The following is a 57671-nucleotide window of genomic DNA, read 5'->3' as shown; positions in this document are numbered from 1 at the left end:
CCAGCATCAATTGCGCTGGCCCGTGGAGGCAGACTTTGAGCGCCGTATCCGCAATGCTCGGATACTGAAGCTGGAGCGCCGGGCCAAATACCTACTGGTGCATACTGACAAGGGCTGCGCTATCTGGCACCTGGGGATGTCTGGCAGCTTGCGTATGGTCGAGGCTGCACGGGCACCGGAAAAGCATGATCATATCGACTGGCGCCTGGATAGTGGTCTCACACTGCGTTACCGCGACCCGCGCCGTTTTGGTGCCCTATTGTGGACGGTAGCGGACCCTCTGACCCACGACTTACTCAGCCACCTGGGTCCAGAGCCTCTCTCGGAAGAATTTAGTGGTGACTATCTGTTCGAGACTTCGCGCAAGCGTAAGCAGTCTGTCAAAACCCTCGTCATGGATGGCCGTATCGTTGTGGGGGTGGGTAATATTTACGCCAGTGAATCTCTTTTCCTGGCGGGCATTCGCCCCGATCGACAGGCTGGTTCTATTTCTAAAGCCCGATACCAGCGCTTGGCTGAGTCCATAAAGCAGGTTCTCAGTCAGGCGATTGCCCAGGGTGGAACTACCTTGCGGGACTTTATTGGCGGCGATGGAAAACCGGGCTATTTTGCCCAGCAGCTTAATGTTTATGGTCGTACGGGTGAGCCATGCCCCGCTTGCGGCCGAGCAGTTAAAGATATGGTATTGGGTCAGAGAAATACCTTTTTCTGCTCTAGCTGCCAACGTTAAATCGCATCCTTCTGGCAGCTTTAGGCAATACTAATATCATCGTATTGTCGATAAGGAGCTGCTTAGTGGTCATGATATTGCCTTTTCTTACGGTCACCCTGTCGATTTGGGCCGTTTGGAACGGTCGTCGCCGCTCCGCAATGGGCTGGTGGTTGTTGACCCTGCTGATCTTCATTATGTGGTGTGGATATCATATGACGCGAGCATTGTCGCTGTCTTTCTAGGGACCGTACCCATGATGGTGTTTATGGTCAGGAGGCTGGATAGCTTGGCGCTGTTAGCGGTAAGCATAATCCTATGGATTGCCTTGATCATGGAGTTGGCATTTCATCAACACCCCTGCCCCCTCTGTCTTTTACAGCGTGTTGCCTTTGCCATGATTGGCATGGGATTAATGCTGAACCTGCGCTTTAGTATTCGTGCAGAGCATTACGGCGTTGTTATTCTTTCGTGTCTAGCCGGTCTCGCTGCTGCTGTCAGGCAGGTATTGCTGCATATCACCCCTGGCGATCCAGGGTTTGGTAGCCCAGTATTTGGCTTACATTTATACACTTGGTCTGCGCTGATTTTCTTTGTCTTACTGATCTACTGTGGCGTTGCATTAATGTTTGGTTTTAAGCGGCGAAGTTTTGCCACCAGAGAGTTCACTTTGATTGAAAAGTGCATTGCCATCTCGTTCTTTACTGTTGTGTTGGGCAATCTAGTCGCAGTTCTCCTCGAGTGCGGTTTGGGTCCCTGTACCAGTGGGTCATTTGGATATCACTGGTTGTGGTCTCGAGGTTAGGCACACAAATGTGTCCGAGCTTTCTACACTTTTCCTGATAAGACCCGAGCCCCGGGGAATTGCGGAAAACTGTGAGGTATCCCTATGCGCCTGGCCAGCCTGCTCATTTCCCTATTGTTAATTGCTTGTGAACGAGCTGAATCCCCCTCGCCGGCCGCCAGTGTTGAACCCGCCCAGCACGTTTTAAGGAATGCGTATATCTATACCGTCGACCCGGCCCGCAGTATCGTCTCGGCAATGGCTATTCGCGATGGGCGCATTGTTTATGTGGGTACAGATCGAGGGGCAGAAGCCTTTGTAGGAGAGGGAACAGAGGTCACTGATCTCAGTGGAAAAATGGTATTGCCCGGTTTTATTCAGCAAATACCTGATGTTGGGATCAGTGACAGTTTGGATTTATCCACATATAAAACTGTAGAGGGGTATGAGAATAGCGTTCGTACATTTATTCAGGCCAACCCCGAGAAGCAGCTTGTCGTCGGCAGCGGCTGGCGTCATGTTATTTTTGCACCACACAGACCACATAAAGCAATATTGGATCAAATAAATGATTTGATCCCCATTATTCTTTTCTCAGAAGATGGCGCCAGTGTATGGACTAACTCTGAAGGTATTGCCGCAGCTGGGATTGATATGGAGTCTAATTTTTCTGAGGGCGGCAGGATCGAAAAAGATGAAGATGGTCTTCCGATCGGTATTTTTCATGGTCGTGAAGCGGTGGAGGTTTTTTCCCGTTTGATACCCGTAAATAATGAGGGTGATAAACCAACTCGAAGTTTTTTAGAAATTAAGAATATTGCGGCCCAGCGAGGCGTAACTACTTTTTTTCAGGCTGTAATGCCGCTTAATGATTTAAATAAATATCTCAGCGCCTTCGATCGCCCACTATCGTCAGAGAAATTGAGTTTGCGTATCCGCGCATCCTTTGAAATAGCGATGGATGTCACTGGTAAAAAACTTAGAGAATTGCAGAAGGTTGCAGAAAAATATTCCGGCGATGATTTCAAGATCAATTCGGTTAGCTTGAAAGCTAACAAGGTAGGTTTAGGTGATCAACGTGATTCAGGCCTATCGAGTGAACTTATTTCCAGGATAATTGCTTGTGCTAATTCACATAATTTCCAGTTTTACCTGGATGCTAGGAGTAATAAAGAATTGGCAGCTCTACAAAAACTCATACAGATATCCCTGGATGGTGGCAGGGAGTTGGGATTGCGTAACACCCTGCTTAATATCAGTTCGGATAATGCTGGGAGTGTATTGTCAGCTAATAAGGAAAAACTGGTTTTATTGCTGTCAGTAGCAGCGCGCTCAAAAGTTTCTCTAGATGATAAAAGTCAATTAACTGAAAGTCGAAAATATAATACAGAGCTTCGTCATATAGCCGTGGTTATGGACTCGGGATATGTTGCCGGGCGAGAGGTGTCACCAATCCAAAACATCCATGCTGGAGTCAGTAACCAGATATCATTGGAGACAATGATTGAAATGTTCACTTTTACCGGTGCAGTTACGAATCATCTGGAGCGGGATACCGGTAGTTTGGAGGTGGGAAAGTGGGCGGACTTTATTGTCTTGGACAAAAACCTGTTTTTAATTCCGCAGCGAGATATTGGTAGAGTCCGGGTGATACAGACTTATTACAAAGGTCAGAAAGTTTATGACCGCAGGCGCTAAAGATAGGAAGAAACCGAGGGGGAAGTGCGCCCCTCGGCTGATTAAAGTTAACGCCCTTGGGCGCTGCCCTCGCGGCGGGGGTCGGCTCCCCCGTACAGCTTGTTATTTTGCAAAGCGATGGCATGGATACCACTGTTGAGGCCCCTTTCGACAACCTCGTGTCCACGGGCTTCGAGTTTCTCGATAGTATCGGGGCTGAAAAAGCCGGGCTCCAATTCGACCCTCTTACCGATAGCGCCGATATTTCCCGCAGAAATCGCTTCGGCAATCGGCATATTCAAGCCCAGATGGTAGAGAATGGTGCGCGCGGTGTAGTCAATAATTCGTGAACCGCCGGGGGAACCCACCAGAAGACGCATGCTGCCATCTTTGTTGAAAACGATGGTGGGGGACATGGAAGAGCGTGGTCTCTTGCGCGCTTGAATGCGGTTGGCCACCCGCTCCCCACTACTGTTTTTTGGAGTGAAGGAAAAATCGGTGAGCTGGTTGTTGAGCAGGAAGCCCTTCACCATCAGGCGCGACCCGAAGCCGGTTTCAATACTGGTCGTCATACTGACACCATTACCGTAGCGGTCGACAATCACTAAATGACTGGTGTTGGGCAACTCTGGCGACTGGGCCATCACCCGCTTCACCCCGAGTTCGGCTGGGGTACCCGGAGTCGCAGCTGTGGCGGAGTCCGGGTCGATTAACTGCGCGCGGCGAGCCAAATAATCCCTGGACACCAGTGATTTACTGGGTACTTGGACAAAGTCGGAATCACCGGAGTAGGTGTTGCGATCGGCAAATGCCAGTTCCGAAGCTTCGATAAATAAGTGGGTGAGCAGATCACTGCCAGGCTCGAAGCGCTCCAGTGGGAATTGTTGCAGCATGCCCAGAATGCCGCCTACTGTGGTACCTCCGGACGACGGGGCATCCGCACCGCACACACGATATTCGAGAAACTCCGAACACAGGGGCTGGCGCTCCTTGGCCCGGTAGCTAACCATATCTTCGAGGCTCAGGAGCCCTGGGTTGGCACTGTCATAGCGCACAGCTTTGACGATAGCCTTGGCAATGTCGCCGTGATAGAAGGCATCCGCACCGCCCTGGGCAATGGCCTCCAGAGTTTCCGCGTAAGCTGGATTCTTCAAATTGTGACCCACCGGCAGGGGCTTGCCATCACTGTTGAAGAAGTAGCTGGCAATTTCCGGTCGAGCAGCCACCTTCGGCATGCGCAGTAACAGCTGGTGAAGGCGCGGTGATATCTGAAAGCCGGATTTGGCCAGGTGTATGGCCGGCTGAAATAACTGCTCCCAGGGTAACTTGCCATCGCGCTCGTGAGCCATTTCCAGCATTCGCACAACACCGGGAACGCCGACCGAGTAGCCGCCGATTACAGACTCAAAAAATGAACGCGGCTTGTTGTCGCGGATAAAGTAGTTTTCGTCTACCTGAGAGGGGGCTGTCTCGCGCCCGTCGTAGTACTTGAGCTTCTTTGCCGCAGCGTCATAGCTGAGCATAAATGCCCCGCCACCAATCCCGGAGGATTGTGGTTCTACCAATCCCAATACCATCTGAGCGGCAATGGCGGCGTCCACAGCGCTACCGCCCCGGGCGAGAATCTGCTCGGCAGCCCGGCTGGCATGGGGGTTGGCAGTGACTGCCATATAGAAGTTGGCCGTTGAGGACTTAACGGCAGTGCGACCGGTATCAAACTCCGGTTGTGGTTCATCGGCAAAAGCGAAAGCGGGACTCAGAACCAGTGCAAAGGCGGCGAGAAAGTTGCGCACGTAACACTCCGCGGATTGTGGATAAATCCGCTCGAGTGTATCAGAAATAGCCAGATTCAGGCTTAACGAAATTTCTCTTCCAGCGCGCTTTGTACAGCAGCCGGAACAAACTTGGTGACATCGCCGCCCAGGGAGGCAATTTCACGTACTAAAGAGGATGAAATGTAGGACAAATGTTCTGCCGGTGTCAGGAACAGGCTTTCCATATTGGGCGCTAACTGGCGGTTCATATTGGCCAGCTGGAACTCGTATTCAAAGTCGGACACCGCGCGCAGACCGCGCAGTACGCCATAAGCATCTACCTGGCGCACCAGGTCGGCGAGCAGGATATCGAACCCAATGACTTCGACATTGGGCAGGTGACCGAGAACTTTTTGTGAAAGTTCTACCCGCTCCTCTAAGGTGAACAGGGGGTTTTTGCGATTGCTGGCAGCCACAGCCACGATAACGTGGTCAAACAAGCGGCATGCGCGCTCCACCAAGTCCAAGTGACCATTGGTGATGGGATCGAAGGTTCCGGGATAGACGACTTTTTTCATACGCCAAGGCTTAAATGCGGGCCGAATGGGATGCGAATGGTAAACAATTTACGGCTAAGGTCAAAACCGAATCTTTTTATTCTTCCCTAACCTGCCGGGCCAGCGCGACGAAACAAGCGCATACACACCTGTCCCGCACGTTTTTCTTTTTCCTGTTCCCAGCCAGGTATTGATGCAACCACTGTGTCTCGCGGTGTTTCCACATAGATTAATGCATCCTGCGAAAGATGGCCGGACAGGGCGCCTAGAGTTGCCTGCCAAAGATTGTCGGCAAAAGGGGGATCGATAAATACGAGGTCGTATTTACTTCCATTACTTCCGAGGAACTCTTCTGCACTACAGTTATGGACTTTGGCTTCCCGGGCGTTTAACTGTTTTAACTGTTCCGCTAGGGTTCGCGCAGCGCGAGTATTCAGCTCGACAAAATCTACCGAGCCGGCGCCTCGGGATAGCGCCTCCAGACCCAGGGCTCCTGAACCGGCAAAGAGGTCCAGGCAGCGGGCGTCGGGCAGGTAGAACTGTAGCCAGTTAAACAGAACCTCCCGCAGTCGGTCGCCGGTAGGTCTCAAGCCCTCAACTGGGGCAAACTGTAATTTTCGCCCGCGCCACTGTCCGCCAATGATGCGTAACTGTGAAAGGTTTTGCGGGCTTTGCTTTCGGGATGAACTTCTGGCCAAGGTAACTCTCTACTGGGGGCTTAGCGATGCTAAGATTAGCGTCTTTCTGCAAGCGGTACATCCGGACATACGAATGATTTTTGACTTCCTGCGCAAAAAGAAGAAGCGCAAGCCCGAACAAAGTGAGCCCCAGCAATCCCAGGCGGAGGTCACTGCTGCGTCTGAAGAGGAATCATCGGCGCAGAGCCCAGAGCCCTCAGGCATAGAGGAAAAGTCGCCAGCCCAGGGAGAAGCTCCCGCTCTGGAGGAGACAAAGGCCCCTATCGGTGAACCCACAGCTCCAGCTTCTGAATCCCAAGAGGAGAGTGCCGGCTGGGCGCAGCATACCGATGCGGCGGGCGAGCCCGAGGCCGTTGTCGAGGCCCCCCAGGTGGCTGTTGCAGCAGAGCCTGTAATAGAAGAGGCCGAGAAGCCAGCCCCGATTCAGCCCGAGCCAGCTGCAAAACCCAGAGCCAAAGAGCAGCCGCAACCGGAAGCCAAAAAGAAAGAGGGCTTCTTTGCGCGTGTTCGTCGCGGCCTCAGCCGTACCAGCAACCAGTTTGTCGAGGGGATGGGAAACCTGTTCCTCGGGGCCAAGGAGATTGATGAAGATCTGCTTGAAGAACTTGAAACACAGCTGTTAATGGCAGATGTGGGGGTTGAAGCTACCAGCGAGATCGTCGAACGCCTGACCGAACGTGTATCCCGTCGGGAACTGGCCGATGGCGATGCACTTTACAAGGCATTGCAGCAGGAGCTGGCGGACTTACTCGATAGTGTTGATGCTCCCCTGGAAATCGATATCAGCAAAAAGCCTTACGTCATCCTGGTAGTGGGCGTAAACGGTGTGGGTAAAACCACAACAATCGGCAAGCTGGCCCACCGCTTCCTCGGTGAAGGCAAGTCGGTGATGTTGGCTGCCGGTGATACATTCCGCGCCGCAGCAGTTGAGCAGCTACAGGTTTGGGGGCAGCGCCACGATGTACCGGTTGTTGCGCAGCATACCGGTGCCGATAGTGCGTCAGTGATTTTCGATGCGGTTCAGTCTGCCCAGGCGCGCGGCGTCGATGTGGTAATTGCCGATACCGCCGGGCGTCTCCACACTAAGTCCAATTTGATGGAGGAGCTGGCCAAGGTGCGCCGGGTGATGGGCAAACTGGATCCCAGCGCGCCCCACGAAGTGCTGTTGGTACTGGATGCAGGCACTGGCCAAAATGCGATTAACCAGGCCTCTCAGTTCCGCGAGGCGGCCGGTGTTACCGGCTTGGTGCTGACTAAATTGGATGGTACTGCCAAAGGTGGCGTTATCTTTGCCCTGGCTCGTCGTTTCGGCATCCCGGTGCGTTTTATCGGCGTCGGTGAGCAGGCGGAAGATCTACAGCCATTCCGCGCCCGCGAGTTCGTATCCGCCCTGTTTGGCCGAGATAAGGCCTGATAGTTCGCCTAGGAAATAACAAGAACAACAGAAGCCGTGATCACTTTCGATAATGTGAACAAGCGTTACGCATCGGGGCAGGATGCCCTGGTGCGAGTCAGCCTGGAAATCCCCCGTGGCGATATGGTGTTTCTAACCGGTCACTCTGGTGCGGGTAAAAGTACTTTACTGAGACTCCTGACCGCGATTGAACGCCCTACTAAGGGCAGTATTCTTGTCGCCGGACAGAATCTCAACCGCCTGCGCAATGGCCAGATCCCCTACTACCGCCGCAACCTCGGTATTGTCTTCCAGAATCACCAGCTGCTATTCGACCGCAGCGTTTTTGACAATATTGCCCTGCCCCTGTCTGTTGCTGGTTGCAGTAAGCGCGAGGTGGGGCGTCGGGTTCGCGCAGCTCTGGATAAGGTCGGCTTGCTGCAAAAGGAAAAGCAAAATCCCATTATGTTATCTGGTGGTGAGCAGCAACGGGTTGGGATTGCCCGCGCAGTAGTTAACAAGCCCGCGATACTGGTTGCCGATGAGCCCACCGGCAACCTGGACCCAACACTCTCTCAGGAAATCATGCAGTTGTTCGCCGACTTTAATGCTGTGGGAGTTACGGTGCTGGTGGCGAGCCACGACTTGGAACTGATTGCAAGGATGCGCCGACGGGTATTGACCCTACAGGCTGGCCAATTGATATACGACGGAGTTCCGAGCCGTGAAGTACACCCAAGCTAAAGCGCAACGGCAGGCCAACCCTGCCGCAGACAAGCGTGTGCGCAGCACCGGCGCTGTTGTTGCGCAAACAGGGCTGGGCGATCGATGGAATAGCTGGTTGGGGCATCACCGTGAGATGGCTGCCGACTCTGTCAGTCGATTTTTTAGCGCACCCATGGCCAGTGCAATGACGGCGCTGGTGATTGCTATTGCCCTGGCCCTGCCGGCGGCATTGCAATTGGGATTGTTGAATTTCCAGCGCGCGGTGGCCGGTTGGGATGGGCAGCCACAAATTTCTGTTTTTCTACACAAAGATGCGAGACAGGCTGCGGTTAATTCCCTGGCCGACAAATTGCGCAGTGACCCCGCTATCGCGGAGGTAACTTATGTCTCCCCGGAAGATGCCCTGGCAGAGTTTGAACAGGCCTCGGGGCTTGGGGATGTATTGGTTGGCCTGGATGCCAACCCCCTGCCAGCAGTGCTGTTGCTGCGGCCAAGGGATGCGAAGGACGGCGATAAACTTCAGGCTTTGGTGGAGAATCTGAGAGCCCAGGCACTGACGGATTCAGTGGTCTTGGATCTTGCCTGGGTCCAGCGCCTCGCCCAGATCACCGAACTGGGACAGCGTCTCTCCGCAGGCCTAGCCCTGTTATTGGCGCTGGGAGTGGTATTGGTGGTGATCAATACCATACGACTGCATATCGAAAGTCGCCGGGAGGAGATCCTGGTAGTAAAGCTCGTTGGCGGCACTAATGCGTTTGTGCGACGGCCGTTCCTTTACAGTGGCATTTGCTATGGACTATTTGGCGGGCTGTTGGCGTGGCTGTTGCTTGCAGGTGGTGTGGTTATGTTGTCTGGGCCAGTTGAGAGCCTGTCATCAAGTTATGGCAGCAGCTTCGAATTGAGAGGGCCGGGAGCCAGTTACTTCTTTCAATTAACGCTGGGGGCCTCCTCGCTGGGCCTATTAGGAGCCTGGCTTGCGGTAGCGCGACACACTCGCAAGATAGAACCTCGCTGACCGATCAGTCTGATCAAGAAGGGTAAAGTGTTCTGGCAAAGGGAACCTGAGGCGTAAAAAGCCCCTCTAATCCCGCGAAATACAACAGAATACGGTAGTTGTTGGCGGGCTTTCTTATCTGCCCGTGCAAGTGCTACACTGAGTCCAGCTTGTCGCCGGATACAGTATCCGTCGGCAGCGGCCGGTAGGATCGGCCGACTAATAATGACAGGAGAGACCTGAATGGGAACCAGCCTACAGCCAGTGCATACGCTGTCTCCGGGCGCCAACCTGGGAGCTTATATCCAGACCGTCAGTGGTTTTGACGTACTGACCGCTGAGCAGGAAAAGCACCTGGCAGAAGACCTCTATTACCGCGAAAATCTCGATGCTGCACGCCAGCTGGTCATGTCACACCTGCGCTTTGTAGTGCATATCGCCAAATCTTATTCCGGCTACGGGCTCAATGAAGCCGACCTGATTCAGGAAGGTAATGTCGGTTTGATGAAGGCCGTCAAACGCTTCAATCCCGAAAAGGGAGTGCGCCTGGTATCCTTTGCGGTACATTGGATTAAAGCTGAAATCCACGAATTTATTCTGCGCAACTGGCGTATTGTCAAAATTGCCACCACCAAGGCGCAGCGCAAATTATTCTTCAACCTGCGCGGTCAGAAGAAAAAACTCGCCTGGTTGACTAATGCAGAAGCTAAGGCCGTCGCCAAAGACCTGAATGTGGATGTCACCCAGGTCCATGAAATGGAAGGCCGCCTGGCTGCACACGATGCGGCTTTTGATGCGGGTGTCGATGACGATGACGATACCGCCTGGCAGGCACCGGCTCACTACCTGGAAGACCGCAGTTTTGATCCGGCCGCCCAGCTTGAGCGGGATAACTGGCAGGAAACCAACTTGACCAGCCTCGCCAGTGCCATGGCACAACTGGATGATCGCAGCCGCGATATTATTCAGGCCCGCTGGCTCAGTGAGGAGAAATCCACATTGCATGAGTTGGCTGATAAGTATGGTGTTTCCGCTGAGCGAATTCGCCAGCTGGAAAAAAATGCCATGAAGAAAGTGCGTGCTGCTATGGAAGCCTAAATCGGCATTCTGGTACACGGGTAGAAAACCGCGCAGTAGCGCGGTTTTTTTTGTCCCGCCTGTTACAGGCATACCTGTTACCACTGGGTAAAACAAAAAGGGAAGGTAATGGCCAAACTCTATCTGCTGCTGTGTGCATTCTTTGGCGCCAGTGGCGTGGCTCTGGGGGCGTTTGGGGCTCACGGCCTGCGCGGTAAAGTGGCAGAGAACCTGTTAGAGGCCTATAAAACCGGAGTCCAGTACCAGATGATTCATGCCCTGGCGCTGTTTGGTGTGGTGCTGCTAATGCAAAACTGGGGAAACCGTTTATCGCTGACCCTGAGCGGTGCTCTTTTTATTTTCGGTATTATCTTCTTCTCCGGCAGTCTCTATGCCCTGGCACTGGGAGGCCCCCGATGGCTAGGTCCAATCACCCCTCTCGGCGGGCTGATGATGATTGCCGGTTGGGTAGTCCTGTTTTTTGCCGCATTTAATTTCTCTAAGTAGCCACCTTTACTGGGCTTACACTCAGATACCGAGCCCGAACAAAACATCAAGATATAAACCGTTTCGCATAAGAGGTCGCGAACAATGCAAGACGAATCTGCGGAAGATTTTCCCTACCGCACAGAATTTAAGAAGAAATCTATCCGCAGCTATGTGATTCGCGCGGGGCGAATGACAGAGGGGCAGCGCAATGCCTTTGACAATTATTGGGGACAGTATGGGCTCTCCCTATTTGACGGACCTTTGGATCGCCAACAGGTTTTTGGCCGCGAGGCGCCACTGGCGTTAGAGATCGGTTTCGGTATGGGGGATTCCCTGCTGGCCATGGCTGAAGCCGAGCCAGATAAGGATTTTATTGGTATTGAAGTACACCCGCCGGGGGTTGGCCGGTTGATCAATAATGCCGGCAAGGCAGGTATCAAAAACCTGCGTGTTTACATGGCCGATGCGGTCGATGTCCTAAACGATTGTATTGCCGATGGGAGCCTGGATCGTTTCCAGCTGTACTTCCCTGACCCCTGGCACAAGAAGAAGCACCACAAGCGCCGGATAGTGCAGCCGGAATTTGTTCGCCTGATTTGCAGCAAGTTAAAAACTGGCGGTCTTATGCATATGGCGACAGATTGGGAGAATTATGCCGAGCATATGCTGGAAGTATTGCAGGGTGAAAACCTGCTAGAAAATATCGCCAGTGAGGGTGATTATGTTGCCCGGCCAGAATGGCGCCCAGAGACCAAGTTTGAGCGTCGAGGGCAGAGACTGGGGCACGGTGTTTGGGATCTGGTATACCGCAGGTTACCTGGTGAAGCGCTGCCGCTAACTACCACTGACGTAGATGCGTCAACTGTTGAAGAGTCCAAAGGCGAATAATTCGCACTGACGATCGATGTTTGCCACCGGTGCTAACATGGCACCAGTGGCATGCAACAGCCCACCTCTATTGTTAGAAAAACTCATTCCAGTTTTTCTTGGCCGCTTCCCATCGGCGCTTGTCTTCGACAACATTCAGGTTGCGGATGGTGTTACTGTCATAGGACATCCAGTCCGACAGTTCAATATTATTTTGGGTGCCCGCAAAATAACGCATGCGAAAGCGGCGAATAAATTGGTTGGGAATAGCCATAAAGGCAACTTCACGTCCCCGGGTGACTGTGGAAACCTCTACGCACTGGTGGTTTCTTTTATCGAGCTCATAGATAAAACCAGTAGTGGCTAAATCACCATCATTTGTTCCATGCACAAAATAATACCTAGTCGGGCAATAAGTTTTATTGTGCCAGGCAAAGCGCGCAACAATATTTGCATTGGTAGTGGTTGAGATGACTTGGTTAGATGCTCCGGTACCGAGGTGCGGATCAAAGCGGCCATTTTGATTCATCCAGGGAAAGAACCCCCCGGCTTGCCACAACTTTTGTGGTGGGCGGGTATCGCCCCGATATAGGAGCGTGGTCACCGTGTGTAAGTCAAAACCATTGCGGCTGAATCGGTAATTAAACAGTGAGAAAGGAACGTCCATCTGGGATTCGATATTAGAGATTGCTCTTCTCTCGGAACCGAAGGCCTCACTGGCCTGGCGGTACCAACAGTAAGCTCCTCCTAATAAGGCTAAAACTGCATCTTTTCGCCGTGTAATTCCATCGGTATCAAGTAGCTTGGAGGGTGTGGAAGGGTTGAATCCTGTAAGCCAGAGATATAAATTTTCTACCAGTACCTTGGTAACGCGGGTAATCCTTCCATAGTCATTTGTGTGGATTTGTGCCGCTTGGCTTACCAATTGATCGATTACGGTTAATCCATCACTACTACGCTTGTGATACCACTTGCTCTCATTGTTGGAATTATTTTGAAAGTCCAGCGCATATTCGCGGATACTTTTGGGGACATAGCAAGTAGTTTGTATGTCTTGAGGTCGAACCAAGTTCCTCACATAGCTGTCAATATTGGGTGCCAGCACGGGTTATCTCTCCTGTCTTTATTGCTGTTTTTTACCACTAGCCGTCTATGCTTCTAGTGTGCTGTGACTTTCGAATTTTATTTCCGATAAGAACTGGATTCAGGAAGCACCACGAAAACAAAATCGAATTATTTTTATTAATAGATGTTGATGTTAATAATAATTTAGGGGGTTGATCAAGGAAGGAATCTCGGTGTTTCTGATGAGAAGGCGTGATGCTCTGCTCTCAATTCTCTATAGCCTGTTGTTTATCCCACTACTTACAGTTCCTGAAGTCCGTGCTGATTTTGTTGGAACATTGAACCTCTATGTTAATGGGGGTAAGCATTGGTTTGATGGTGATCGTCTAAAAGGCACGCCATTTCGTGGATTTGAAATGCGAGATACCTCAGGTGTCGGTGCCGGTTTTGGCTTTAACATGACAAATCATTGGGCGATGGAAGGGGTTGTCGACTATTTCGTCGTGAGTGTTGCGGATACGCCTGAGAAAGTAGATGTGTATAACTACCGCATAGATCTCCTATATCAATTTGGAGGGCAGTTCTGCGGTAACTTTTGTTGGCAGCCCTATGTCGCGTTTGGCCTGGGTGAATTGCGTATTAATTACGACCGGCGTTACCGTAAAAAACACTGGCATCCAGACGACCCGGAATATACCTACGACCCTGATCACCCCTACGACCCATACTACCCCTACCCTTGGGATTGTCGTAAGAAATTCTATGTCCCTGAGGATCGGCCAGACGACCACCATTATCCCTACCCGCCCTACCATTGTGACTGGCATGACCGGCAAAACATGGTGAATGTGGGAATGGGAATTAAATATCACCTGGGGCCCCGCTGGCAGGCTCGCGCAGATATACGGCTTTTCCAGGGGGTCGAAGAAGGTGGTGTCGATGGTTTTGCCAGCTTGGCGGTTGGCTATCAATGGCTTGAATATCCGGATTTTTGGTATGACGAAGATGCCGATGGTGTTATTGATGCCACTGATCAATGTCCGCAGACCCCAGTGGGAATCGATGTGCAATTAGATGGCTGCCCGCTGGATACAGATTTTGATGGTGTACCCAGCTATATCGATCAATGCCCAAATACACCGATTGGTATTGCAGTGGATGAATACGGTTGCATTCGTTAAGGACAACTAAAATCGATTTCTTCAGCGGGCGGCAGAAAGGTTCTGAAGCCCGCTGAAGATATTGTTTAAAATGATTTTCTATAAAATTACTCGCCGCGAATTTCTTCGAGCTTCTCAGAAATTTCCAGCCATTCCATTTCCAGTTCTTCCATTAATTCCTGCTGCTCCGACTGCTCTTTATTAAGTCGAGCTATTTCCTCCTGCTGGCCGCCGCTATATAGCGCTTCATCGGCAAGTTTTTCCTGTACTGCGGCCAATGCCTTTTCTGCCGTAGCCATCTGTCGCTCAATATTCTTGAGTTTGTTGGTCAGGGGCTTCAGTTGTTCGCGTAGCGCGGCGGCGGCGCGCCTTTGGGCCTTCTTATCCTCAGGGGCTTTTTCCTCTGTGCCTGTAACAGTGGAGGTGCTCTCCTCTTTGCGTTTCTTTTCCCGGTTAAAGCCGAGCAGCCACTGTTTGTAGTCATCAAGGTCGCCGCTATAGGGTTCGGCGCGGCCATTGGCCACCAGAATAAATTCGTCGGCAGTATTGGCCAGTAGATGACGATCGTGGGAAACCAATATGACTGCACCGGGAAACTCCGCCAGCGCTAGGGTCAGGGCGTGGCGCATTTCCAAATCAAGGTGGTTTGTCGGTTCATCGAGAAGCAACAGGTTAGGTTTTTGCCAGGCCAGTAGTGCCAGGGCTAAACGGGCTTTTTCACCGCCGGAAAAGCCCCCTACCGTTTCGAAAACCCGATCGCCGATAAAACCGTAGCCGCCGAGAAAATCCCGCAGCGATTGCTCCGAGGCATCGGGGCTCAGCCTTTGCAGGTGCAGCAAAGGGGAACCGTTGCTATCCAGTGCTTCCAGCTGATGCTGGGCGAAGTAGCCGATGGCCAAGTGCTCGCCACATTGGCGCTCGCCACTGAGGGGGGCGAGTGTGCCAGCCAGGGTTTTGATTAGAGAGGACTTGCCCGCACCATTGGGGCCGAGCAGGCCGATACGGCGTCCCGGTTGAATGCCCAGCTGAACGTTCTTCACCACTATTTTTTCGGCATAGCCGATATCCGTCTCGCGCAGGTCGATTAACGGATTAGAGGTTTTCTCTGAGGATGGCAAAGTAAAATGAAAAGGGGAATCCACATGGGCTGGGGCAATCAGAGCCATCCGGTCCAGGGCTTTCAGGCGGCTTTGTGCCTGCTTGGCCTTGCTCGCCTTGGCGCGAAAGCGCCGCACAAAGTCTTCCATATGTGCGCGTTCGGCCTGCTGTTTTTCAAACTGTATTTGCTGCTGGGCCAGGCGCTCAGCGCGAGCGCGCTCGAAGGCACTGTAGTTGCCGCTGTACAAGACTAGTTTTTGCTGTTCAAAACTGACAATGCCGTCGACCACTGCATCGAGAAAGTCGCGGTCGTGGGAAATAATCAGCAGGGTACCGGGGAAGCGTTGCAGCCACTGTTCCAGCCAAAGGGTGGCATCCAGATCCAAGTGGTTGGTGGGCTCGTCCAACAGCATAAGATCTGCGGGGCACATCAGGGCGCGGCCCAAATTGAGGCGAATACGCCAGCCACCTGAGAAGCTGCGAACGGGGCGCTGCTGCTCTTCGTGGGAAAAGCCGAGCCCGTCGAGGAGTTGCGCGGCGCGCGCCGGGCCACTGTAGCCATTAATACTGGCCATGCGCTCGTGCAGTTCTGCCAGTTTGTGACCGTCGGTATCGCCGCTTGCTTCGGCCTCTGCCAGTTGCTTTTGCAATAGCCGCAATTCGCCATCGCCGTCTAAAACGTAATCCAGTGCTGATTGCTCACTAGCTTCTACCTCTTGGGCCATATGGGAGATACGCCAGTTGCTGGGGAGGTCTACCTGCCCCGCATCGGTTTCCAGTTGTCCAAGCAGCAGTTTGAACAGAGTTGACTTGCCACAGCCGTTGGCACCGATAATTCCCACTTTGTGGTCGGGGAAGATTCTGCAATCTGCGCTGTCAAGCAAGTCGCGTTCACCTCGGTGCAGAGAAACCCCTTGTAAATTGATCACTGGAAAAACCTCATATGAATAGGCCGATGAATGCTAGGCTATTGAACAGACCCGGACTCCACAGAGACTGGGGCACTATGCCGATCAGCAAAGGGTCGGGATTCTAACGTGACAAATACTTCACCTCCATCTTCCCCCAAGGAAAACCCCCTCTGGCAGTTCAGCTTGGACTTTTATGCCTATCAGGATGTCGAAAAGTTCCTACTCGATTGCCAAGACAGAAATGGCGCTGACGTGTGTCTTCTGCTGTGGGCGAGCTATACAGCTGTTTGTGGCAAGGAAATCAGTGAAGAGGGATGGAGAGTCGCAGATCGAGGCGTCGCGCCGCGCAGGCGAATGATTCGCAGTGTGCGACACCTGCGTCGTTGGCTGGGGAGTTTGCGCCCCCATACCCAGCGGGTCTACGCGCTGTGTAAACGCTATGAATTGAAACTGGAGCAGTTGCAGTTGGCTGCGCTGTGGAAAATTTATGCTGAGGACTGGCCGGGGGATCGCTCTGCACTGGAGCTAGCATCCCAGCAATATGGTTTGCAGCAAAAAGATCAGGCCCACTGGGCGGGCCTGATCGAAAGCTACTTGGCTCACAGGGGGGCAGCGGGTTAAGCCACTGTTACACCCCTCTGGGCGCTGTACTTTTCTGGGGTCGCCGGTAATACAGTCGTGAAAAGTACAGAGCTCAATTAAGCAGCACCGTATTTGGCTGCGAGGAGTCCCGAGACTATTCGCCGCTGGGTTGCTCCGAAGAAAAGAGGCTGTTTGCCGGAGTGCTGGGAGTAATCGTTGCTGCTGGGCGCGGAGTTTCCACCGGTTTCTGCTGCTCAGCTGGAGCCATTGCTTTTGAATCGTCTTTGGGTTTCTCAACGGTTTCAGGTTTGCTGACAGCCTTCACCTTCGGAGTTTCTGCGCTTGGCTTGACTGTTGCAGGCTTGGCTTCCGTTGAGGGTTTGCTCGCCGCTGGTTTTTTGGCAGCAGTAGTTTTAGCTGGAGCTTTCTTCGCTGGATTTTTTTTCTCGGCAGTAGAAGCTTTCTTGGCTGGTGCTTTTTTCGCAGCAGTGGAGGCTTTCTTTGCGGGAGTTTTCTTTACAGCTTTAGTGGCAGCGGCGGTTTTTGCTGGCGCTTTCTTGGCACTAGTTTTCTTTTCTGTGGCTTTTTTTGCCACTGTCTTTTTCACTGTTTTGGCGGTGCTGGTAGTGCTTGCTTTAGTGCGGCTCTTTGCTGCGGTTGCTTTAGGAGCGGCTACTTTTTTTGAGGTGGTAGCTTTGCGGGCTTTTGGCTTGGATTTGTTCAGTAGTTTTTCTGCTTTTACACCGGCCTTACGCACAGCTTCGGCAGCTTTCAGCTCGGCCTTTGCCTGGGACTCGGTACTCTTTGCTTCGGCGTGTGATGCCTTTGCTTGCTGGAGTACTTCGTTATGCTTTTCTACATTGGCCTTGGCGGTTTCTACACGCTTTTGAGTGGCAGCTGTCTTTCGTGTCTTGGCTGCAGTTCTAGCGTCTACTAGTTTGGTTTTCGCTTTAGCTAATTTTTCTTTTGCAGAAGTCAGTGCTTTTCCGGCTTTTAAAACACTTTTGCCGGCATCGGCAACTTTCTTGTTGCGGGCTTTGTCCAGCTTGACGGTTAGCTTGGAAATTTGTGCTTCCAGTTCTGCGACTGAATTGACAGCTCTTTGTTTGGCAGCCATGAGTAAATGTCCTGACGTTTATTATCAATTGGAACATCCGGACAGTGTACGGATCAGATCTATATGTAATAAACATATTTAAATCAGGGATCTGAACACTGTAAATTGTTCTGAAACTGAAAAGCACCTCAAACAGTCCGGAACAACAACCGGCGACTGGTCGATAATAGCGCTGTTTTTAAAAAAAATGTATGCCGTAAGCAGCGAAAATAGTGCTGTAAATGTATTTTTTTCTCGCTGGTCCCTGGAACCTTAAGGTGGAATGTGGTGTCCTGCACAGTGTGCGCGTCATCGGTATGCACTTGCAGTCGCCTTAGGTTAGACTTGAGCGGACTGGCGGAAAAGGTGCGCCTGGAGGCTAAGGGCCGAATCAGGATTACTTGATAAGCCGCCGCAGGCATTGACCCAGGGTCAAGCGCAAATCATTCAACGCAATACGGACAAAGAGACAACACCCATGAATAAATACCCTTTGGCTGCAGCAATTGCCCTTGGCCTGGCGCTGACCGGCTGTAACGAACAGGGATCTAAGCAGGAAAAAGAAGTTGCCCTGGACACCCAGGAGAAGAAGGTCAGCTACATCATTGCCGAAGATATGGCGAAGCGCCTTGAAGCTCAGGATGTGAAATTAGATCCCCAAGTGGTGATGATGGCTCTTAAGGATGTCTCCAGCGGCCATGAATCCCGTTTGACTGAAGAAGAAAAGCAGCAAACTATCGCTGCCTTCCAAGAGCAAATGCAGAAGAAGCAGCAGGAAATGCTGGCTCAGCAAGAGAAAGAATTCAAAGAGACTGCTGATAAAAACTTGCAGGAAGGAAAAGCCTTCCTCGAAGAGAATGCCAAGAAAGATGGTGTTGTTACCACTGATTCCGGTCTGCAGTACAAAGTGATTACTGAGGGTTCCGGCGGCCAGCCCAGTGAGAACAGCACTGTTGAAGTGGACTACAAGGGTACCCTGATTAATGGTGAAGAGTTTGATAGCTCTTACGCCCGTGGTGAGCCGGTCCAGTTCCCGGTTAATGGTGTTATCAAAGGTTGGACCGAAGCGTTGCAACTGATGAAAGAGGGTTCCAAGTGGGAGCTTTACATTCCCTCCGAGCTGGCATATGGCCCGGGTGGTGCAGGCGGTAAGATCGGCCCTAACGCAACGCTGATTTTTGAAGTGGAGCTGCACAAAGCCAATGTTGGCAAGGAAGATGGCGCCGAGAAGAAAGAAGAGAAAAAAGAAGAGCTCAAAAGCGAGTAATTAAATTTACTACTTTGGATTCAATAAAGGCGCCCAATGGGCGCCTTTATTTTTTACCTTGAAAAATCAACAGCAAAAATATTCGATTAAAGGCGCCGGCTTCCCATCGCCTTTACAGTGATGAATTCAGTTTTTTAGACCAGCTGGTTTTTATGGGCTGTGTGCAAAAGTGCGATCATTCGATCCTCGGAACTAAAGCGGGTTTCCAGTGCTTCCCCCAGCTGTGACAAATCTGGGTTCAGGCTGGATAGATCGTCGGTTTCCTGGTACTTATCATTGAAATCGACAGCGACATCAGTGGTCACATCAATATCCCGGTAGAGTTCCCGCGCTTGTTGCAGCCCCTGTTTATCATCAAAAGCCTGGCCTTCAAGTATGAGCTGTTCGTATACCTCAAAGTGTCCTGCAGAGACGTAGTCCACCAGCAACTGGCAAAGATGACGAACACCGTTTTCGGTCTCCGAATCCCCATCGTTAAATTCTTTCTTCTCAGATAGATGGTAGTAACTTACCAGCAGGATTTGTCGGGACTGTAGCCAGCGGTCAATGATTTCACTGACGCCACCCCAGCGCTCGCGCGCAGATTTACAATTTTCCAGCATCTCCAAGAATCCTTTGGTTACTTTTGCCGTGATAGCCAGCTTTATTGCTGATCCCGAAGGCCCTAAGAAGATAGGAGATTCCCCCGCCGACGGCAAGGTGCAGAGTGTGATCTACGCCAGAATACAACGATGCCTGCGGCGATCTTCGGTGGAGCAAATCTAGGGTGTTTTAACCACTGATAATGAGCGGCAAAATCAGCGCTGTGAGCGCACCGCAGGAACCCATCGCCAATGCTGCACAGGCGCCGCACAGGGCGCTGATTTCTAATGCCCGTGCGGTCCCAACCGCGTGGGCATTGATGCCGAGTACGATACCAATAATACGCTCATCGTGAATATTGAGCCTACTCATTAGAGCTGGGCCAGCGATAGCACCGACCACCCCGGTCAAGACCACAATAGCTGCAGTGAGGCTGAGAGAAGCGTGGATTGTTTCCGCCAGGGCCAATGCGATGGGTGTGGTAATAGATTTGCCGCTCAACGCCAGTAGCACTGACTTGCCCGCGCCAAATACCAAGGCGATTAATACTGCTATAACCGGGGCCAAAATCGCACCCACAAAAATAGTGACAAGTAGCGGCCAGCCGGCTTTGCGGATAATCACTAGATTTTGTTTGAGAGGGACAGCCAGGGCAACAACTGCTGGCCCTAGCAAGCTGTACAGTAATGCACTGGAGCCCTGGTAACTCTCATAGGGGATATGGAGAACACTCAATGTTATTGCGGTCAAAATGCTAGCGCTGATGATAGGGTGCAGCAGAACAGTCTTGTAGCGCCGGTAAAGGGTAACGCCGACAAGAAAAGCTATGACATTCAAGGGCAATACAAAGATTGGGCTCGCCAGAAATTCATTCACTCTCTATTACCCCCAGAGCGAATCAGCAATTTCTTTAGTAGCTGTGCGCAAATAGCGATACTGATCAGTGTGCCAATCACAATAGCGGTGATTAAGGCTAGCCAGTCGGATAGAGTCAGGCCCTGGAAAAAAAATACCCCGACAGCCGCCGGTAGCAACAACAGCGGCAATAGGTAAAGCAGTTGTGAGCTGACTTTGGCAAGGCCTGCGGGAGCCCCACCATTGAACACGAGAATCACCAGTAGCATCAGCATCCCTATGACAGATCCCGGAATGGGTAGTGACAGGCTTGAGCTGGTGAAATTGCCCAGCCAGGTACAGGCAACCAGAATGGCAGCTCCCCCCAGCCAACGGAGTATGTTGTGCAGCGTGGATTTTGACATGTAGGAGATGGCGGCCGTTAAAGCCGCCGGAGATTGTTAAGCTCTGCGGAATGCTTGCCAGCCACCGAACAGGATCAGACCGGCAAAACCGATAGCGGCCCAACCGGGGATACTCAGGCCCATCATGGTCCACTGTACTTCAGCACAATTGCCATCGCCGCTCAGCAGTGCCTTGAGCACATCGGCCATCGGGAAAACTTCAATCATATAGCTGACGCTTGGACCACAGGCCGGTACTTGGTCTTCCGGCAGGCTTTGCAGCCACAGTTGGCGACCGGCAAAGTAGAGACCGCCCATTGCCCACAGGGATACCAGCAGGCCGTAGACACGACGGCCAATGGTGGCAGGGTTGTGCAGGAATGCGATCAACGAAACTACACCAACACCCAATAGCATTACCCGCTGGGTAATACACAATTTGCAAGGCTCCAGCCCCTGCACGTACTCGAGATAAAAGGCGGAGCCGAGTAAAAAGGCCACCATTAGGAAGACCAGCAGAAAAGTGATGCGCGGGTTGGGTAAGGTCATGGTAATTCGGGTCCTGAATAGTGCTGTCGAAAGCGGTTCGCTTCGAGATTCAAGTCGGTTAATAGTTTATTGAAATTGCTTTCCAGTTTGTTCCGCCCGGCGATAAGTTCAGGCAGTAGCTCCTGCAGTGCTACCGGGCGGCGCAACCGCTGTCCAACCCGCTCCAGGGTCAGCTCGATTACCCGCTCCTCGCGGTAACTTTGCAGCAGTTTAATTTGCTCGGCGCGCTCAATAAATGCCATTGCGCGTGGCGGAATATACCGGCTGTCGAAATGAAAGTCTCTCCAACAGCGCCGGCAAAACTCATCCAGCGCTTCAGGGTGCCACTGCTGCCAGTTTTCTGCCAACAGGTGATCAAACCATATATCCAGTGCGATACCGGCATAGCGACGCCAGCGCGGGTCCAGTTGTGACAGGGCATCCCGGTAGGCCGGGTGAGCATCGGTGATGGCATCGATGCGACGGTGCAGGCGAATACCATGCTCAATATCCGTTGGCCAACTGTCATCCAGGGGGCCTTTAACAAAGTCCCCCAGGAGCCCGCCCAGTCGCCAGCGCGGATTGGGCCCGGACAGTAACAGGTGTGCCAGATAGTTCATAAGCCTCGCTCAGGCTGCGGCACTGTATCAGCCGCTAGTCCTGGCAGCAGTTGTATTGGGCATAGTAACGGCTCAGGAATGTTTCAAAAGTACCGCTATCCTGCGCTTCAATTTCTTTTTGCTTGAGCAGTGAGGTTTCTGCCTGCTGTAAGAAGTCTTGCAGATAGTCGCTGTCCAGAGGGCGTTCCAGGAAGTAGCGGCGGTGCTGTTCGGCTTTATCCATAGCCCACTGGGAAAAGGTAATGTTTTGTTCGCGCATCTCTGCCAGTATCTGCTGTGCCGGTGTGAGGATATCCCCTTTCACCTTGGCCTTCTGCACGCCCACTGAGCCGCGGTATTGCGAGCCGCCCCAGGCGTTATCCAGCAGTTCTGCCACTGAGTCGACCTCTTCCAATAATTGGGTGGCCCAGTCGCTCAGTTTACGCTCGCCACCGTTATCCAGCAGTGTTAGTTCCGGTTCGTGACCCCGGTAGACGATACGCTGTTGGTTCTCCTGGGTACTGCGGTAATCGGCATCACTGGTTTTGGGGCTGTCAGTGAGCAGGCAGTGCAGCAGGAAGCTATCGAGGAAACGCATCTGCTGGGCGTCAATTCCCAGGGGGGCGAAGGGGTTCAGGTCGAGACAGCGCACCTCAACATATTCAACACCGCGATTATCCAGGGCAGACAGCGCTGTTTCGCCGCGTTTGGCGGGGTTTTTGGGACGGATCGGTGAGTAAAACTCATTCTCGATTTGCAGTATGCCTGTGGACAATTGCTGGTAGTCGCCGCCTTCATTTTTAACCCCCATTTCCTGGTAGGGGCCGTAGGAACTGCTGATCGCTGAACAGAGCGTCGATAAATAGCTGCGCAGGTCGTTGTAGCAAACCACTAGTGACTGCTGCACGTTGCTGTTGTAGCCCAGGTCGCCCATACGCAGGGACGTAGCGTGGGGCACGTGCAGAGTGTGGTCATCCCCATTGAAGGGCTCAAGACTGTGCTCGCGGCCATCGACAAAAGAAGCGCATACCGCAGGTGCGGCGCCAAACAGGTAAATCAGCAACCAGTAATTGCGGCGGAAATTACGAATTAGATCGAAGTAGCGACGGGTTTTAAAACTTTTTAAATCCTCACTGCTGCCTTCGATTTCATGCAGCCACAGCCAGAACTCTTCAGGAAGCGAAAAGTTGTAGTGGATACCGGCGATAGTCTGCATGGCGCGGCCGTAGCGCAACCCCAGGCCCAGCCGGTAAATAGTTTTCATTGTGCCGCTGTGAGAGCTGCCGTAGCGGGCAACGGGAATATCTTTATCTTCGCCAATCGCACAGGGCATGCTGTTAACCCACAGGCGCTCGTCACCGATCTGGTTGTAGGTGTAGCGGTGGATACGGTCCAAGACCTGTAACGCTTCCTCTGGGGTCGCTACTGGCGGCGTAATAAATTCCAGTAGGGCCTCAGAGAAGTCGGTAGTAATACTTTCATGGGTAAGTGCGGAGCCCAGTGCTGTGGTATGCGGCGTTTGCGCAAGGGCGCCATCGGGAGCGACACGCAGGCTCTCTTTCTCGACACCGCGGAGGATGCCTTTGAGCAGTTGGGCTGGTTTGGCTTGCGATAGCGCGGCCAGGTGGGAAATGGGCACTCGAATCTCCTTGGTACTACCGGAACGCTTCTTTATCGCTGCCATCTCGGGCGACTCTCTGTGCCGGTGCTGAATGTTCTGGCGCTCAGGCGGCGGATTCAGATTTGTTTTCGTCAGGCTGTGCGGGCGTTTCAGCGGGCGCTGGTTCCGGGGCAACCTCAGGCGCTTCTTCCGGTGCGACTTCAGGCGCAGGCTGGGGTTCTATCTCCGGGTTGGCCTGCTCTGGCAGTTCCTCAGGTATTGAGGGGGTGATTTCAGGGGCACCCTGACTTTCATCACTGGATACCGGTGCCAGAGCTTCCTCGGGGATCTGGGGGTGCCCCTTAATGCTGAGTTCGCACAGTAGCAATTCAATGCGTAGGCTCACATTGCGAGTATTGGCCTCGAACATCTGGTTGATAGCGACATCTTTATGCTCGCTGCGAAACAGTTTGTTCGGCTCGCGGCCATCGGTCCATTCGCCGCTTTTACTCAGGAACTGCTGGTGCTGATTGGTCAGCACGTACACATGACTCATTGTGTTGGGCAACTTTGATGCTGTGACAGAAAGGCAGTTTAGCGACGGGGGCTTTATGGCTCAAGAACTCCGTTAGAGCGAAAGCGGTAAATGCCTGCTCTAACGGGTTAAGTGAGGAAATCTGTGATCTTTACAGGGTTTCCAGGGGATAGTTGTCCGGGTAGGGCAGGCGCGCACAGCCACTGTCTACGGCGGCTCGAGCTACAGCCGAAGCCACCTCAGGCAGTAAACGCGGGTCGGTTGGCTTGGGCAGGATATAGTTGGGCCCGAAGCTGAGCTCGATACCGCCATAACCTTCGCGTACTGAGTCCGGTACCGGCAGGTGGGCAATTTTGCGGATCGCCTCGATCGCTGCCAGTTTCATCTCTTCATTAATGCGCGCAGCGCGAACATCCAGGGCACCCCGGAAAATAAACGGGAAGCAGAGGACGTTGTTAACCTGGTTCGGGTAGTCGGAACGGCCTGTGGCCATAATCAGGTCGTCGCGCACACTGTGAGCCAACTCGGGCTTAATCTCCGGGTTGGGGTTAGAGCAGGCGAAGACCACCGGTTTTGGGGCCATGCGCTGTAGCTGCTCGGCGGAGAGCAGGTCCGGGCCGGACACACCAAGGAATACATCCGCACCGGCGATGGCATCGTCGAGGGTGCGCATATCGGTATCCCGCGCCCACTCACCTTTATAGGCGTTGATATCCGTTCGACCCGAGTGGATAACCCCGCGGCTGTCGAGCATGGTGATCTGCTCTTTGCGCGCTCCGGCAGCCAGCAGCAGTTTGCAGCAGGCCGTCGCAGCGGCACCTGCGCCCAGGCAGACCATATGCACTTCACTGATTTTCTTACCCTGGATCTCCAGGGCATTGAGCATACCGGCAACGGTCACAATGGCGGTGCCGTGCTGATCGTCGTGAAAAACCGGTACCGGGCAGCGCTCGATTAGGGTCTCTTCAATATGGAAGCACTCTGGCGCCTTAATATCTTCGAGGTTGATACCGCCGAAGGTGTTGGCGATTGAGGCCACGGTCTGAATAAACTGCTCCGGGCTGCTGGCATCAACTTCGATATCTACTGAGTTGATATCGGCAAAGCGTTTAAACAGCAGTGACTTGCCTTCCATCACGGGTTTTGAGGCCAGCGGGCCCAGATTGCCGAGACCGAGAATGGCACTGCCATTGGAAATGACTGCTACCAGATTACCTTTGCCGGTGTATCGATAGGCTGCTTCTGGGTCCTTGGCGATTTCTCGCACCGGTTCGGCGACGCCGGGACTGTAAGCCAGGGACAGGTCTTCCTGGGTTTCGGCAGGGGTCGTCAGTTCTACTGAAAGTTTGCCGGGACTGGGGAGCGCGTGGTAATCGAGCGCTGCCTGGCGCAATGAATCCGTCATTTGGGGGCTTTTCTCTCGAATACTGTGGACAACACTTAAGTGTTATCCCGGTTACTGCGGGGGGCCAGAGAATAACCGAGGGAAGCTTGGCGCTACAAGCGTGAAAATCTGCAATATATGGTACGGACTTCTATTTTTATCGTGCTTGTCGATGATTTTCGGGATAAATAGCCGCAATATTTTGATTTATAAGGATAAAATGGTCGCCAATAGCGGTAAGGTTAAGCGATTCAAGTCGATTTTGATTTTGTACACAGACGCTTACGGCTGCTGGATATGATGGGGAATGAATAGATACAAAAAAGGCACCATCACAGTGTGAGGTGCCTTTTTGGAATGGATCCTGCCGCAAGTGGCGGGTCCATTCGAGCGAAGAGCCCGGATTATTTGCCGATACGGCTGCCGAAACGCTTCTTGAAACGGTCAACACGACCACCAGTGGTAGCCTGCTTCTGCTTGCCAGTGTAGAAAGGGTGGCACTGGGAGCAAACGTCGATTTGCAGGTCTTTGCCCAGAGTGGAACGGGTTTTTACAACATTGCCGCAGGAACAGGTAGCGGAGATGTCGGTGTAGTTAGGATGGATATCTGCTTTCATGATTGCCTCTTTTCGAAACCGCCACTCGATCTTTTGCCGAGCACGGCATCGTCATTGGTGCAGGAACCAGTATGGTTCCAGGCTGTTTAAAAAGTCGGCGCATACTATCAGATTAATGTCGCGGTTCAAGCACAATTGGGTGGCGAAATAACTGAGGATGGCCACTTGTTAGCATTGCACAACAGCTTTGATAACAACTGACCTCACTAATTCCTCTGTGACGCCTAAGTCGCCAATTCGGTCATAACAACCATTATCCCCGACGAAGCCCTGCAACTTGCCACATCTGCCATTACACTAGCGCCTTTTGTTTGAGTGAGTGGGGGCCAGGTGCAGGAGTCAGTCCAACAAAGAGTCATTTTAAGGCTGGCAGTGCCCGTGCCCCTGAGGCGCTTGTTTGACTATTTGCCGCCAGAGGGGCTGTCGCCGGAGTCACTGCGGCCCGGCCAGCGCCTCTGGGTGCCCTTTGCCGGGCGCAAGTTAGTGGCAGTACTGTTGGATATCGTGCAGGAGTCGCCACACAGCAGTTTGAAGCCAGCGCTGGAACTGGTGGATTCGGAGGTTCTGTTTGGTGATGGCAGCCGCAAGCTGCTGGCCTGGATTGCCGACTATTACCAGGCGCCCCTCGGCGAGGTCTACGCCGCTGCCCTGCCCGTGGCACTGCGCAAAGGTAAGCCGTCTGATCATTGGGCGGAGCAGTGGCTTCAGCTCACGACAGAGGGAAAGGGCTTGCCGAAAACTGCACTGGCGCGCGCCCCCAAGCAGCAGGCTCTGTTCCAGTTGCTGTTGAGTGATGGCAAGCAGAGCCGAACCCACCTTAAGACCCTCGGCCACAATACCCCCGTGATCCGCGCCCTGCAGGATCGCGGCTTGGTGGAGTGGATTCCAGGCCCTACTGTACCGGCGCCGCTACCCGCAGCAGAGAGTACACCGGCTCCGGAGCTGAATAGCGAACAGCAACAGGTGCTCGACAATATCGATTGCAGCGGCTTCTCTGCTTCATTACTGGAAGGCACCACCGGCAGTGGCAAGACCGAAGTTTATCTGCGCCTGATGCAGCGGGTTCTGGATAGCGGTCGCCAGGCATTGTTATTGGTGCCGGAGATTGGACTTACGCCGCAAACGCTGAGGCGTATTGCCGCACGATTTCCCAAGCACAGTATCGCAGCGCTGCACTCTGGCTTGGCCGACGGCGAGCGCGCTCAATCCTGGTTGGCGGCCGCAGGTGGGCAGGCAGATATTGTGATCGGCACCCGCTCAGCCATTATGACTCCCCTGCCCAGGCTCGGCGTTGTGATTGTCGATGAAGAGCACGATGCCTCTTTTAAACAGCAGGACGGTGTGCGCTATTCGGCCCGGGACTTGGCCGTGGTTTTGGGGCGCAATAATAATGTACCGGTGGTTTTGGGTTCGGCCACGCCCTCTCTGGAAACCCTGCACAACGCTCTGAATGGGCGCTATCAACACTTGCGCATGCGCTATCGCGCCGGTGATGCCAAGCCCCCACAAATTCATGTAGTGCCGACACTGCGGGAGCCTCTGGAAGAGGGATTTTCTCCCCAGGTGCTGCGCCATATCGGTGATACCCTCGCGCGAGGTGAGCAGGCCCTGGTGTTTATCAACCGGCGCGGCTTTGCCCCCGCGTTGACTTGTGATGATTGCGGCTGGCTGGCGGATTGCCCGCACTGCTCGAGCAAGCTGACTATGCACCGGCGGCAACGCCAGTTGCGCTGCCATCACTGCGATTACCGCCGCCCGCTGGTTGATAGCTGTCCACAATGTCACAGCCGTTCGATCTCGGCCCTGGGTGCCGGCACGGAACGCAGCGAGGAACTGTTGGCCCGTCGCTTTGCCGACTACCCGGTGATACGTGTGGACCGGGATACCACGGCGAGCAAACAGGCTCTGGATAAATTATTAGCACCGGCGCGAGAGGGCGAGCCCTGCCTGTTGTTGGGAACCCAGATGCTGGCCAAGGGGCACCATTTGCCCAAGGTCACTTTGGTAGTGATCCAGGATGCCGATGGCGGCCTGTTCAGCGCAGATTTCCGCGCGCCAGAGCGTACCGGTCAGTTACTGGAACAGGTGGCGGGCCGTGCGGGGCGCGGCAGTCTCAGTGGGCGGGTATTGGTTCAGAGCCGCTTCCCCGAGCACCCGCTTTTACAATTGCTGCTGGAAAAAGGCTATGGCGCTTTTGCGCGCCAGTTGCTGAGGGATCGCACGGTTGCACAGTTGCCTCCCGCGAGTGCTATGGCACTGGTGAGAGCGGAGTGTGAAGAGCCTGGTTGGGCCGAAGAGTTTCTACAAAATGCGCGACTCTTTATGCAGTCCCTGGCACCCCCATCGCCCCAGATCCAATATCTGGGGCCGGTGCCGGCACTACTGGAACGCAAATCCGGGCGCTTCCGATTTTATATTCAGGTCACTGCACAAAACCGGGCCCACTTACAGCCGCTGCTGGCGCGAGTGTGTGCCTGGGCGGAGGGCAATAAAAATCGCCGCCTGCGCTGGGCTGTGGATATGGATGCGCAGGAATTATCGTGAATATGCGCTGGGTTACGCGCCTGGCACTAAATTGGCGGTACAATTCACAAACCGTTAAAACCTTGCAGGGAAGAAATTTTCGATGAGCCGTCGCACCAGTAATCGCCGCAGTAAAAAAGCCGCAGGCAAACCCGCATGGGTTTGGTTTGTCCTGGGGAATTTTGTCGGTGGCTTTGCGGTGGCCGTACTGTTTCTTCAGGGCATGGACAAGGACAGCCGGGGAATAAGCAGCATTAAGCCAAAGGCGGTGCAGCAGCGAGAGGAAACATCGCCTCAACCGCGTTTTGATTTTTATACAAAATTAAAAGAAAACGAAGTCACGGTACCCCCGCCCAAAGTGGCACAACCGGCACGCCGCAGTGACTCCACCAACAGTTCCCAGAACAGTAGCTCATCGGAACCCGATCGCAGCACCCCGGCACAGGTATATATCCTGCAGGCGGCATCGTTTCGCGATGCCTCTGAAGCGGAGCGCCTGCGCGTTGAGCTGACCCTGGCCAACCTGGATGTCAAAGTGGAATCAGCCACCGATAACCGGGGTACCTGGCACCGGGTATTGGTGGGCCCTTACAGCAATCGCTCTCGGATGGCCAAAGCGCGCCAGACACTGGCTGAGCATCGCCTGATGCCGCTGGTGCTAAAACGCCCGGCGACCCAGTGACCATCAATTCCGTTTATTAAGGTGTGTTGCCCCACTCAGTAATTGTGACCTCTCTTATTGAAATCGGCGCGAACCGTCCTCACTTACCTAGTCTGAAGATAATTCCCCGGCGTGGGCACTTCGATGCCCGCTGCCAGAGTACACGCGCAATCCGAGAGGTCTCCATTGGAACAGTATCGCGGAACTACTATTTTATCCTGTCGCCGCAACGGCAAAGTTGTGATTGGCGGCGACGGCCAGGTGTCCATGGGCAACACCGTTATGAAAGGCAATGCGCGCAAGGTGCGTCGCCTGTACAAAGATAAGGTTATTGCCGGTTTTGCCGGTGGTACTGCAGACGCTTTCACCCTGTTCGAACGTTTTGAAGCCAAGCTTGAGGCCCACGGCGGCCAGCTGACCCGAGCCGCTGTGGAGTTGGCCAAAGATTGGCGTACCGACCGCGCCCTGCGCCGCTTGGAGGCTCTGCTGGCGGTAGCTGATTCCACTGCCAGTTTGATTGTGACAGGTAATGGCGACGTGATTCAGCCGGAAGACGACCTGATTGCTATCGGTTCCGGTGGCCCCTTCGCCCAGTCGGCGGCCCGCGCGCTGCTGGACAATACCGATATGGATGCCCGCTCTATTGTGGAGCAGGGACTGAAGATCGCCGGCGATATCTGTGTTTACACCAACCAGAACCACACCATCGAAGAACTGGCTTATTGATTACCGGGTACACCCTAGAGTGACCGGTTGGCGGGCTGTTTAAGCCCCCGCAAGAATTTTTGCAGGAATTTGTATGTCCCAGATGACACCCAGAGAAATTGTCCACGAACTCGACCGCCATATTGTCGGCCAGCAAGAGGCCAAGCGTGCGGTAGCCATTGCGCTGCGCAACCGCTGGCGCCGTATGCAGGTTAGTGAAGACCTGCGCGCCGAGATCACGCCGAAAAATATTTTGATGATCGGCCCTACCGGCGTGGGCAAGACGGAAATTGCCCGCCGCCTGGCCAAACTGGCGAACGCGCCCTTTATCAAGGTAGAGGCGACTAAATTTACCGAAGTGGGCTATGTCGGTCGGGATGTAGAGTCGATTGTCCGCGATCTTGTCGAGATGGCAGTGAAGCAGGAACGCGAGCAGGCCATGTCTGGTGTTGAGCAGCGCGCTATGGACGCCGCAGAAGAGCGCATCCTCGATGCCCTGCTGCCGCCGGCGCGCTCCACCGAGCCCACCGATAAGGATTCCAGCACTCGCCAGCTGTTCCGCAAGAAGTTGCGCGAAGGTGATCTCGATGACAAAGAGGTTGAGGTGGATCTGGCCGCTGCGCCCATGGGCGTTGAGATTATGGCCCCTCCCGGAATGGAGGAGATGACTAACCAGCTCCAGGGCATGTTCTCCAATATGTCCCAGGGCAAGACCCGCAAGAGCAAGTTGCCGGTCAAGCAGGCCCTCAAGCAGCTCACCGACGAGGAAGCGGCCAAGCTGGTCAATGACGAAGATGTTAAGACCCGTGCGATCCGCGCTGCTGAGCAGAATGGCATCGTATTTATCGATGAAATCGATAAAGTCGCCAAGCGCCAGGAGAGCGGCGGTGCCGATGTTTCCCGCGAAGGGGTACAGCGCGACCTGCTGCCACTGATTGAAGGCAGCACGGTTAATACCAAGTACGGCATGATCAAAACCGATCACATCCTGTTTATTGCCTCCGGGGCCTTCCACCTGTCCAAGCCCTCGGACCTGATTCCCGAGTTGCAGGGGCGCCTGCCCATTCGCGTGGAATTGAATTCGCTCAGTTCCGCAGATTTTGAGCGTATCCTTACCGAGCCATCTGCCTCCCTTACCGAGCAGCAAAAGGCATTGCTGGCTACCGAAGGGCTGGAACTACAATTCACCGAAGATGGTATTCGCCGCATTGCGGAAGTGGCCTTCGAGGTGAATGAGCGCACCGAGAATATCGGTGCACGCCGTTTGCACACGGTACTGGAGCGCTTGCTGGAAGAGATTTCCTTTGATGCGGGCGATGGCAATACTTCGCTGAATGTCGATGCCGCCTATGTGGACAGCCATCTGGGCGAGTTGAGCCAGAACGAAGACCTGTCGCGTTTTATTTTGTAAATATAATGAAACTGCAAAAAATCCGATTAAATCGCGCAGAGAAAAGCCTGCATCTGGTATTTGGCGATGCTGAATTTACCTTGCCGGCAGAGTACCTGCGCGTCTACTCCCCCAGCGCCGAAGTGCGTGGCCACGGTGCCAGCGAACCGGTGCTGGTCAGTGGCAAAATGCATGTGGGTATCGATACGGTGGAGGCGGCTGGCCGCTATGCGCTAAAAATCGATTTCGACGATGGCCACGACACCGGTATTTTTACCTGGGAGTATTTGCACGAACTAGCTGAAAACTATTCGTCCAACTGGGAGGCTTACCTTCAGCGCCTGCGCGATGCCGGCCAGGGCCGCGACCCGGATGAGAGTGTGGTGAAGTTTATCGGCTAGTGGCAAATTGATCGGTAATGACAACCGCTCCCCAGGGGGCGGTTCCACCTTTCTTTCTCTTAATATCCCCCCACTCTTCTCAATAATTTATTACCGAAATAATTAATTTTTGGTACGTCTTTGCCAAATATTGCCAAGTTTATGTAATTCTTTGATATTCATTGATTTTCAGAGCAAAGATATTAACAACGTAACCGGCGCGTAATTCTTTTGTCACATTTTGGAACTCTAATGCTCGCCAAATTAACGAGTTTCGGAGGCCCCCATGGCAAAAACAATTGTCCGCGCACTGAGCGCCTTTTGTCTGATTCCTCTCGCTTCCGCTGTTTCAGCGGCAACCCTGCCCGACTACCAAATCAATAGTGCCTGGTACACGGAAAGTGCTGACCGATTGGAAGAGCGCGCTTCGCTTTCCCGCGAGGCAAAAACTGCGAAGAATGTAATTCTGTTCGTCGGCGATGGAATGGGCATTTCCACACTAACCGCCGCCCGTATCCTTGAAGGCCAGCTTGTCGGTGAGAGCGGCGAAGAAAATGCGCTCTCCTTCGAAGAGTTTCCGCATACCGCACTGATCAAAACCTATAACACCAATCAGCAGACCCCGGACTCTGCCGGTACCATGACCGCTATGATGACCGGAGTAAAAACCCGCGCCGGTGTAATTAATATCGACGGCGATGCACTGCGTGCTGACTGCGCCAGCACTGAGGGTAAGGAATTAAATACCTTCCTGGAAATGGTGGAGAGCCGTGGCAAGGCCACCGGTATTGTTTCCACCGCGCGTCTGACCCACGCCACGCCTGCAGCCACTTACTCGCGCAGCCCGGAGCGCAACTGGGAGTATTCCGCCGAGGGTGATTGTTCCGATATCGCCTCGCAGATGGTTGAGGTGTCTGCCGGCGACGGTATCGATGTCATGCTCGGCGGTGGCCGCCGCAACTTTGTTACCTCCGACAATGAAGGTAGACGTGAAGACGGCCGCGACCTGACTAGTGAATGGCTGGAGCGCTATGACGGCGAGCAGACTGCTGTGTACGTGGAGAGTGGCTCCGAGCTGGAGGGCGTCGATATTGCCTCCACCGATAAGTTATTGGGGCTCTTCACCAGCAGCCACATGAGTTACGATGCGGACCGCATCGCCAAGGACAGCGATGAGCCGAGCATTGCCGAGATGACCGATACCGCCATTGAGCTGTTGGAAAAAGACAGCGATGGCTACTTCCTGATGGTAGAGTCCGGGCGTATCGATCACGGCCACCACGCCGGTAATGCCTACAACGCCTTGCACGATGCCATCGCCTTTGCGGATGCGGTACAGGTTGCTCTGGATAAAGTGGATCTTGAAGACACTTTAATCCTGGTGACCGCCGACCACAGCCATGTGATGACTATCGCCGGCTACCCGACACGTGGCAACCCGATACTCGGCAAAGTGATTGAGAATGACAGCAGCGGTGCCGCAGAAGCGGAAGAAGGTCTTGCTGCGGACGGTCAACCTTACACCACCCTGAGCTATGCCAATGGCCTGGGTTATGCCGATTTAGGTGAAAATACCGACGCGGATGAGCGCTACGATATTGCCGCCGATACCGGACGCAAGGATCTCTCCGGCGTGGATACCGAAGCGCCGGGCTTCCACCAGGAAGCAATGGTGCACCTGGAGTCTGAGAGCCATGCGGGCGAGGATATCAGCTTGCACGCTATCGGCGCCGGCGCCGAGCGGGTACAAGGTAGCCTGGAGCAGAGTGCAGTCTTCCACGTGATGACTGCTGCGACCGACCTGTCGCTGACAGAAGAATAACTGGGGGTAATTCACCATGAGATATTTTAAGAAAACAGTACTGGCTTTCTCTGTCGCCCTACTGGCCACCGCCTGTAGCGACGACAACTCAAACTCTGACGACGTAGTGGAATTACCCGAAGAGGAGCATGTCGGTGTTTCCTCTGCTCAGAGCAACAGTAGCTGGTTCCAGGAAGCCCAGCAGGCGATCGAAGAAGCGAGCGCTGTAGAAATCAACAACACCCCCGGTGCCGCCAAGAACATTATCCTGTTCGTTGGCGATGGTATGGGTATCTCTACAGTGACCGCCGCGCGTATTCTCGCGGGCCAGCAGCAGGGCCTCGATGGTGAGGAACACCAGCTGAGCTTTGAGAAGATGCCGTTTGCCGGTCTGGTCAAAACCTACAACACCAACCAGCAAACCCCGGATTCTGCCGGCACTATGACTGCGCTGGTAACCGGGGTTAAAACCAAGGCCGGTGTATTGAGTGTTGCTGAAAATGTTGCGCGCGGCGATTGTGCCGCCAGCCTCGAGTACCCGCTGACGACGGCAATTGAGCTGGCTGAAGACCTGGGCAAGAGCACCGGCATTATTAGCACCGCGCGTATCACCCACGCTACCCCGGCGGCTACTTATGCCAAGGTGCCTGAGCGCGGCTGGGAGGAAGCAGCCCCGGATGGCTGCACCGATATCGCCGCTCAACTGATAGAGTTTGAAGCCGGTGATGGTATCGATGTGGTGATGGGCGGTGGCCGTCGCAACTTCCTGCCCAGTGATATTACCGATATTGAAGGTGAAGCAGGGCGCCGTGAAGATGGGCGCAACCTGGTGGATGAGTGGAAGGCCCGTTACGACAACGGTGTAAATAATATTGCCTACGTTGAAGACACTACCGCTTTTGAAGCCGTAGATGCCTCCGCAACCGACAAGCTATTCGGCCTGTTTAATTCCTCACATATGGAATTCGAGGCTGTTCGCGAGGACGACAAAGCCGGTGAGCCCTCCCTGTCAGAGATGACCGCTAAAGGTCTCGAGATGCTGCAGAAAAATGAGGACGGCTACTTCCTGATGGTGGAATCCGGTCGTATCGACCACGGTCACCACGCCGGCAACGCCTATCGCGCCCTGACCGATGCGGTGGAATTTGCCGAAGCGATTCAGTACGCCATGGATAATACCAGTGCAGAAGACACCCTGATTGTTGTTACTGCGGACCACAGCCACGTGATGACTATCGCCGGCTACCCCACTCGCGGTAACCCGATTCTCGGAAAAGTGATTGGCAATGACGGCAATGGCGAAGCGGAAACCTCCCATGCCCTGGCAGAAGATGGCCTGCCCTACACGACTCTGAGCTATGCCAATGGCCCGGGCTACAGTGCCGGTGATGGCGGAGCGCGTCCGAGCCTGGTGAGCACAGACACTGCCGCCCTGGATTACCAGCAGGATGCCCTGATTCCCATGAGCAGTGAATCCCACGCGGGTGAGGATGTGGGTGTTTGGGCGCGCGGACCGGGTGCGCACCTGGTGAGCGGCACCAACGAACAAAACTTCCTGTTTCACGTAATGGCACGCGCTGGCGGATTATTGGAACAGTAATTCCATCAGCTATTGGTGTGGATGGCATGTTCATCCACACTATCACTTTCCCCGGTCAGATCTTGAATTGAGGCTTGGGGAAGAGCGCCTCACAGAGTGCTTCGGTCTTTTTCATTAGTAGGCTTTGTCGGTGCCGGATAATTTTTAGCACCGTGCCAAACTCACTTTGCAGCTTGTCTCCCTGAGTGATTACCAGCCGTGCCAGCAAATGGAGATCACGCCAGTCACCCAAAACTTCTCCCAACTCCTTTAGTGACTTACAGCGCTCGCCCACAGTGAGCGGATAACGCTTCCTCAATAAGCGGCTCTGGTACCAGTGATCCTTGGCTCTTTTACGCAATAGATGCAGGCGGTTTGCATTTTTTTGCCTGCGCACTTTACGCCATGCGCTTGCGGCTTTTCGGTAGCCGCGCAGGTAACCGGCTTCCGCATCATGCCAGCCGAGCTGTTCAAGCGGCCACGATGGAATTCTTATTTGACCTTTATCGAGGAGTTTCAATGCCGCTTGAACCGCTGAGTGGTTTTGCTCTGCCTGGATCAGTTCGTCGAGGAGATGGTGTAACCGGTGAAAGTGATGTGGCGGTGCCAATCCCAGTAAAGCGATGCGCAGTGCTGTGAGGTCGCGGGTGTGGGCGAGAGTGTTTGCCAATTTTCTGTAGTGGGTATTTTCACGCTGAAAAGTGCTACTGATTTGTGGGCGGACCAGGCGCAGTAGCGCGCGAATTTTCTTGCAGCGTTTGCGCAGTTCGTGGACAGCAGTTTCCCCTCCGTTGCGGAGCAAGTATCCGTTTGCCGCCGTTACTTCTGCCTGGGCGATAGATTTGATTTGCTCGGGAAAAGGAGAGTCACATTGGAATTGATAGCTCATAGAACAGTCCCGGGCGATCTCACTAAATTTTAGTGGTTTCCACTCTGCTTGATTTCAAGCGGTGCCCCACTGGCTCCGGCAATGTACAATGGCCTTTTAAAGTTTTCGCTCAGCAGGCATAGCATGAAGGATCGCAAGACCACCCACTTCGGCTACCAGGAAGTGCCGGTGGAAGAAAAGGCCGGTCGTGTGGCAGAAGTGTTCCACTCTGTAGCAGCCCGTTACGATGTAATGAACGACTTGATGTCTGGAGGTGTTCACCGCCTCTGGAAGCGTTTCACCATCGAATTGTCCGGGGCCCGACGGGGCCAAAGTATTCTCGATATCGCCGGGGGTACCGGTGACCTCACCGCGCGCTTCTCCCGCATTGTGGGTGCCAGTGGCCAGGTAGTATTGGCGGACATCAACGAATCGATGTTGCGAGTGGGTCGCGATCGCCTGCTCGATCGGGGAATCGCCGGCAATGTGGTGCCGGTGCAGGCGGATGCCCAGTATTTGCCCTTCCCGGACAATACCTTTGATTGCATCACGATCGCTTTCGGCCTGCGCAATGTCACCGATAAGGACCTGGCGCTGCGCTCCATGTTGCGCGTGTTGAAACCCGGTGGCCGACTGTTAGTGCTGGAGTTTTCCAAGCCCCAGTCGAAGCTGTTGGAGAAAGTCTACGATCAGTACTCTTTCCGCCTGTTGCCATTTATGGGCAAGCTGGTTGCCAATGATGCGGACAGCTATCGCTACCTGGCGGAGAGTATCCGCATGCATCCAGATCAGGAAACCCTCAAGGGGATGATGGCGGATGCCGGTTTTGTCGATTGTGAATTCCACAATATGACCGGCGGAATTGTCGCTTTGCACCGGGGCATCAAGCCCTGAAAAACTGCATAAGCCTATTTTTTCTCTGAGCGCAGGCACGAGGCCGTAAACCGCCATGAGCGACCCCACTTTTCGCGCGGGCTTTGATGCCGTGCTGGAAACCACAATTAATGCTGCCCTCCAGTATGACCCGGCGACACGAGAACGCCTTTCCGCACTGGATGGGAAAACCATGGCGCTAGATTTAACCGCCCCGCAACTACAGTTTTGCCTGTGTATCGAGGGTGACCAGGTGCGGGTGCGCCAGCACTGGGAGGGGGAAGTTACCACCCAGTTGAGCGGCTCAGCGCTGTCTTTTGTACGCCTGATCAAAGACCCGGATGCAACTCCAGCCGGACTGGGGGTGTCAGTGAGCGGCTCCAGTGCCCTGCTGGCAGAACTGCAGTGGATCATGAGTGACCTGGATATCGATTGGGAAGCGCCGTTGGCGCAAATGGTTGGCGATATTCCCGCCCACTCAATTGGCAATGTCCTGCGCGATGCTGCCCGCTGGTTAGGAGGCAACCTGAATCGGGCGCCTGAAGTGGCGGCAGAGGCTATCAGTGAGGAGTGGCAGCTGACCCCGCCCCAGGCCCAGTTCGAAGCATTTGTCGAAGACCTGGCCGAGGCCTCTCTAGCTGCTGAACGGCTCGAGGCGCGCGTGCGCTTGCTGGAAGAACAGTTTTCCCGCAGGGAGGCCGAGTAGTTTTGCCAGTTCGTCGAAGTCTTACAATCGCGCGGGTTTTTCTGCGCTATCGTCTCGATCAATTATTGCCAGCAGAGGAGCGCCCACTGTGGTTGCGGGGATTACTGCTGCCGGTGAAGTTGCTGCCGCAGTCCAAGATGCCACGGGGCGAAAGGCTGCGCCGAGCCTTGGAAGAGCTGGGCCCCATTTTCGTTAAATTCGGCCAACTTCTCTCCACTCGTCCCGACCTGCTACCGCCAGATATTGTCGAGCAATTAGATTATTTACAGGACAAGGTGCCGCCCTTCCCCAGTGACCAGTGCACGGCTCTGATCGAAGAAGCCCTTGGTGCCAAGGTGGATGAGGTCTTCGCCAAATTTGATCAGCAGCCACTGGCAGCGGCTTCAGTTGCACAGGTGCATGCGGCTGAATTAAAGAGCGGCGAATCGGTAGTCGTCAAAGTACTGCGCCCGGGCATTGATGAGGTAATCCAGGAAGACTTGAAGCTCCTGGGGGTGATCGCTCGTGGAATTGAACGCTTTGTGCCCGAAGGGCGCCGCATGCGCCCGGTGGAGGTGGTTGAGGACTATCGGCACACGATTGAAGGTGAATTGGACCTAACTCGTGAAGCGGCCAACGGCACCCAGCTCCGCCGCAACTTTACCAACTCCCCGCTGTTGTATATCCCCGAAGTGCACTGGGATTACACCCGCGAAAATGTCCTGGTGTTGGAGCGCATCGACGGTATCCCCGTCACCGACCTGGCCCAGCTTCGCGCCCAGGACACCAATATGCAGCTGCTGGCTGAGCGCGGTGTTGAGATCTTCTTTAAGCAGGTATTCGAGTACAACTTCTTTCATGCGGATATGCACCCGGGCAACATTTTCGTTTCCAGGGAGCACCCGCAACGCCCGCAATATATTGCGATTGATACCGCAATCGTCGGTAGCCTGACACGGGAAGATCAGTACTATTTGGCGCGCAATCTCCTGGCGATGTTCCGCCGCGATTACCGTATGGTGGCGGAGCTGCACGTGCAAAGTGGTTGGGTTCGCTCCGACACGCCGATCAATGCCTTTGAGTCCGCTATTCGCTCGGTCTGTGAGCCCATTTTTGAGAAACCCCTGGGAGAAATTTCTTTCGCTCGGGTGTTGATTAGTCTGTTCCAGACTGCGCGCCGATTCGATATGGCGGTGCAGCCACAGCTGGTACTGTTACAAAAGACCCTGTTGAATATCGAAGGTTTGGGTCGACAGCTTTATCCGCAGCTGGATCTGTGGAAGACTGCTCATCCATTTTTAGAGCGCTGGATGCGCGATCGAATCCACCCCAAAACAATTTTGGGTGAGATAAAGCGCTACGGCCCGGAGTGGCTTGAGAAATTCCCGCAGATGCCACAGCTGGTGTACTCAGCTCTGGAGCAGTCGCGGGAACTGGCGCCCCAGTTAGAGGTAATTGGCGAGCAGTTGGCGGGCTCGCAACGCCGAGGCTTGCGCCAATATATTCGGCGGGTCGCCGGAGTTGTGTTGGGCGTTGGCGCCATCGCTGTCAGTAAGCCGGAATGGCTGGCTCAGTTGCCGCCGGCCGGTTGGGTACTGGGCGTTGCTGCACTAGTGCTACTGCTGTGGCCCTAGGGCGCTTCGGCCTACACTGGAACTTCTAAGGATTGTTAGACATTGACTCAAATTCAAGCAAAGGCCGGTTTTCTCGATAAAGTCAGCTGGAACAGTGATGGCCTGGTTCCTGCGATTGCCCAGGATTTCAAAACCGGGCGGGTGTTGATGATGGCCTGGATGAACCGGGAATCGCTGGCGCTCACTGCCAGTGAGGGTTACGCAGTCTATTGGTCCCGATCCCGCAAGGGCCTGTGGCGCAAAGGAGAAACCTCCGGCTTCCTGCAAAAGGTGCGTGAATTGCGTCTGGATTGTGATGGTGACACCGTATTAATGTTGGTCGAGCAGGAAGGTGGAATCGCCTGTCATACCGGACGCAGTAGTTGTTTCTATCACCTCCTTCAAGATGAAGAGTGGCAGGTGAATCAGCCGGTGATTCAGGACCCGAAGTCCATTTATAAGTGAAACAATTATGAAAGATGTGCTGCAACAGCTCGATGCGGTGTTGGAAAGCCGTAAAAATAGCAGTGATGCTTCTGAGTCCTATGTGGCCAGTTTACATAGCAAAGGCCTGAACAAGATTTTGGAAAAAGTCGGTGAAGAAGCCACTGAAGCTATTCTTGCAGCAAAAGATGCACAGAGTAGTGGCGATAATCGAGACCTGGTTGCCGAGACAGCGGACCTATGGTTTCACTCGCTGGTCATGCTATCTCACTTGGGCGCTGATTCTCAGGACGTGGTTCGAGAGCTTGGGCGCCGATTTGGTCTTTCTGGCCTGGAAGAGAAAGCTGCGCGAACTAAGTAAAATTTGAATCACTTGTGGCACCACCCCTGATGGCGGGAGTGCCCGGTAAGAAACTCAAGCCATCCTATTGAATGTAATGGAGACAATTATGGGATTCGGTGGAATTAGTATCTGGCAGTTGTTGATTGTCCTGGTCATAGTCTTACTACTGTTCGGAACCAAGCGTTTGAAAAACCTCGGAGGCGATCTGGGTGGCGCAATTAAGGGTTTCCGCAAAGCGGTTAAGGATGAAGACAAATCCAAGGATGCTGATGAAGACAAAGATGTCGAGCGTCTCAAGCACGATGAGGAAGAGAAGCCAGGCCAAGACAGTACTGTCAAAAATAAAGATAAACAGTCTCAGGACAAATAATCGGCAACGACTAAGGCGAGTGTCACTCTGTGTTTGATATCGGCTTTTTAGAACTATTGGTAGTTGCTGCCGTGGCCCTGTTGGTGGTTGGCCCTGAGCGACTGCCCGATGCGGTGCGTACCACTTCCCGCTGGTGGTCCGGTTTGAAGCGGACCTTACATAGTGCTCGCGAAGAATTGGAGCGAGAGGTTGGAGCCGATGATATACGGCGTGAACTTCACAACGAGCGCATTATGCGTGAGATTGAGGAGAGTCGTCGTGAGATGGAGCAAACCTTTAGCGAAGCCAATAAGGAAGTTCACGACGCGCTTAATCAGCCTGAAAAACCAAAAGTTGCAGGGACACCAGTAGAAAAACAGGCAGCTGGAGTCAACCATCCTGAGGCACCAAAACCTGAAAAGGCGATAGAGGAACCTGCTCATCCTCGTGCAGAGCAGGAGGATTATTTGCCAGAACAGGATGAAACTGCCGAGGAGTTACAGGATCCGGAGTACCCGGAGCATTGGCATGATTTTGGGGACCCGGATTTAAACCCGGACCATCCTGAAAACATCGATGAAGATGAAGAAGAAAAACAAGGCGAGAAGAAAACATCGCAACAGGAAAAAGATAGCCAGTCATGAGCGATCAGTCCCAAGATAAACATCAGCCTTTTATCGACCACCTGATCGAACTGCGTGATCGCCTATTGCGAATCCTCTTAGTCGTATTGGTCTTATTTGTCTGCTTGATGCCGTTTGCGTCTGAAATTTATAATTTTATTGCCCACCCACTACAGGAGCGTTTGGCGGGTGATGTTGGAATGATCGCTACAGAGGTGACTTCCACGTTCCTTACCCCGTTCAAAACGACCTTTATAGTTTCTTTTTTTATTGCAATCCCATTTGTGCTTTACCAAGTTTGGTCATTTATTGCCCCGGGGCTGTATAAAAATGAAAAACGTATTGCTATACCATTATTAATTAGTAGCGTCGCACTTTTTTATATCGGCATTGCATTTGCGTATTTTGTGGTCTTTCCCCTTCTGTTTGATTTCTTTGTTGGAACTGCTCCAGAAGATATTAAGGTAATGCCAGATATGCGCAGTTACCTGGATCTGGTGCTGAAACTTTTCTTTGCTTTTGGTTTTGCTTTTGAAATCCCTATTGCGACAGTCCTGCTGATTTGGAGTGGGGTAGTGGATGCCAAGACCCTGGCAAGTAAGCGCCCTTATGTGATTGTGGGATGCTTTTTAATTGGGATGCTACTGACACCGCCGGATATAATTTCCCAATCCTTATTAGCCTTCCCCATGTGGCTATTGTTTGAGATTGGCATTTTATTTGGGCGTTGGATGAAGTCTTCACCCAAAGATAAGCCTGCTACCTGAGATATAAAAAGTCACCACTGGGTTTTCAGCGGTTAGCTTCACAAGCAGTGCTTGAGGTATTGCAGTTGCGCTCTCGATAGGGTTACTCACCTGAGAGCGCTAGCGATACGGGTACAACGCCGCACTCTCTTCTCAGTAGCATCAACTCCACCTCTTCCATGACAAGAAGCTTGATGACACGGTTATTTCCCAGCTGCAGGGAGGTTGACCACCCTACCGGCTGTAGAAAGCCCGCTATTAGATACCAGATCGAGAGATAAACGCTAAACTAGCTTGTGCTTGGTTGCTTACAACAACGATGGAAGCCTAGCTATTTATTGGAACCGGTTGCTTGTGCTGCGATGCGTTCCTGTTCGGCAACAGCTTTTTCAACATTGTTGCGAACCAAGCGAACGAAAAACGCTGCCATCAGGAATATAAAGGCAATAACGGCCAAGCTGAGAAGGCCAGAAAAGCTGGTAAACAGGTCAATTAAAGCATCCATTTTTCTCTCCAAATAGGCTAATGCTTCACCTATGCAGTCTAGGGAGCTGTAATGGAAATCTCTTGACCTAAATCAAGCTGGATCGACTTATTGTAAGAACGACGGGTTGGTCAACGCAGGGTCAGGGCTGCTAGCAGGCAGAGTAAGGACGCGCCACATAAAGAATAAAGATCACTATTTTCTCGCCTGTCAGGCAGAAGCAGCAAAAGCGCCAAAGGTGGCATAAATAGTGCTATCAGCCCCGACAAGGGGTCGCGACTAAAACCAATAAATAGCAGTCGCAACCAGGCAACAGCACCTAAAACCAGCGCAAATACTGTTAAGACGGCTGCCACTGGTGACATGGAATAACCTTTTGCACATGGAATCGTTTGACTGGTGAGTTTCTCTAAGAAAAATACTAATAGGAAAAAGAGTGTATATCAGTATTTCTGATCTTAGGTTTTTAGCGCGCCCCAGAGTTTGGCTGCTCGTATTAGTATTGTTAGGGCTCTACGGGTGCGAGACTGCGGGCTATTACTTCCAGGCTGCAAGCGGTCAATTGCGGATACTCTCTGCCCGGCAGCCGATTGAAGAGCTGGTTCAAGACGGCAATGCCAGTGATCAACTCCAGAAGCAATTACAGCTCGTTCAGGAGATCCGTGCCTATGCAGCACAGGAGTTAAAACTACCAGTGGGGCAAGCCTATAGTTCCTATGTCCAGCTCGATGATGAGTACCCCATATGGAATGTCTTGGCCGCACCAGAGTTTTCCCTGAGCCCCAAACGATGGTGTTACCCCATAGCCGGTTGCGCCAGCTATAGGGGCTACTTCCGCAAATCAGCGGCTATTGCCAAAGCAAATAGCCTGCGCAACCAGGGTTACGATGTCTACCTGGGAGCCGTGCCGGCCTATAGCACCCTGGGTTGGTTTAATGACCCTGTGTTATCAAGCTTTGTGAATTGGACACCGGAGAGACTAGCCGGACTCTTATTTCATGAGTTGGCCCACAGAAGAGTTTATGTGCCGGGTGATACCCGCTTTAATGAGAGTTTTGCTACAGCAGTGTCCGAAATTGCCCTACCTGATTGGCTTCGTAGCCAAGGTCTCTCGAGTTCTGCTGAGGAGACTAAGGCTCAGGCACTGGCGGTACGACAGTTAATGACAGCGACGCGTAAAGAGCTTCAACCAGTCTACCAATCCAACTTGCCGGATGAGGACAAGCGCCAAGAAAAGGAGGAAATTCTGAGTCGATTGAGGCGTTGCTATTGGCGTATGGCAGCAGAGTGGTCTTACCCTGCGCGCTACCAGGCTTATATAGAGAAAACCAATAATGCTACTTTGGCGTTGGCGGCAGAATATGAATCTTTGGTTCCAGCTTTTCGTCAGCTTTATATTGATAGTAATGGTTGGGAGGATTTTTATAATGCAGCTGAAAGATTGGGTGAGCTTGACAAGGAAGATAGAGAGCAGAGCCTGTTGCAGTTGGCTGTTGAGTATAAACGAGAAAATAAAATATCAACGCAGAGTATTGATAGTGATGTGATAGCCTGTATTCATAATGGGAATTAATTTCTTAAATGGGCTAAGTATTTCCATTATTTAACAATCGTATTTTTATCTTCATGTTGAATTTAGGTGTCGCGAAATAGTAAGTGTATGGTATCTCGATACGCTTTATTTAGTAAAGAAATAGCTATGTTTGATTTTTTCTTTGGGGGATAACATTAGCTGCCCGGGCATCATTTTAATACGTCAGTCCATATTTTTAAATTATACACTTTTATATATTTGTAAACGTCATTGTTCAAGCTTTGGGTATATGTATCTGATTTTATATCTGAGGTTATTTGATGTGATAGGTTAATAGACGTTTATATGGTTGAGGTCTATCCCTTCTGTCCAATTAATTATCTACACTTATAGTAGTTATTTAAGAATCTCCCTTCTGATTTTACTGCACTTTCGTACAGATTGGGTTTTGTCAGGATTGACTTTTTGTTGATAGATTTTTCCCACTAGAAAATTTATAGTGCTGCCCTTTGTTAAGTTGTGTAAAGGAATAGTTTGGTAGAATGAACAGATACGGATTATCGAAGCTTTTAGGGGCTTGCGTTGTTAGCTTAATAGTAGGCTGCAGTGGTGGAAGTGGTGGAAGTGGTGGAAGTGGTGGAAGTGGTGGAAGTGGTGAGGAGGGAGTTTCGCTTTCTATTCATGGCACCTTGATAGATGGGCCAACTACAAGCGCTGATATTGAAATATTCATAGGTGACTCATTAGTTTCCTCATTTTCCAGTAGCGATGGTGGCTATACGGCTGATATCGAGTTGGATGAATCTGAGTCAGATGAAGTTGTTAAAATTGTTGCCACTTCTCAAGAAGATAGCAAGGTTAAATTTGCGAGCACCCTAGGGACTTTTAGTTATTTAGTCGAAATCGCTGGAGATGATGGTGTTCTTGAACAATCTGAAAGTCATGCTGTAAATATTAGCAGCGTATCTACCGCTATTTCAGCAATATTAGAATCGGAAAGTGACTCAGTTATTGAGTCTTCTGATGAGTGGGATGAGGTATTTAAAAAAGTTGATGCTGAAAGAGCCTTTTCTGTCGCTGCAGCAATAAAAATATTTATAGATTACTCAGAGAGAGGTATATCAATACCTGAAGAAGTAGAAGATACCTATCAGTTTGCTTCAGATTTTGATCTTTCATCTCAATATGTATCTATGTTTATGAATCAGATGGAGGGTTTATTTAAAGAAGTTAAGGTTGCTATGGCCCAAGAAGCTGGCTTTTTAGGCACTTCTAGCAATAATTTAAACCCTATTGAGGGAACATATTACCTTCCATCTGAAGGCGGAAGAATTACATTAAATACAAATGGAACAGGTGAGTATCTCAATGGCAGTGGGTTAGTTGAATTGACTTGGACTCAAGGGCCTGAGGGGATATCTTTGGAGTCTGTAGAGCCCCTTGTAGAGCGTATTCCTATGAAAGTTGGAGAGTATTATCTTTCCGCTGTGAGGGAAAGGCAGTTCGACCGATTGTTCTGGATGTTGGATTCTAAAAATCAAGGAATGGTAGTTTTAGAAACTTCCGATACTCTTAAATTCCCTGATTGGGCTGAGTCGGATGATATATTTGAGACAAATTATATTGCTGCAAACAGTGTTCGCCAATCTGATCTTTTGAGTCCGAAAGATATACTGGTTATTGGTAATTCATATAGTATGCCAACTCCTGATAGAGATGGGGAGGTAGTGAACTACACTGAAAACTTCCAGCCTATTTCTACACTTAAGTCATTAAAAATGAGTTTCGCAGGTGATTTTGAGAATGGCGGCAATGTAAATATTAAAATTCCCGTTGCTTCCGGTAATGGAGAAATAATTGAGAGTGATGTCTCTGCTGTATGGATTGTAGATGATTCTGATCGCCTCGTCGTTAACTTTTCTGATAATGAAAGGTTATATTTCTCTCTATTAAATTTTCAAAACGGGGAAATTCTTAATTCCTTTGTAGAAAGAGTGTCTCCAGATGGACTGCACTCCTCCACAATATCAACTATTTTTTCAAAGGATGTTGAAAACTGGGCTGATAGCGAAATTAAAGGTGTTTATCTATATCCGAAAAATTTCTTCAACCCTCTCAATAGGTTCTATTTCGATATTTCGGCAGATGGTAATATTTCAACGGTATCTATTAATGATTTAGATAATAACGGTGCTATTGAAGATAGTGAGCGTCAGGAGCTAGTTGGGCTCTGGAAATTAAAGGATAACGGTAATCTGTCTATCAGATTTTACAGGTCTGAGTCTGTAGCTGAGCCCTGTATATCAGACTCTTGGAATCCAGAGGTTGATGCAGAGTGTGCTCTTTTCCAAGAGCGTGAATGGGACATCCATCAAATAGATAGTGCTGATAAGTATTGGTTTCAATATAATGTAAAATATTTTGAAGATGCTTATCTTAGCCTTTATGACGAAGATATAGATGTGGATGAGCATGTTTTAAGTACTAATAGAGTTTACCATTCGGGCTTGATTAAGTTATCAGAAAGGCCATTTTAAATATCTAAAGATATGGTTTCCATAGCCAACTGAATTATTATTTACTGGCGGCACCTTGTGTCGCCATTTTGTATTGATCCAAAAATTAGATAGGTGATTTGGTGTATCTCTAATTATCCCAGATCAGAATTAAATATAAGTTAATTCAGTATTTTATCCATTATTATTGTTTTTGATGTGGTGGTGTTTTTAGGTGCTGATATTTAAGTTCGCAGATTATAACTCGCCTAGAGGTGCAACCGGCACCTGATATCGAGCTCAACACTCATACTATTTATCATTATTTCTCTAGTTATTAAGTCTGTGCCATAAACATTACTCCCAGAGTATATTTTCCAGCTTAAAACGCTGTATCAGTAACTTGCCGAATAATGATGTATAGATGCTTTTTAGATCATTTTTACTAAATCTAACATCCGATTGGCAAATCCCCATTCATTATCAAACCAAATCAAGATCTTGGCTAAGCGATTCCCCGCTACACGAGTTTGGCCTGCATCAATAATCCCCGAACGGGGGTCGTGATTAAAATCGCAGGATGCGAGGGGTTCTTGGGTAAAGCCAAGTACACCATTAAACTCAGACTCAGAAGCTGATTTTAATAGGGCATTAATACCTTCCCGGCTCACTTCCTTTTGTAGTGAGACTGATAAATCGATAGCAGAAACATTGACAGTGGGAACTCGTAGGGCTTGCGCCTCAAATTTACCTGCCAGGTTGGGTAGTATTCTCTCAATACCTCTTGCCAAAGCAGTATCAACTGGGATAACAGAGGTTATTGCCGAACGTGTTTTTCTCAAATCAGTATGATGGTAGGCATCACTTACCGGTTGATCATTCATTGCAGAATGAATGGTGGTAATGACTCCTGCCTCAATACCGAAGGCTTTATCCAGTGCGGCGATAACTGGAACACTGCAATTAGTCGTGCAGGAGGCTGCCGAAATTACCTGTTCCTTGCCCGTCAAAATATGTTCGTTCACCCCGTAAACAATCGTGGCATCGACATCCCGGCTGGCAGGTTGGGAAAACAATACTTTCTTGGCTCCTGCGGCAAGGTGCAACTCCGCGCCTTGTCGCTGTTTAAAGCTGCCGGTGCATTCCAGCACGATATCTACTTGATCCCGCCGCCAATCCAGATCTTCTAACCGCTCGCAATGAGTTACGGCAATAGAATCTCCGTTAACCACAAGGATATCTTTATGCACAGAAACTTCGCCTGAGAAGCGGCCGTGGACGGAGTCGTATTTTGTCAGGTGTGCAATGGTGTCGCAGTCAGCCAGTTCATTGATGGCGACTATTTGTAAGCTATCGCGGGCGCCAGACTCATAGAGTGCGCGCAAAACGGAGCGGCCGATACGGCCGTAGCCATTGATGGCAATTCTAGTGGTCATAGCACAACTTTAGGCAGGAGAAAAAATGTCAGCTAAGCGTCCCCGCGCGGCGTTGAGCCAGTGCCGCACGGGGTTGATACCTAAATGATATTCAGTGGAGAGAACAGTATTACTTCAGCAGTTTTTCTACCGCTTCAGCCACATTGTCCACAGTGAAACCAAAGTAGCGCATCAAGTCGCCGGCAGGGGCAGATTCGCCAAAGGTTTCCATACCGATAATAGCGCCATCGAAACCGACAAACTTATACCAGTAGTCTTTGTGGCTCGCTTCTACCGCTACTCGTGCACGTACAGAAGAAGGCAGTACGGACTCACGATAAGCCTCTTCCTGCTCCATAAACAACTCGGCACAGGGCATGGAAACAACGCGAATTTTCTTGCCAACCAGTTTCTCCTGGGCCGCCATCGCCAGCTCTACCTCGGAGCCAGTGGCAATAATAATGGCTTCAGGAGCACCTTCGCAGTCGGACAGTACGTATCCACCGCGCTCAATCTGAGCCAGCTGTGCGCTGTCGCGATCTTGAGGAGCCAGGCCCTGGCGGCTAAAGACCATGGTGCTGGGGCCCTCTTTGCGCGCGATAGCCATCTTCCAGCTCACTGCGGATTCAGTGGCGTCACAGGGGCGCCAAGTGTGCAGGTTCGGAGTGGCGCGCAAGGCGCTGAGCTGTTCTACCGGCTGGTGAGTCGGGCCGTCTTCGCCCAGGCCAATAGAGTCGTGGGTGTAGACAAAGACCACACGCTGCTTCATCAGTGCGGCCATGCGCACAGCGTTGCGGGCGTATTCCATAAACATCAGGAAGGTAGCGCCGTAGGGCACGAAACCACCGTGCAGAGCGATACCATTCATAATGGCGCTCATACCGAATTCGCGCACACCGTAATAGATGTAGTTGCCGGAGGCATCCTCGGCGCTGATGCCTTTGGAGCCTGACCAGATAGTGAGGTTGGAGCCAGCCAGGTCGGCGGAGCCGCCGAGGAATTCGGGCAGCAGCGGGCCGTAGGCGTTGAGAGCGTTTTGGCTGGCTTTACGAGAGGCGATCTTCTCTGCACTTCCCTGGCAAGCTTTGATGTACTCATCTGCTTTGCTGAGGAAGTCCGCAGGCAGTTCACCGCTCATACGGCGCTCAAATTCGGTTGCCAGCTCCGGGAATTCTTCGCGGTAATCGGCGAGGATATCTTTCCACTCGTCTTCCTGGGCTTCACCTTTGGCTTTGGCATCCCAGCCAGCGTAGATATCTTCGGGGATTTCAAATGGGCCGTGGGCCCAACCGAGGGTTTCTCGAACCAGGGCGATCTCTTCGTCACCCAGCGGTGCACCGTGACACTCTTCGCGCCCCTGTTTGTTCGGGGAGCCGAAGCCGATCACGGTTTTGCAGCAAATAATGGTGGGCTTATCGGTAACAGAGCGAGCTTCTTCAATAGCGGCTTTGATAGCGGCGGAATCGTGGCCATCCACATTGGGGATTACGTGCCAGCCGTAGGATTCAAAGCGCTTAGGCGTGTCGTCGGTGAACCAGCCTTCCACTTCACCATCGATAGAGATGCCGTTGTCGTCATAGAAGGCGACCAGCTTGCCCAGGCCCAGAGTGCCGGCCAGGGAGCAGGCTTCGTGGGAGATACCTTCCATCAGGCAGCCATCGCCCAAGAATACATAGGTGTGATGGTCTACCAGCTCATAGCCGGGGCGATTGAACTGGGCACCCATTATCTTTTCCGCCATTGCCATACCAACAGCGTTGGTGATGCCCTGACCCAGTGGGCCGGTGGTGGTTTCTACACCAGGGGCATAACCGTATTCGGGATGGCCCGGAGTTTTGGAATGCAGTTGGCGGAAGTTCTGCAGCTCTTCTATCGGCAGGTCATAGCCGGACAGGTGCAGCAGGGAATAAAGCAGCATGGAGCCGTGACCGTTGGACAGTACAAAGCGGTCGCGATCGGCCCAGTTGGGGTTGGCCGGGTTGTGCTTTAAGTAGTCATTCCACAGCACCTCGGCGATATCCGCCATACCCATGGGCGCACCGGGGTGGCCACTTTTGGCTTTCTGGACCGCGTCCATGGACAGGGCGCGAATGGCGTTGGCCTTATCAGCGCGAGAGGGAGTAGAAGACATAAGAAGAGCTCTCTGGTTTCTTAGCTAGGGTGCGGCGCTGCTCTGCCGGCAGATTCCCGCAACAACAAAATGGTGGCGTATTTTCCCGTAAAGGGCGGCCCCGCGCAAAGCTTTGGTTGGGGATTTGTTGTTGAGTGCAGCAACAAACTTCCAATTCTATGCATTAGGCGGCGCCATTAACATCTATATCAAAAATATTTAATAAAGCTATATCAAAACATTTTGATATAGGTGTGCTCCCCTGCTAGACTTCGCCCCATGTCTGAAAATGAGCCAGCACCCGAACTGAGTCCAGCCGAGGCAATTCCTCAGCTGGCCTTGACCCTGAAAGCCGCCGGAGATCCCCTGCGGCTCGAAATATTGCGCCTGCTCAGCCAGGATTCTTACAGTGTTTTAGAGCTGTGCCGAATCTTCGATTTGCGCCAACCGGCCCTGAGTCATCACTTGAAAGTGCTCGCCCAGGCAGGTCTGGTAAACAAGCACCGCGAAGGTAATAACCTTTTCTACCGGCGCACTGCAGCTACTCCACTGCTGGCACAGCTTTTTACCAACCTGGATCATTTGCCTCTGGCCGATGTGCGGGTGCAGGCGGTATCCCGGATTTCTGAGGAGAGAGCGGAAGCATCGCGACGTTTCTTTGCCGATTACGGCAACCGCTTTCGCGAGCAGCAGGAATTGATTGCCAGCTATGACGTATACGGGCCACAGGTGGCTCAGCTGCTCAAACCTGGTCGTCATGCCTTGGAAGTTGGGCCTGGAGAAGGTGAATTTCTACAGGAGTTGGCTCAGCGTTTCGCGACAGTGACAGCACTGGATCTGTCTTCTGCAATGTTGGAGCGGGCCCAATCTTTTGCCGATGAACAGGGTATTAAAAATATCGAGTTTGTCTGTAGCGATACTCGCGCTGCTGCTGCACGGCCGGCCAGTGCCGACACCATCGTGGTGAACATGGTGCTGCACCACACTCCTGACCCGGCACAAATTTTTCACGATTTGCACGGCGCCCTAAAAAAGGGCGGGCAGCTTTTAATTGCAGAATTGCAAGAACACAGCCAGGACTGGGCCAGAGAGGCCTGCGGAGATTTATGGCTGGGTTTTGCTCCAGAGCAGTTGAGTGACTGGGCCGCGACTGCCGGCCTGCAAGATGGGCGCAGTATTTATAGTGCCCTGCGCAACGGCTTTCAGATCCAGATAAGAGAGTTTATTAAGCCCTGACGGGGGTTTGTCAGGCACAGCCTGAAGTTAAAAGATATTCAACCGCTGCGGCGGGACAATGGAGACCTCAAAATGAGTGAATACAGACTGTTTACCTCAGAATCCGTATCTGAGGGGCACCCGGATAAAATTGCCGACCAGATTTCCGATGCTGTATTGGATGCTCTACTGGCCCGTGACAAGCAGGCGCGGGTTGCCTGTGAAACCCTGGTGAAAACCGGTATTGCTGTTATTGCCGGTGAGATTTCCACCTCTGCCTGGGTAGACCTGGAAGAGCTGGTGCGTAAAGTTATCACCGATATCGGCTACACCTCTTCTGACGTGGGTTATGACGGTGAGACCTGTGGTGTTATCAATGTGATCGGTAAACAATCTGTGGATATCGCACAGGGTGTAGACCGCGCTAAGCCGGAAGACCAGGGTGCTGGGGACCAGGGGTTAATGTTTGGTTATGCGACCAACGAAACCCCCACCTTTATGCCTGCACCGATCTACTATTCCCACCGTCTGGTTGAGCGTCAGGCTGAAGTGCGTAAATCCGGTCTGCTTCCCTGGTTGCGTCCCGATGCAAAAAGCCAGCTGACCTTCCGTTACGACGAACAGGGTCGCCCCTGTGCGATCGATGCGGTTGTTCTTTCAACTCAGCACAACCCGGATGTCAGCCAAAAAGATCTGCGCGATGCAGTGATGGAGTTGATTGTTCACAACACCTTGCCGCTGGAATGGCTGCATAAAGACACCAAGTTCCATATTAATCCGACGGGCAACTTTGTTATTGGTGGGCCAGTTGGGGACTGCGGTCTCACCGGGCGCAAGATTATCGTTGACACTTACGGTGGCTCTGCTCGCCATGGCGGCGGTGCATTTTCCGGTAAGGATCCCTCCAAGGTTGATCGCTCTGCCGCTTACGCGGGTCGCTATGTAGCTAAGAACATTGTCGCAGCAGGCTTGGCCAAGCGCTGTGAGATTCAGGTTTCCTACGCCATCGGTGTCGCCGAGCCGACTTCCGTAGCAATTAATACTTTTGGAACCGGTTTGGTACCAGAGGATAAGCTGGTAGAGCTGGTGCGCGAAAACTTTGACCTGCGTCCTTACGCCATCTCCAAATCCCTCGACCTGCTGCACCCGATGTACCAGTTGACTGCAGCTTACGGTCACTTTGGTCGCGATCCGTTTACCCACACTTACAACTGGATCGACAGCAATGGCCAGGAACGCAGTGAGAGCTTTACTGCTTTCCCATGGGAAAAAACCGATAAAGCGGATGCGCTTCGCTCCCAAGCTGGCCTCTAAGTTTCAGAAATAAATATTCATGCCTGCGCCAAAAGCGCGGGCACACAAAATATGCTGGGTACCACTCGGCAAGCTGATAATTTTTGGACTCAAAAACGATGAATCAAATGAGCACTGAATTTAAAGATTACAAAATCGCGGACATTTCCCTGGCCGAGTGGGGGCGCCGTGAAATTGAAATTGCAGAAGGTGAAATGCCGGCACTGATGACTCTGCGTGAGAAATACCGCGCAGAGCAGCCGCTGGCGGGTGCCCGTATCATGGGCTGTATCCACATGACGATCCAGACTGCAGTGCTGATCGAAACCCTGGTCGCACTAGGTGCTGAAGTTCGCTGGTCCTCCTGTAATATTTTCTCCACCCAGGATCACGCCGCTGCCGCCATTGCTGCGCGCGGAATCCCCGTATTTGCCTGGAAAGGTGAAACTGAAGAAGAGTACGAGTGGTGCCTTGAGCGCACTATTGGTGCCGATGTTGCCGGCTGGCAACCCAATATTATTCTGGACGACGGTGGCGACCTCACCGAGCTGCTGCACCGCGAATACCCGCAACTTCTCGATGCTTGCCACGGTGTGAGTGAAGAGACCACCACCGGCGTACACCGTCTGCAGGATATGCTGCGCGAAGGCACCCTGAAGATTCCTGCGATCAACGTCAATGACGCTGTGACCAAGAGCAAGAACGACAACAAATACGGCTGTCGCCACAGCCTCAACGATGCCATCAAGCGCGCCACTGACCACTTGCTCTCTGGTAAGCGAGCGCTGGTTATTGGTTACGGCGACGTAGGTAAAGGTTCCGCAGCATCCCTGCGCCAGGAAGGCATGATCGTACGGGTTTCTGAAGTGGACCCGATCTGTGCGATGCAGGCTTGTATGGACGGCTTCGAGCTGGTTTCCCCCTACATCGACGGTGTTAATACCGGTACTGCTGAGGGTATTAACAAACAGCTGCTGGCCAATACAGACCTGATCGTTACTACAACCGGTAATGTGAATGTTTGCGATGCCCACATGCTTTCCGCCCTGAAGAGTGGTGCGGTGGTTTGTAATATTGGTCACTTCGATAATGAAATCGACACCGCCTTTATGCGTGAAAACTGGGAGTGGCAGGAAGTTAAGCCGCAGGTACATAAGGTGGTTCGCAATAGCGAAACCAACGATCACTTGTTGCTGCTGTCTGAAGGTCGTCTGGTAAACCTCGGCAATGCTACTGGCCATCCGAGCCGCATCATGGATGGCTCTTTTGCCAACCAGGTTCTCGCCCAGATCCATTTGTTCAAAGAAAAGTTTGCTGACTTACCGGCAGATCAAAAAACTTCAGCGCTGTATGTAAAAGTACTGCCCAAGCACCTGGATGAAGAAGTTGCACGCTATATGGTTGAGGGTTTTAGTGGTGTTATTACCCGTATGACCGAGCAACAAGCTAACTATATCGGTGTTTCAGTTGAAGGTCCGTTCAAACCTGAAAGTTATAAGTACTAATAGCCCCTAACTAAGAGGTGCCGGCATTGCCGGCGCCTGAATTGTGCGGGGTTGGAGAAATATAATGAAAGACTCCATTCGCATAAGTTTCGAATTTTTCCCTCCTAAAACGCCAGAGGGTCGCGAAAAGCTATACAAAACTCGCGAAGCGCTCCAGGCATTTAACCCTGAATTCTTTTCTGTTACCTATGGCGCCGGTGGTACCACGAGAGAGACAACGTCGAGTATTGTTACCAATATGCGGCGAGATGGTATTTCAATTGCCCCACATTTGTCGTTTGGTGGTGATAATGAAGAGGCAATACTGGGTTTGTTAAATGATTATAAAGAGGCGGGAATTAATCGAATAGTTGCACTGCGTGGTGATATGCCGTCGGGTATGGGTGCAGTGGCGCAACTGGTTTATGCGAATGAATTAGTCGCCTTTATTCGCCGACATACCGGTGATCAATTTCATCTTGAAGTAGCTGCTTATCCAGAGATCCACCCGGAGTCGAACAGCTATGATGATGATATTCGCTATTTAAAAGGTAAATTTGAGGCAGGTGCTAATAGCGCACTGACTCAATATTTCTATAACCCGGATTCCTATTTTTACTTTATTGATCAGTGTGAAAAGGCGGGTATCGATGCGCCCATTTATCCAGGTATTATGCCGATAGCTAATTTTGCCAACCTTGTGCGTTTCTCTCGCAATTGTGGTGCGGAAATTCCGAGGTGGTTGGTTAAACGCATGGAAAGCTTCCGTAATCCTGAAGACATTCGAAAGCTTGGATTAGAGGTTGTTACCGACCTCTGCGAGACCTTATTAGAGGGGGGTGCACCGGGTTTACATTTTTACACAATGAATCAGGATGCAATCGTTACTAAGATTTTGAAAAACCTCAAGCTTTAATCGAAAACTCGAAAGCTATTGCTTTCGAGTTTTCTGTTTATGAAACATTGACTGAAATTTGCATATCGTTTGTTCAGAGTTTACTGGCTGGAAATTTAGTATCTTTTCTGGGCCATCTGAAATATTTTTAAATTCCGGTAGGTTGGTATAAATGCGGAATTATAACCCCCCCCTGAAACCATTCCTCTCAATACTATATGAGGATGATGCACTACTGGTTTTAGAAAAACCCAGCGGGCTTCTCAGTGTTCCGGGAAGAAGTGCTGATCATAAAGACAGCTTAGCTAGTCGAGCGCAATCAATATATCCAGATGCATTAACTGTCCATCGATTGGATATGGATACTTCAGGACTAATCGTAATGGCGCGCAGTGTTGAGGTACATAAGGCGCTGAGTACTCTATTTCAAAATCGTGAAGTTGAGAAAACCTACTATGCGCGAGTATGGGGTGTGCCTGAAAATGTAAGTGGTGAAGTGAATTTACCCCTTATTTGTGACTGGCCAAATAGGCCGAGACAAAAAGTAGATTTTGCCGAGGGCAAGCCATCTCTAACCCGCTGGGAGAAAGTCTCCAGCTCTGAAAACAGTAGCTTGATTCGACTTATGCCAGTTACTGGACGCTCTCACCAACTCCGCGTGCATATGCAGGTAATAGGACATCCAATATTGGGGGACCCCTTTTATGCCCACCCTGATGCGTTGAAGGGGGCTTCGAGGTTACTGCTACATGCTAGCGAGCTGAAATTTTCTCATCCTGTAAGTGGAGAAGCATTGCATTTTACTAGTGAGTTGCCCGGAGAGTTTTTAATTGAATAATATGGCAAGAGGGGTTGTCAGAGAGATGTAAAAAGGACGGCCATTTGGCCGCCCTTTTTACCGGTTATTTTTTATTCTTCATCGCCGCCATCAAAATATCACCCATGCTGCCACGGCCATTACCTTGACCCCCTTTCTGGGAGCGGTTGCCCTGCTGCTTGTTGTAGCGCTGGGCTTGGCGGTTTTCGCGCTGGTCACCCTTTTTGATGCCGCCACTACCCTGTTCACCAGGCTCGTCAGATAAGCGCATGGAAAGGCCGATACGTTTGCGGGCAACATCCACTTCCATCACTTTAACTTTGACAATATCACCGGCTTTTACGACTTCGTGGGGATCTTTAACAAACTTCTCTGAAAGAGCAGAGATATGTACCAGGCCATCCTGATGAACACCGATATCCACAAAGGCACCGAAGTTGGTGACGTTGGTGACGGTCCCCTCGAGCACCATTGCCGGGCGCAGATCTTTTATTTCCTCTACGCCCTCTTCAAATTTGGCCGTGCGGAATTCCGGGCGTGGGTCGCGGCCAGGTTTTTCCAGTTCGGCGATAATATCGGTAACGGTAGGTACACCAAATTTCTCGTCGGTATAGTCTGCCGGGTTCAGTCGGCGCAGGAAGCCGGAGTCGCCGATAAGGCTGTTAATTTCACGGCTATTTTTCTCGGCAATGCGTTTAACCACGATATAGGACTCGGGGTGCACACCGGATTTATCCAGCGGATTTTCACCGTTATTAATACGCAGGAAGCCGGCGGCCTGTTCAAATGCCTTGGGGCCCAAACGCGGAACTTCCATCAGTTGCTTACGATTTTTGAATGCGCCGTTCTGGTCGCGGTAGCTGACAATATTGTTGGCAATAGATGCGGTTAGGCCGGAAACCCGAGCCAGCAGCGGTGCAGAGGCGGAGTTCAGCTCAGCGCCGACACCGTTTACACAGTCTTCAACCACGGCGTCCAATGAGCGAGCCAATTGAGTCTGGGAAACGTCGTGCTGATACTGGCCAACACCAATGGATTTGGGCTCGATTTTCACCAATTCTGCCAGCGGGTCCTGCAAACGGCGGGCGATGGAGATAGCTCCACGGATAGTCACATCAAGATCCGGGAATTCCCGCGCAGCAAATTCAGAGGCGGAGTAAACGGAAGCACCGGCTTCGTTAACCACTACTTTTTGAGCCGTCAGCTTGTATTGTTTAATGGTTTCCCCGACAAATTTGTCGGTCTCACGGCTGGCGGTGCCGTTGCCAATGGCGATCAGGCCCACATTGTATTTATTACACAGGGCGGCAATAACCGCTGCAGACTCCTGGTGACGATTCTGTGGCGGGTTGGGGAATATGGCGGTGTGATCGAGTATCTTGCCGGTGGTATCGACCACGGCGACTTTGACCCCGGTGCGCAGGCCTGGGTCGAGGCCGATGGTGGCTTTTTGCCCAGCCGGAGCTGCCAGCAGCAGATCTTTCAGGTTTCGGGAGAATACCTTGATGGCCTCCTCCTCTGCTTTCTCGCGAAGCTCACCCATCAGGTCAGTTTCCAGTGCGGTCAGCAGCTTGATTCGCCAGGTCCAGCGCACCACTTCGCCGAGCCATTTGTCTGCAGGACGACCTTCATCGGTGATATCCACATGGCGGGCAATCATGGCTTCGCAGGGGTGGCTGGCGGTTGGGGAGGCCCCTTCTTCTTCGGCGAGGCCCACACTGATAGCGAGTACGCCTTCGTTGCGGCCGCGGAAAATAGCCAGGGCACGGTGCGAGGGAACCTTGGACCAGTCTTCGGCGTATTCAAAATAGTCGCGGAACTTGGCCCCTTCCTCTTCTTTTCCTTCGAGCAGTTTGGATTTCACCTGTCCATCGCGCTTGAGGAATTCACGTAGCTTGCCCAGCAGCTCGGCGTCTTCGGCAAAGCGTTCCATCAGGATAAATTTGGCTCCATCCAGAGCGGCTTTGATGTCTTTGACGTGAAGGGAGGCGTCTTCGTTGTCGGTATTGAGGTATTGCTCTGCTTCGGCTGCAGGGTCGAGGGAGGGGTTGTTGGTCAGTGCGTCGGCCAGCGGTTCCAGTCCAGCCTCGATGGCGATTTGTCCTTTGGTGCGGCGCTTGGGTTTGTAGGGGAGGTAGAGGTCTTCGAGGCGATTCTTGGTGTCGGCACTGTTGATTTGTTGTGACAACTCCGGGGTCAGCTTGCCCTGCTCATCGATGCTTTTCAGGATGGCAGCGCGGCGCTCTTCCAGTTCGCGCAGATAGCGCAGTCGGTCTTCCAAGGTGCGCAGCTGGGTGTCGTCCAGGGCCCCTGTCACTTCTTTCCGGTAGCGCGCAATAAATGGGACTGTGGCCCCTTC

General features: G+C 52.2%; 56 protein-coding genes (2 of these 56 running past the window's edge). 35 read left to right on the top strand and 21 right to left on the bottom strand.

Annotated elements, in window-relative coordinates:
* The 4 genes from mutM to ACJJIE_RS16490 form a co-directional block, all read left to right on the top strand.
* Positions 1-730: the 3' portion of a bifunctional DNA-formamidopyrimidine glycosylase/DNA-(apurinic or apyrimidinic site) lyase gene (gene mutM / locus ACJJIE_RS16505; RefSeq protein ID WP_444892376.1), read on the top strand. It extends 86 nt beyond the left edge of the window; the window shows 730 of its 816 coding nt (coding positions 87-816); its start codon lies beyond the left edge, outside the window; its stop codon occupies positions 728-730.
* Between the two features lie 71 nt (positions 731-801).
* Entirely contained in the window at positions 802-954 is a 153-nt protein-coding gene (locus tag ACJJIE_RS16500; RefSeq protein WP_282934619.1) for a DUF5993 family protein, read from the top strand.
* 11 nt (positions 955-965) lie between these two features.
* Positions 966-1514: a disulfide bond formation protein B gene (locus ACJJIE_RS16495; protein WP_444892375.1), complete on the top strand. Its 549-nt coding sequence runs from the start codon at positions 966-968 to the stop codon at positions 1512-1514.
* 237 nt (positions 1515-1751) lie between these two features.
* Positions 1752-3191: an amidohydrolase family protein gene (locus ACJJIE_RS16490; protein WP_444892374.1), complete on the top strand. Its 1440-nt coding sequence runs from the start codon at positions 1752-1754 to the stop codon at positions 3189-3191.
* Between the two features lie 47 nt (positions 3192-3238).
* On the opposite strand, the gene ggt is transcribed toward ACJJIE_RS16490, so the two are convergent.
* From ggt to rsmD, 3 genes are all read right to left on the bottom strand, one after another.
* The gene (gene ggt, locus ACJJIE_RS16485) at positions 3239-4963 is read right to left on the bottom strand and encodes a gamma-glutamyltransferase (protein ID WP_413663814.1); all 1725 of its coding nucleotides are present in this window, start codon (positions 4961-4963) and stop codon (positions 3239-3241) included.
* 62 nt (positions 4964-5025) lie between these two features.
* Positions 5026-5502, bottom strand: coding sequence for a pantetheine-phosphate adenylyltransferase (gene coaD, locus ACJJIE_RS16480; protein WP_282930647.1), 477 nt, complete (start codon positions 5500-5502; stop codon positions 5026-5028).
* 86 nt (positions 5503-5588) lie between these two features.
* Complete coding sequence (gene rsmD / locus ACJJIE_RS16475; RefSeq protein WP_282930648.1) at positions 5589-6179, bottom strand: 16S rRNA (guanine(966)-N(2))-methyltransferase RsmD; 591 nt, start codon at positions 6177-6179, stop codon at positions 5589-5591.
* A gap of 370 nt (positions 6180-6549) precedes the next feature.
* On the opposite strand from rsmD, the gene ftsY reads away from it, so the two are divergent.
* From ftsY to trmB, 6 genes are all read left to right on the top strand, one after another.
* On the top strand, positions 6550-7593 hold the full coding sequence (ftsY, locus tag ACJJIE_RS16470) for a signal recognition particle-docking protein FtsY (RefSeq protein WP_444894777.1): 1044 nt from the start codon (positions 6550-6552) through the stop codon (positions 7591-7593).
* A 36-nt stretch (positions 7594-7629) separates the two neighbouring features.
* Positions 7630-8316: a cell division ATP-binding protein FtsE gene (ftsE, locus tag ACJJIE_RS16465; RefSeq protein ID WP_444892373.1), complete on the top strand. Its 687-nt coding sequence runs from the start codon at positions 7630-7632 to the stop codon at positions 8314-8316.
* Entirely contained in the window at positions 8297-9313 is a 1017-nt protein-coding gene (gene ftsX / locus ACJJIE_RS16460) for a permease-like cell division protein FtsX (RefSeq protein WP_444892372.1), read from the top strand. The genes ftsE and ftsX overlap by 20 nt, the downstream gene beginning before the upstream one ends.
* A gap of 222 nt (positions 9314-9535) precedes the next feature.
* The gene (rpoH, locus tag ACJJIE_RS16455) at positions 9536-10390 is read left to right on the top strand and encodes an RNA polymerase sigma factor RpoH (protein WP_282930650.1); all 855 of its coding nucleotides are present in this window, start codon (positions 9536-9538) and stop codon (positions 10388-10390) included.
* Between the two features lie 108 nt (positions 10391-10498).
* Positions 10499-10876: a DUF423 domain-containing protein gene (locus ACJJIE_RS16450; RefSeq protein ID WP_444892371.1), complete on the top strand. Its 378-nt coding sequence runs from the start codon at positions 10499-10501 to the stop codon at positions 10874-10876.
* A gap of 84 nt (positions 10877-10960) precedes the next feature.
* The gene (gene trmB / locus ACJJIE_RS16445; protein ID WP_444892370.1) at positions 10961-11746 is read left to right on the top strand and encodes a tRNA (guanosine(46)-N7)-methyltransferase TrmB; all 786 of its coding nucleotides are present in this window, start codon (positions 10961-10963) and stop codon (positions 11744-11746) included.
* Positions 11747-11819: 73 nt separating this feature from the next.
* On the opposite strand, the gene ACJJIE_RS16440 is transcribed toward trmB, so the two are convergent.
* A complete protein-coding gene (locus tag ACJJIE_RS16440; protein ID WP_444892369.1) occupies positions 11820-12830 on the bottom strand; it encodes a hypothetical protein in 1011 nt (336 codons plus the stop codon).
* A gap of 202 nt (positions 12831-13032) precedes the next feature.
* Between ACJJIE_RS16440 and ACJJIE_RS16435 the strand changes: the two genes are divergently transcribed.
* Complete coding sequence (locus ACJJIE_RS16435) at positions 13033-13971, top strand: outer membrane beta-barrel protein (RefSeq protein ID WP_444892368.1); 939 nt, start codon at positions 13033-13035, stop codon at positions 13969-13971.
* A gap of 86 nt (positions 13972-14057) precedes the next feature.
* Here ACJJIE_RS16435 and ACJJIE_RS16430 read toward each other — a convergent pair whose 3' ends face one another.
* A complete protein-coding gene (locus ACJJIE_RS16430) occupies positions 14058-15977 on the bottom strand; it encodes an ABC-F family ATP-binding cassette domain-containing protein (protein ID WP_444892367.1) in 1920 nt (639 codons plus the stop codon).
* Positions 15978-16085: 108 nt separating this feature from the next.
* On the opposite strand from ACJJIE_RS16430, the gene ACJJIE_RS16425 reads away from it, so the two are divergent.
* The gene (locus ACJJIE_RS16425; RefSeq protein WP_444892366.1) at positions 16086-16580 is read left to right on the top strand and encodes a TIGR02444 family protein; all 495 of its coding nucleotides are present in this window, start codon (positions 16086-16088) and stop codon (positions 16578-16580) included.
* A gap of 115 nt (positions 16581-16695) precedes the next feature.
* Here ACJJIE_RS16425 and ACJJIE_RS16420 read toward each other — a convergent pair whose 3' ends face one another.
* Positions 16696-17658 carry a histidine kinase gene (locus ACJJIE_RS16420; protein WP_444892365.1) on the bottom strand — a complete coding sequence of 321 codons (963 nt, stop codon included), beginning with the start codon at positions 17656-17658 and terminating at the stop codon, positions 16696-16698.
* Between the two features lie 457 nt (positions 17659-18115).
* Between ACJJIE_RS16420 and bamJ the strand changes: the two genes are divergently transcribed.
* On the top strand, positions 18116-18904 hold the full coding sequence (gene bamJ / locus ACJJIE_RS16415; protein WP_444892364.1) for an FKBP-type peptidyl-prolyl cis-trans isomerase: 789 nt from the start codon (positions 18116-18118) through the stop codon (positions 18902-18904).
* A 134-nt stretch (positions 18905-19038) separates the two neighbouring features.
* Here bamJ and rsd read toward each other — a convergent pair whose 3' ends face one another.
* The 9 genes from rsd to rpmE form a co-directional block, all read right to left on the bottom strand.
* Entirely contained in the window at positions 19039-19506 is a 468-nt protein-coding gene (gene rsd, locus ACJJIE_RS16410) for a sigma D regulator (RefSeq protein WP_413663804.1), read from the bottom strand.
* A 169-nt stretch (positions 19507-19675) separates the two neighbouring features.
* A complete protein-coding gene (locus ACJJIE_RS16405) occupies positions 19676-20362 on the bottom strand; it encodes an LrgB family protein (RefSeq protein ID WP_444892363.1) in 687 nt (228 codons plus the stop codon).
* Positions 20359-20745, bottom strand: coding sequence for a CidA/LrgA family protein (locus ACJJIE_RS16400; RefSeq protein ID WP_444892362.1), 387 nt, complete (start codon positions 20743-20745; stop codon positions 20359-20361). The genes ACJJIE_RS16405 and ACJJIE_RS16400 overlap by 4 nt, the downstream gene beginning before the upstream one ends.
* A gap of 36 nt (positions 20746-20781) precedes the next feature.
* Entirely contained in the window at positions 20782-21273 is a 492-nt protein-coding gene (locus ACJJIE_RS16395; protein WP_282930663.1) for a disulfide bond formation protein B, read from the bottom strand.
* Positions 21270-21872: an acyl carrier protein phosphodiesterase gene (locus ACJJIE_RS16390; RefSeq protein ID WP_444892361.1), complete on the bottom strand. Its 603-nt coding sequence runs from the start codon at positions 21870-21872 to the stop codon at positions 21270-21272. The genes ACJJIE_RS16395 and ACJJIE_RS16390 overlap by 4 nt, the downstream gene beginning before the upstream one ends.
* Positions 21873-21906: 34 nt before the next feature.
* Complete coding sequence (gene gshA, locus ACJJIE_RS16385) at positions 21907-23535, bottom strand: glutamate--cysteine ligase (protein ID WP_413663800.1); 1629 nt, start codon at positions 23533-23535, stop codon at positions 21907-21909.
* A gap of 40 nt (positions 23536-23575) precedes the next feature.
* Positions 23576-24007, bottom strand: coding sequence for a hypothetical protein (locus ACJJIE_RS16380; protein WP_444892360.1), 432 nt, complete (start codon positions 24005-24007; stop codon positions 23576-23578).
* A gap of 130 nt (positions 24008-24137) precedes the next feature.
* Positions 24138-25391 carry a malic enzyme-like NAD(P)-binding protein gene (locus ACJJIE_RS16375; RefSeq protein ID WP_108734997.1) on the bottom strand — a complete coding sequence of 418 codons (1254 nt, stop codon included), beginning with the start codon at positions 25389-25391 and terminating at the stop codon, positions 24138-24140.
* A 383-nt stretch (positions 25392-25774) separates the two neighbouring features.
* A complete protein-coding gene (gene rpmE / locus ACJJIE_RS16370; protein WP_108734996.1) occupies positions 25775-25987 on the bottom strand; it encodes a 50S ribosomal protein L31 in 213 nt (70 codons plus the stop codon).
* A gap of 330 nt (positions 25988-26317) precedes the next feature.
* On the opposite strand from rpmE, the gene ACJJIE_RS16365 reads away from it, so the two are divergent.
* The 7 genes from ACJJIE_RS16365 (at position 26318) to ACJJIE_RS16335 (ending at position 35047) form a co-directional block, all read left to right on the top strand.
* Entirely contained in the window at positions 26318-28531 is a 2214-nt protein-coding gene (locus tag ACJJIE_RS16365; RefSeq protein WP_444892359.1) for a primosomal protein N', read from the top strand.
* An 82-nt stretch (positions 28532-28613) separates the two neighbouring features.
* The gene (locus ACJJIE_RS16360; RefSeq protein WP_444892358.1) at positions 28614-29192 is read left to right on the top strand and encodes an SPOR domain-containing protein; all 579 of its coding nucleotides are present in this window, start codon (positions 28614-28616) and stop codon (positions 29190-29192) included.
* Between the two features lie 165 nt (positions 29193-29357).
* Positions 29358-29897: an ATP-dependent protease subunit HslV gene (gene hslV / locus ACJJIE_RS16355; RefSeq protein ID WP_108734993.1), complete on the top strand. Its 540-nt coding sequence runs from the start codon at positions 29358-29360 to the stop codon at positions 29895-29897.
* A gap of 73 nt (positions 29898-29970) precedes the next feature.
* Positions 29971-31287, top strand: coding sequence for an ATP-dependent protease ATPase subunit HslU (gene hslU / locus ACJJIE_RS16350; protein WP_444892357.1), 1317 nt, complete (start codon positions 29971-29973; stop codon positions 31285-31287).
* 5 nt (positions 31288-31292) lie between these two features.
* A complete protein-coding gene (locus tag ACJJIE_RS16345; protein WP_444892356.1) occupies positions 31293-31667 on the top strand; it encodes a gamma-butyrobetaine hydroxylase family protein in 375 nt (124 codons plus the stop codon).
* 265 nt (positions 31668-31932) lie between these two features.
* Positions 31933-33468 (top strand): alkaline phosphatase, encoded by a 1536-nt coding sequence (locus ACJJIE_RS16340; protein WP_444892355.1) that lies wholly within the window; start codon positions 31933-31935, stop codon positions 33466-33468.
* A gap of 16 nt (positions 33469-33484) precedes the next feature.
* On the top strand, positions 33485-35047 hold the full coding sequence (locus ACJJIE_RS16335) for an alkaline phosphatase (protein ID WP_444892354.1): 1563 nt from the start codon (positions 33485-33487) through the stop codon (positions 35045-35047).
* Positions 35048-35102: 55 nt separating this feature from the next.
* Here ACJJIE_RS16335 and ACJJIE_RS16330 read toward each other — a convergent pair whose 3' ends face one another.
* On the bottom strand, positions 35103-35915 hold the full coding sequence (locus ACJJIE_RS16330; RefSeq protein ID WP_444892353.1) for a CHAD domain-containing protein: 813 nt from the start codon (positions 35913-35915) through the stop codon (positions 35103-35105).
* Positions 35916-36038: 123 nt separating this feature from the next.
* Here ACJJIE_RS16330 and ubiE point away from each other — a divergent pair, with 123 nt between their 5' ends.
* The 8 genes from ubiE to tatC all read left to right on the top strand — a co-directional run bounded on the left by ubiE (position 36039) and on the right by tatC (position 41591).
* Positions 36039-36788, top strand: coding sequence for a bifunctional demethylmenaquinone methyltransferase/2-methoxy-6-polyprenyl-1,4-benzoquinol methylase UbiE (ubiE, locus tag ACJJIE_RS16325; RefSeq protein WP_108734987.1), 750 nt, complete (start codon positions 36039-36041; stop codon positions 36786-36788).
* Positions 36789-36843: 55 nt separating this feature from the next.
* Positions 36844-37473 (top strand): ubiquinone biosynthesis accessory factor UbiJ, encoded by a 630-nt coding sequence (locus tag ACJJIE_RS16320; RefSeq protein WP_444892352.1) that lies wholly within the window; start codon positions 36844-36846, stop codon positions 37471-37473.
* A 2-nt stretch (positions 37474-37475) separates the two neighbouring features.
* On the top strand, positions 37476-39086 hold the full coding sequence (ubiB, locus tag ACJJIE_RS16315) for a ubiquinone biosynthesis regulatory protein kinase UbiB (RefSeq protein WP_444892351.1): 1611 nt from the start codon (positions 37476-37478) through the stop codon (positions 39084-39086).
* Between the two features lie 51 nt (positions 39087-39137).
* Positions 39138-39530 (top strand): phosphoribosyl-AMP cyclohydrolase, encoded by a 393-nt coding sequence (gene hisI / locus ACJJIE_RS16310; protein WP_282934621.1) that lies wholly within the window; start codon positions 39138-39140, stop codon positions 39528-39530.
* A gap of 7 nt (positions 39531-39537) precedes the next feature.
* Complete coding sequence (locus tag ACJJIE_RS16305; RefSeq protein WP_282930677.1) at positions 39538-39870, top strand: phosphoribosyl-ATP diphosphatase; 333 nt, start codon at positions 39538-39540, stop codon at positions 39868-39870.
* Positions 39871-39958: 88 nt separating this feature from the next.
* Positions 39959-40222 carry a Sec-independent protein translocase subunit TatA gene (gene tatA, locus ACJJIE_RS16300; RefSeq protein WP_444892350.1) on the top strand — a complete coding sequence of 88 codons (264 nt, stop codon included), beginning with the start codon at positions 39959-39961 and terminating at the stop codon, positions 40220-40222.
* 29 nt (positions 40223-40251) lie between these two features.
* Positions 40252-40845: a Sec-independent protein translocase protein TatB gene (tatB, locus tag ACJJIE_RS16295; RefSeq protein WP_444892349.1), complete on the top strand. Its 594-nt coding sequence runs from the start codon at positions 40252-40254 to the stop codon at positions 40843-40845.
* Positions 40842-41591, top strand: a complete 750-nt coding sequence (gene tatC / locus ACJJIE_RS16290; protein ID WP_413663789.1) for a twin-arginine translocase subunit TatC — start codon at positions 40842-40844, stop codon at positions 41589-41591. The genes tatB and tatC overlap by 4 nt, the downstream gene beginning before the upstream one ends.
* Positions 41592-41901: 310 nt before the next feature.
* Here tatC and ACJJIE_RS16285 read toward each other — a convergent pair whose 3' ends face one another.
* Both ACJJIE_RS16285 and ACJJIE_RS16280 read right to left on the bottom strand, forming a co-directional pair.
* A complete protein-coding gene (locus ACJJIE_RS16285) occupies positions 41902-42075 on the bottom strand; it encodes a DUF3149 domain-containing protein (protein WP_282930681.1) in 174 nt (57 codons plus the stop codon).
* Positions 42076-42185: 110 nt separating this feature from the next.
* Positions 42186-42419, bottom strand: a complete 234-nt coding sequence (locus tag ACJJIE_RS16280; protein WP_413663788.1) for a hypothetical protein — start codon at positions 42417-42419, stop codon at positions 42186-42188.
* A 71-nt stretch (positions 42420-42490) separates the two neighbouring features.
* Between ACJJIE_RS16280 and ACJJIE_RS16275 the strand changes: the two genes are divergently transcribed.
* Together ACJJIE_RS16275 and ACJJIE_RS16270 are read left to right on the top strand one after the other, a co-directional pair.
* A complete protein-coding gene (locus ACJJIE_RS16275; protein WP_444892348.1) occupies positions 42491-43627 on the top strand; it encodes an aminopeptidase in 1137 nt (378 codons plus the stop codon).
* Between the two features lie 503 nt (positions 43628-44130).
* Positions 44131-46125 (top strand): hypothetical protein, encoded by a 1995-nt coding sequence (locus ACJJIE_RS16270; protein ID WP_444892347.1) that lies wholly within the window; start codon positions 44131-44133, stop codon positions 46123-46125.
* 389 nt (positions 46126-46514) lie between these two features.
* Here the strand turns inward: ACJJIE_RS16270 and gap are convergent, their stop codons facing one another.
* Both gap and tkt read right to left on the bottom strand, forming a co-directional pair.
* Positions 46515-47519: a type I glyceraldehyde-3-phosphate dehydrogenase gene (gene gap, locus ACJJIE_RS16265; RefSeq protein ID WP_444892346.1), complete on the bottom strand. Its 1005-nt coding sequence runs from the start codon at positions 47517-47519 to the stop codon at positions 46515-46517.
* A 109-nt stretch (positions 47520-47628) separates the two neighbouring features.
* Positions 47629-49629, bottom strand: coding sequence for a transketolase (gene tkt / locus ACJJIE_RS16260; RefSeq protein ID WP_282930686.1), 2001 nt, complete (start codon positions 49627-49629; stop codon positions 47629-47631).
* A 258-nt stretch (positions 49630-49887) separates the two neighbouring features.
* Here tkt and ACJJIE_RS16255 point away from each other — a divergent pair, with 258 nt between their 5' ends.
* From ACJJIE_RS16255 to ACJJIE_RS16235, 5 genes are all read left to right on the top strand, one after another.
* Positions 49888-50844 (top strand): metalloregulator ArsR/SmtB family transcription factor, encoded by a 957-nt coding sequence (locus ACJJIE_RS16255; protein ID WP_108734975.1) that lies wholly within the window; start codon positions 49888-49890, stop codon positions 50842-50844.
* 72 nt (positions 50845-50916) lie between these two features.
* Positions 50917-52137, top strand: a complete 1221-nt coding sequence (metK, locus tag ACJJIE_RS16250; RefSeq protein ID WP_282930687.1) for a methionine adenosyltransferase — start codon at positions 50917-50919, stop codon at positions 52135-52137.
* A 107-nt stretch (positions 52138-52244) separates the two neighbouring features.
* Positions 52245-53621, top strand: a complete 1377-nt coding sequence (gene ahcY / locus ACJJIE_RS16245; protein WP_369974263.1) for an adenosylhomocysteinase — start codon at positions 52245-52247, stop codon at positions 53619-53621.
* Between the two features lie 64 nt (positions 53622-53685).
* Positions 53686-54516, top strand: coding sequence for a methylenetetrahydrofolate reductase [NAD(P)H] (gene metF, locus ACJJIE_RS16240; protein ID WP_444892345.1), 831 nt, complete (start codon positions 53686-53688; stop codon positions 54514-54516).
* 151 nt (positions 54517-54667) lie between these two features.
* Positions 54668-55333: an RluA family pseudouridine synthase gene (locus ACJJIE_RS16235; RefSeq protein ID WP_444892344.1), complete on the top strand. Its 666-nt coding sequence runs from the start codon at positions 54668-54670 to the stop codon at positions 55331-55333.
* 64 nt (positions 55334-55397) lie between these two features.
* Here the strand turns inward: ACJJIE_RS16235 and ACJJIE_RS16230 are convergent, their stop codons facing one another.
* Positions 55398-57671: the 3' portion of a Tex family protein gene (locus tag ACJJIE_RS16230; protein WP_444894776.1), read on the bottom strand. 81 nt of this gene lie beyond the right edge of the window; the window shows 2274 of its 2355 coding nt (coding positions 82-2355); its start codon lies off the right edge, out of view — the gene reads right to left on this strand; its stop codon occupies positions 55398-55400.

The organism is Microbulbifer maximicatervae (SeqCode), assembly GCF_052467325.1.
Note: the sequence above shows the minus strand (reverse complement) of the source record. Positions and strands in the feature narration are given on the sequence as shown.

Coding starts and splice junctions, on each gene's coding strand:
- ACJJIE_RS16500 (WP_282934619.1), top strand. CDS start 802: ATGATATTGCCTTTTCTTACGGTCACCCTGTCGATTTGGGCCGTTTGG.
- ACJJIE_RS16495 (WP_444892375.1), top strand. CDS start 966: ATGATGGTGTTTATGGTCAGGAGGCTGGATAGCTTGGCGCTGTTAGCG.
- ACJJIE_RS16490 (WP_444892374.1), top strand. CDS start 1,752: ATGGCTATTCGCGATGGGCGCATTGTTTATGTGGGTACAGATCGAGGG.
- coaD (WP_282930647.1), bottom strand. CDS start 5,502: ATGAAAAAAGTCGTCTATCCCGGAACCTTCGATCCCATCACCAATGGT.
- rpoH (WP_282930650.1), top strand. CDS start 9,536: ATGGGAACCAGCCTACAGCCAGTGCATACGCTGTCTCCGGGCGCCAAC.
- ACJJIE_RS16450 (WP_444892371.1), top strand. CDS start 10,499: ATGGCCAAACTCTATCTGCTGCTGTGTGCATTCTTTGGCGCCAGTGGC.
- trmB (WP_444892370.1), top strand. CDS start 10,961: ATGCAAGACGAATCTGCGGAAGATTTTCCCTACCGCACAGAATTTAAG.
- ACJJIE_RS16435 (WP_444892368.1), top strand. CDS start 13,033: ATGAGAAGGCGTGATGCTCTGCTCTCAATTCTCTATAGCCTGTTGTTT.
- ACJJIE_RS16420 (WP_444892365.1), bottom strand. CDS start 17,658: ATGGCTGCCAAACAAAGAGCTGTCAATTCAGTCGCAGAACTGGAAGCA.
- bamJ (WP_444892364.1), top strand. CDS start 18,116: ATGAATAAATACCCTTTGGCTGCAGCAATTGCCCTTGGCCTGGCGCTG.
- rsd (WP_413663804.1), bottom strand. CDS start 19,506: ATGCTGGAAAATTGTAAATCTGCGCGCGAGCGCTGGGGTGGCGTCAGT.
- ACJJIE_RS16400 (WP_444892362.1), bottom strand. CDS start 20,745: ATGTCAAAATCCACGCTGCACAACATACTCCGTTGGCTGGGGGGAGCT.
- ACJJIE_RS16395 (WP_282930663.1), bottom strand. CDS start 21,273: ATGACCTTACCCAACCCGCGCATCACTTTTCTGCTGGTCTTCCTAATG.
- ACJJIE_RS16390 (WP_444892361.1), bottom strand. CDS start 21,872: ATGAACTATCTGGCACACCTGTTACTGTCCGGGCCCAATCCGCGCTGG.
- gshA (WP_413663800.1), bottom strand. CDS start 23,535: ATGGCAGCGATAAAGAAGCGTTCCGGTAGTACCAAGGAGATTCGAGTG.
- ACJJIE_RS16380 (WP_444892360.1), bottom strand. CDS start 24,007: ATGAGTCATGTGTACGTGCTGACCAATCAGCACCAGCAGTTCCTGAGT.
- ACJJIE_RS16375 (WP_108734997.1), bottom strand. CDS start 25,391: ATGACGGATTCATTGCGCCAGGCAGCGCTCGATTACCACGCGCTCCCC.
- rpmE (WP_108734996.1), bottom strand. CDS start 25,987: ATGAAAGCAGATATCCATCCTAACTACACCGACATCTCCGCTACCTGT.
- ACJJIE_RS16360 (WP_444892358.1), top strand. CDS start 28,614: ATGAGCCGTCGCACCAGTAATCGCCGCAGTAAAAAAGCCGCAGGCAAA.
- hslU (WP_444892357.1), top strand. CDS start 29,971: ATGTCCCAGATGACACCCAGAGAAATTGTCCACGAACTCGACCGCCAT.
- ACJJIE_RS16345 (WP_444892356.1), top strand. CDS start 31,293: ATGAAACTGCAAAAAATCCGATTAAATCGCGCAGAGAAAAGCCTGCAT.
- ACJJIE_RS16340 (WP_444892355.1), top strand. CDS start 31,933: ATGGCAAAAACAATTGTCCGCGCACTGAGCGCCTTTTGTCTGATTCCT.
- ACJJIE_RS16335 (WP_444892354.1), top strand. CDS start 33,485: ATGAGATATTTTAAGAAAACAGTACTGGCTTTCTCTGTCGCCCTACTG.
- ACJJIE_RS16330 (WP_444892353.1), bottom strand. CDS start 35,915: ATGAGCTATCAATTCCAATGTGACTCTCCTTTTCCCGAGCAAATCAAA.
- ubiE (WP_108734987.1), top strand. CDS start 36,039: ATGAAGGATCGCAAGACCACCCACTTCGGCTACCAGGAAGTGCCGGTG.
- ACJJIE_RS16320 (WP_444892352.1), top strand. CDS start 36,844: ATGAGCGACCCCACTTTTCGCGCGGGCTTTGATGCCGTGCTGGAAACC.
- ACJJIE_RS16305 (WP_282930677.1), top strand. CDS start 39,538: ATGAAAGATGTGCTGCAACAGCTCGATGCGGTGTTGGAAAGCCGTAAA.
- tatA (WP_444892350.1), top strand. CDS start 39,959: ATGGGATTCGGTGGAATTAGTATCTGGCAGTTGTTGATTGTCCTGGTC.
- tatC (WP_413663789.1), top strand. CDS start 40,842: ATGAGCGATCAGTCCCAAGATAAACATCAGCCTTTTATCGACCACCTG.
- ACJJIE_RS16285 (WP_282930681.1), bottom strand. CDS start 42,075: ATGGATGCTTTAATTGACCTGTTTACCAGCTTTTCTGGCCTTCTCAGC.
- ACJJIE_RS16280 (WP_413663788.1), bottom strand. CDS start 42,419: ATGTCACCAGTGGCAGCCGTCTTAACAGTATTTGCGCTGGTTTTAGGT.
- ACJJIE_RS16270 (WP_444892347.1), top strand. CDS start 44,131: ATGAACAGATACGGATTATCGAAGCTTTTAGGGGCTTGCGTTGTTAGC.
- gap (WP_444892346.1), bottom strand. CDS start 47,519: ATGACCACTAGAATTGCCATCAATGGCTACGGCCGTATCGGCCGCTCC.
- tkt (WP_282930686.1), bottom strand. CDS start 49,629: ATGTCTTCTACTCCCTCTCGCGCTGATAAGGCCAACGCCATTCGCGCC.
- ACJJIE_RS16255 (WP_108734975.1), top strand. CDS start 49,888: ATGTCTGAAAATGAGCCAGCACCCGAACTGAGTCCAGCCGAGGCAATT.
- metK (WP_282930687.1), top strand. CDS start 50,917: ATGAGTGAATACAGACTGTTTACCTCAGAATCCGTATCTGAGGGGCAC.
- ahcY (WP_369974263.1), top strand. CDS start 52,245: ATGAGCACTGAATTTAAAGATTACAAAATCGCGGACATTTCCCTGGCC.
- metF (WP_444892345.1), top strand. CDS start 53,686: ATGAAAGACTCCATTCGCATAAGTTTCGAATTTTTCCCTCCTAAAACG.
- ACJJIE_RS16235 (WP_444892344.1), top strand. CDS start 54,668: ATGCGGAATTATAACCCCCCCCTGAAACCATTCCTCTCAATACTATAT.